Source organism: Pseudomonas kermanshahensis, assembly GCF_014269205.2.
Taxonomy (GTDB): Bacteria; Pseudomonadota; Gammaproteobacteria; order Pseudomonadales; family Pseudomonadaceae; genus Aquipseudomonas; species Aquipseudomonas kermanshahensis.
This window is the reverse complement of the sequence record NZ_JABWRY020000001.1, coordinates 1,434,499-1,492,169: the sequence shown is the minus strand read 5'-3', so window position 1 is coordinate 1,492,169 and position 57,671 is coordinate 1,434,499. Positions and strand designations below refer to the sequence as shown.

Below are 57,671 nucleotides of genomic sequence, written 5' to 3'. Positions count from 1 at the left end.
CGCTCGGGCTGGCCATCTTGCGCTTGATTTCAAGCCAGGGCGGCATTCGCTTTCACGGCCAAGACCTCGCCGGGATGAACCAGAAGGCAGTACGCCCGCTGCGGCGAGAAATGCAGGTGGTGTTCCAAGACCCGTTTGGCAGCCTCAGCCCACGCATGTGCGTGGCAGACATCGTAGGTGAAGGGTTGCGAATTCACCGCATCGGCACCGCTGAAGAGCAGGAAGCGGCGATCATTGCTGCGTTGGAGGAAGTGGGGCTGGACCCGCGGACACGGCACCGCTACCCGCATGAGTTCTCGGGCGGGCAGCGCCAGCGCATTGCGATTGCCCGGGCGTTGGTGTTGAAACCGGCGTTGATCCTGCTGGATGAACCCACCTCGGCGCTGGACCGAACGGTGCAGCGGCAGGTGGTGGAGTTGCTACGCAGCCTGCAGCAGAAGTACAACCTGACCTACCTGTTCATCAGCCATGACCTGGCAGTGGTCAAGGCGCTGAGCCATCAGTTGATGGTGATCAAGCAGGGGCAGGTGGTAGAGCAAGGGGATGCGCAGGCGATCTTCCACGCGCCGCAGCATGCGTATACGCGGCAGTTGTTGGAGGCGGCGTTTTTGGAAGTTGAGACGGCGGGCTAGGTTTCGGAGCGTTGTTTGATCCTCAAGGCATACGCCTTCCACTGTAATCGATGGACTCGCCCCCGCCGAGGCATCACAGTGCCACGGTGGCGTTCAAAGAAGCCAACGGCAGCGAGGGCGAGACCATGAAGAAGCATAGTTCGAAGCACGATCCCCTGTCTTCCACTGATGTGGAGCTTTGCACAACCCTCTGCGTAGACCTGGCCAAACAGGTCTTCCAGTTAGCAGGCGAGGATGCTACCGGTCGGGTGATCTACGAAAATCGCATCAAATCCCGTCAAAATTTCCATGATTTTCTAATCAAGCTGCCAGTGACGGTGACTGTCTTAATGGAGTGCGGTCCTGGTGCGCAAGCCTGGGCCAGACTACTGCAGGCCAAGGGTAATCCGGTTCGGATCCTGCCTGCGCAACGCGTTGCCGAACACCGCAGCGGCGCGAAGAATGACCGTAACGACGCCCATGCCATTTTGCGTGCCGGTCGCGATACCAGTATTGCCTCAATCCCGATCAAGAGCACTACAGCACTGGCTATTCAAGCGCTGCACCGTGTCCGGCGCGGCAACATCAAGCGGCATACAGCGCTGGGTAATCAGATACGTGGCCTGCTGCTAGAGCATGGCGTCTCCATGCCTCAAGGCGATGCGGCGATCAATTCGCATGTGCCACGGGCTCTTGAAGATGCCTCTTTACCTCTGCCCGACTTGTTGCGCGAGTTGCTCGATGAGCTGCTGACTGACTGGCTCTCTCTGGGTGAACGCATTGCGACGCTGAGTAGGCGGCTTGAAGCGACAGCCCAGGAAGATAAGGTCGCACAGCGGTTGATCACCATTCGTGGCGTGGGCCCAATCATTGCCACGGCGATCGTGGCGAAACAGACCGAGCCTAGCCGCTTCGCCAGTGGCCGAATGTATGCCGCCTTCTTCGGTATCGTGCCCGACCAGCACAGCAGCGGAAACAAAATCAGGCTGGGCAGGATGAGCAAGCGAGGTGATGGCTACATACGCAGCCTGATGATCCAGGGGGCGCATGCTGTCTTGAGTCAGCTAAGGCCTGATTCCGATCAGCCAGACGATCACCGCCTTTTACGCTGGCTATCCCGCCTTGGACGCAAGGAGGCGGCGATCAGACTGGCTAATCGAAATCTGCGCATTATCTGGGCCTTGTTGCAGAGCGATCAGGTATATCAGCGCAAACCGAACAGCAACTCGGAGGCTGCTATGAGCCTCTGATCAACCGAGCAATGCCACCGGGGCGCCGAGCGCTCCAACCCCTGCTAGTGAACATTGACCCCTGGTAAGACCGTCGCAGACAGATGCCTCTGCTCCTACAGGCCTGATGAATGGCCTCAATGTAAACGGCACGCTGCGAGCTCACCACGATGTTGGCCAGAAGCAAAAAGCTTCCTCGAATAGGCCTGATACATAGATGCAACCGGGTTCCTAAGTTCAAAAGCAGCTAGACAGTGTGGGCGAGTCCATACATAGGAGCAGCCTTGTGCTGCGAAGAGGCCCGTGACCCCACCGGGAATCTTCAGCGCTGCCACCGGCCTCTTCGCAGCACAAGGCTGCTCCTACACAGACCGCGCATGACCGGAGGGGCACCATTGCGACCTCCCTCCCTACCGATCTCGGCACACGCTATATATTTTTGTATACATCGTTGTAACCACCCGTAAACAACGCTAGGATTCCCCGCGGTTGGCCATCTGCCATCCTGCCATCTGTTTTGCGATCGCTGACTGATCACGCCCTGGGGAGGTCGTGGTCGGTTAATTTCGCCTATCGCTATATACAACAATATATAACGTCGCCAGGCCCGCCACCGCCATGGCCGACCCAGGAGCAGTAATGAAGCCGCTAACACCGCGCACCGTGATGGTTGCCGTCGCAGCCCTCGGTGCTCAACCCGCTGTCGCCGAACAAAACAACACCTTCAACCTCGGCGAAATCCAGATTTCCGCACCACGGGACGAAACGCTGTCCACGGGTGGTAGCGTCATCGACTTGAAAGACATTCGGCTGCACGACCGCGAGACCGTCGGCAGCGCGCTGACATTAGGCCCTGGGGTCAACCTCGGTTACATCGGTGGTCGCGCCGAGCAGGTGGTATTCGTGCGCGGTTTCGATCGCCTGCAGGTGCCGGTGTTCATCGACGGCATTCCCACCTACGTACCTTACGACGGCAACATCGACCTGGGGCGTTTCACCACCTACGACCTGTCACGCATCCAGGTGGACAAGGGCTTCGCCTCACTGCTGTACGGCCCCAACACCCTGGGCGGGGCGATCAACCTGGTGACCCGCCGCCCCACGCAAGCGTTCGAGGGCGAAGTGGGTGGGGGGCTGGAGCTGACCGATCACGGTAACGTGAATGCCTACCGCAGTTACGCCAATGTGGGTTCCAACCAGGGCCTGTGGTGGGTTCAGGGCGGCGTGTCCTATGTCGATTACGACTACACCCTGCTGCCCGATGACTTCAAGCCAACCAACAACCAGCAGGGCACGGGGCGGCGCGAGAACAGCAACCACCGCGACAGCAAATTCAGCTTCAAAGTCGGCTTCACCCCCAGTGAAACCGATGAATACGTGCTCGGCTACGTTCAGCAGGAAGGCAGCAAGGGCCAACCGCCATATGCCGGCGACCTGCCGACCACCGGCCAACGTGCGCGCTGGTGGGAGTGGCCGCGGTCGGACAATACCAGTGTGTTCATCGCCACCAAGACCGGCTTTGGCGAGCACGCCCTGAAAACGCGCGTGTACCACGACACCTTCAAGAACTCGCTGGAAAGCTTCACCTATCGCAATGGCGTGGTCGGCGCTTTGCAGCCGGGCTTCCCCAGTAAATACGATGACGAGAGCAGCGGCTTTTCGGTGGAAGGCGACTTGGCCTTGAGCGAGGCCAACCGCCTGGGCATTGCCTATCACTTCAAAGATGATGTGCATCGCTCGCGTGATGGCGCCAACCCCCAGACCCACTTCCGCGACCAGACTCAGTCGATTGCCCTGGAAGACACCCTGCGCCTGAACGACATCTTCAGCGTGGTGGGCGGCGTCTCGTACAACTACCGCAAGAGCCTGGACGCACAGAACTACGGCACCAACGCCAGCTCGCCATCGCAGGCCACGCGCTATGACGAACCCACTGGCAGCAACGACGCCGTCAACGCGCAACTGGGCCTGTTCGCCAATACCAACCCGCTGCTAGGCACCCACGACGACGGCCAACTGCGCCTGACCGTGGCACGCAAAAGCCGCTTCGCGACCATCAAGGATCGCTACTCGACGCGCTTCGGCACGGTGATCCCGAGCCCCGACTTGAAGTCTGAGCGGGCGACACACTATGAGCTCGGCTACAGCGGCCAGATCGCCCCGCAATGGAAGCTGGACGCCGCGCTGTTCGTGGCCAACATCGAGGACTCCATTCAAAACGTCACGGTACCCGCGCAGCCTAACTGCGCTGCGCCCTGCGGCCAGTACCAGAACATTGCCAAAGCGCGAAACCAGGGTGTGGAGCTTGGCATCAACGGCGACCTGGGCAACTGGGAATTGGCGGCAAACTACACCTGGCTCGACCGCGAGAACCTCAGCGACCACGACCTGCACCCGACCGATACCCCACGCCACAGCGCGTTCGGCTCGGCCTCGTGGCATCTGGGTGACTGGCAACACACTGCCAGCGTGGAAGCCGCATCGCGTCGCTACAACACCTCGGACGGCAACCAGATGGCGCCCGGCTACGCGGTGTACAACCTCAAGAGCGGCTACCGCTTCAGCAACGATGTGCTGATCGAGGGCGGCATTCGCAACCTGTTCGACCGGCTGTATGAGTACAGCGAGGGCTACCCTGAAATGGGCCGTCAATACTTCGTGCAATTCAATGTGCCGCTGTAACCGCTGGCTGGCGGGCCTGCTGCTGACGGTCAGCACGCTGCTGAACGCTGCCCCGCAAACCGTGGTGGTCATGACCAGCTACCCCGAAGAGGTGATGACGCGGATCGAGGATGGCTTTGCTCAAGCCCACCCAGGCTATCGCCTGCACATCCTCTGGCGCCAGGGCTTCGATGCCCTGCCCTATCTGCTGCAAGCACAGCAGGGCGGTGTCGATGTCTATTGGGCACCGTCGCCGGGCAACTTCGCCCGGCTGGCGAAAGCCGGTAGCTGGCAACCCCTGGGGATCAGCCTGAAGGGCCTGCCGGCACAGATCGGTGGTTTGTCATTGCGTGACCAACGCCAGCTGTACCAGGCAACCGAGCTCGCGGGCTATGGCTTTGCCATCAACGCCACGTCGCTGGGCGAACTGGGGGTTCCGGTACCAAGGGACTGGCCAGACTTGCTCGACCCACGACTGCGCGGGCGCATTGCGCTGCCAGACCCAGGCCGGGTCGGCTTTGCGCCGGTCCTGCTGGATATCGTCTTGCGTGCCTATGGCTGGGAACGTGGCTGGGCCCTCTGGAGTGAACTGGCCGGCCAGGCGCGCCTGGTAACGCGGGGTGGCACCCTGGTCAGTGATGAAGTGACCAGCGGGCGTGCAGCCGTCGGGTTGTCGATCGATTTCTTTGTCGCCTCGGCCAAAGCCAATGGCGAGCCGGTGGATTTCGTCTATCCGGCCCATGGCGGCCTTAACCCTGCATTCATCGCCATTACAGCCCACAGCCAGGCATTGGCGGGTGCCCGAGCGTTTGCGCAGTTCGTGCTGTCGGAAGCAGGCCAAGGGCTGCTGGCCGATGCCGATATCCGCAAACTGCCCGTACGCCCCAGTGTCTATCGGCAGTTGCCGGCGGACTACCATGACCCGTTCGTTGCTGCCGGCCTGGGCGCCTATGACTACGGCAACGGCAGCTCACGCGAACGCCTGGCCTTGATCAGCTCATTGTTCACCCACTGGCTCGGCATGCCCCATGAAGCCTTGGGCAAGCTCTGGGCTCGGCTGCACGCGGCCGAAGCAGCTGGGCTGGACGTCACCGCCATACGCCAACAGTTGACTGCACCGCCCCTGGATGCCGAACACGCCGAGGCTAAGCCCTTACTGGCACTGTTCGCGGCGCGCCAGGACCAGGGCATGACGCAAGCGCCGGCCACCGACGCGGACGAACTCGGCCGCCGGGAAATCAGCTGGCAGTTCCAGGCCGCGCTTCACCGGGCAGAGGCCGCCCGTTTGCTCGATGGTTTGGGGCAGTGACTGCCGTGCGCGCTGCTTGGTTAACGATGGGTGTGCTGACGAGCCTGCTCGCCAGCGCCGAGACCACGCACACCGCGGCCAACCGTGAAGCCTACGCCCAGCCGTTCACCGGGCTGGACGAAGGCCAACTGGAACGCTTCTTCCGCGGGCGCAGCCTGTTCCGCCAGGCCTGGGTGGTTGCACCGTCCCGAGACGAGGCGGTGGATGGCCTTGGGCCGCTGTACAACCGGGTGTCGTGCATCGCCTGCCACCCCAAGAACGGCCGTGGCCAGGCGCCTGAACACGGGCAGCCGATGCGCAGCATGTTGCTGCGCTTGTCCCTGCCGGGGCACGACGACCATGGCGGGCCAAAGCCTCACCCCCTCTACGGCGATCAGTTGAACGATCAGGGTGTGCCTGGCGTGCCGGGTGAAGGGCGCGCCCATGTGCACTGGGAGGAGCAGGCGGTGCAGCTGGGCGATGGCGAAACCGTCATGCTGCGCAAGCCGCGTGTCGAGCTGCGTGAGCTGGCTTATGGGCCATTGGACGCGGTGTTAACGTCGGCACGCGTGGGTTCGCCGGTCATTGGCCTTGGTTTGCTGGAGGCTATCGATGAGCGCACCCTGCACGCCATGGCCTCCGAAGCCAAACCAGATGGCGTGACGGGGCAGGTCAATCAGGTGTGGAGTGTCGAGCGACAACGCACCGAGGCAGGCCGCTTTGGCCTCAAGGCCAACCAACCGGACCTGCGCCAACAAATCGCCCACGCCATGCTGGGTGATCTTGGCATCACGTCCCCGCTCGCCCCCGTGCAGAACTGCACGCCCACTCAACTGGCCTGTGCCCAAGCAGCGCATGGCGGCGAGCCGGAGTTGGACGCCCTGCAACTCGGCGACCTGCATTTCTACCTCGCTCACCTGGCCGTACCGGCCCGTCGACAACAGGCCGAACCTGCGGTCATTGAGGGCGAAAAACTGTTCACTGCCAGTGGCTGCAGCGCCTGTCACCGCCCCGAGCTGATCACCGGCACACACCCGCTTTATCCCGCCCTGACACAGCAACGCATCGCGCCGTATACCGATCTGTTACTGCACGACATGGGCCCCGGCCTGGCCGATGGCCGTGAAGACTCTCTCGCCAACGGCCGGCAGTGGCGCACGGCGGCGCTGTGGGGGCTTGGCCTGAGCGAGCGGATTACCCCCGGCAGCGGCTATCTGCACGACGGCCGAGCGCGCATCCTGGAAGAAGCGATTGTCTGGCATGGCGGTGAAGCAGAAGTGGCCCGGCAACGCTATGCGGCGCTGAGCAAAGGCGAGCGGCAGGCGATACGTGCGTTTCTTGAATCTTTGTAGCGCTTGCAAAAAAACCACAGCCCGCACGACAATAAGATTCATTACCATTCGCGAACCATTCCATCACCATGCCCGCCAACGATCTATCCCTGCGTAGCGCCGTCAATGATCTGTACTGCGAACATCACGGCTGGCTCAATGGCTGGCTGCGCAAACGCCTGGGCAATGCGTTCGATGCCGCCGACCTGACGCAGGACACCTTCGTGCGGGTGATCAAGGCACGCAGTGCGCTGGATATTCGCGAGCCACGCCCCTACCTGTCGCGAATTGCCAAGGGCCTGCTGATCGACCTGATTCGTCGGCGCTCACTGGAGCAGGCCTACCTGGAGGCCTTGGCTAGCCTGCCGGAGGCGTTGCAGCCTTCGCTGGAGGAACAGGCGATCCTGTTGCAGGCACTGGTAGAAGTCGACCGCCTGCTGCAAGGGCTTGGCCCGAAGGTGAAGCAGGTGTTCATGCTGTCGCAGTTCGACGGCCTGACCTACCCACAGATTGCCGAGCACATGAACATCAGCGTGCGCAGCGTCAACAACTACATGGCCAAAGCCATGGAGCATTGCTGTTTGATGCAGTTGCAACTGGCATGAGCCTGTCGCCCGCCGAGTTGAACGACATCAGTGTCGCCGCGCGCTGGTACGCGCGGCTGCACTCGGGCATCGCCACCGACGCCGACCGCAGCGCCTGGAACGACTGGCTGGTTGCCGACCCGGCCCACCGTCAGGCCTGGCAACGCATGGCCGCCGTGGGCGAGCAGATGACCCGCGTGCCCGGCGCCCTGGCGGCCCCTGCCTTGCGCGGCGCCGAGCGCTCTCGGCGCCAGCTGTTGCGCAGTGTCGTGATACTGGTGCCGGCCACTTCGCTGGGCTGGCTGGGTTGGCGCAGCGACACCTCGCAACAACTGCTGGCCGACTACCGCACCGCCGTGGGTGAACGCCGCGCGTTTCGCTTGCCCGATGGCGGCTCGCTGCTGCTGAACACCGACACGTCGGTGAACCTCAAGTACGACGGCCAGCAACGGGTGCTGGAACTGTTGCGCGGCGAAATTCTGGTCACCACGGCGGCCGACCCCGCGCAACGGCCGTTCAGTGTGCGCACCCGGCATGGCCAGGTACGGGCGCTGGGCACGCGTTTTCTGGTTCGCTCCCAAGCCTTGGAGGGTGACGTGGCCGTGCTCGAGAAGGCGGTGGAAGTGAGGGCGTCCAGCGGTGCGTTGGCAGTGCGTGTGGAAGCTGGGCAATCCATCGCGTTTTCTGACCGTTCGGTGGGGGCAATACGGCGCAATGACGCCTCTGTAGGGGCCTGGCAACAAGGCAGCATCATCGCCCTGGACCGTCCCTTGGGCGAACTGCTGGCGGACCTCTCGCGCTATCGCACCGGGGTGCTGCGCTGTGATCCCCGCATTGCCCAGCTGAAGGTTTCTGGCGCGTTCCCCATCGATGACACTGACCGGGCATTGGCGGCACTGGAAACCGGGTTTGCGCTGCGCGTCACGCGCTACAGCCGTTTTTGGGTCACCGTATCGCCGCCCCCTTCCCCAGCGGGCTGAAAAAACTTTCGCGGGTTTTGCACTTTTCTTACACGACGTTCGGCTCATCCCCCAAAGGGTTCTATTGATCGTTTTCAGGGGGAGGATTGGTATGTCTGCTGTGTTCAAGCGTGGTCGTCTGGCGACTGCAATAAATGTTGGGCTGTTGGCGGCAACCACCGCCGGCGCCTGGCCCATGACGACGTATGCAGCGCCGCAGCCGACGCAGCAAAATGCCGTACGGTCGTACAATATTGCGGGGGGCAGCCTGACTGAAGTCCTCAGCCGCTTCGCCAGTGCGGCGGGCGCCGCGATTTCGTTCGATGCCCGGCAAACAGACGGTTTGCAGAGCCCCGGCCTCAAAGGTGCGTTCGGTGTCAGCGAGGGCTTTACCCAGATTCTGGCAGGCAGCGGCCTGCAGGCCGAGCCGCGGTCAAACGGCACTTATGTGCTGCAGGCGGTGCCGTCGTCGGGCTCGGCACTGGAGCTGGGGGCCACCAACATCACCAGCCAGGTGCTGGGCGCAACCACTGAAAACAGCGGCTCGTACACCACGGGCGCGGTGACCATCGGCAAGGGCGAGCACTCGCTCAAGGAGACGCCGCAGTCGGTCACGGTGATGACGCGCAAAATGATGGACGACCAGAACCTGTACACCATCGATCAGGTCATGGAAAAGACGCCCGGCATCACCGTGTACGACTCGACCATGGGCGGCAAATACTTCTATTCGCGCGGGTTCCGCATGTCGGGCCAGTACCAGTACGACGGCGTGCCGCTGGACATGGGCAACCTCTATGTTCAAGCCGACAGCTTCAGCAGTGACATGGCCTACTACGACCGGGTCGAGGTGCTGCGCGGCGCAGCCGGCATGATGAAAGGGTCGGGCGGGACCGCTGGCGGGGTGAACTTCGTGCGCAAGCGTGGCCTGGCGGCGGCGCATACCGACATCACCCTGTCCGGAGGCAGTTGGGACAACTATCGCGGGCAGCTCGACACCGGTGGGCCGCTGAACGCAGCCGGCACCTTGCGTGGCCGGGCGGTCGTGGCGGAGCAGAGCCGGCATTACTCGGTCGACGACGCCAACCGCAAGGACCAGGTGTACTACGGCGCCCTCGACGTCGATGTCAGCCCCGACACGACGTTGGGCCTAGGCGTTGCCTACGAGGACGTGGATGCCAACCCCTGCTGGGGCGGCCTGCCACGCTACCGGGACCGCAGCGACCTGAACCTCAGCCGCTCGACCTGCCTCGACCCTTCGTGGAATACCTGGCGCAGCCAGCGCACCACGGTGTTCACCGACCTCACCCACCAGCTCGACGAAGACTGGAAGCTCAAGGTGGCGAGCGTTTATACAAAGAACACCCAAGACATCAAGTACGCCTTCGCGTCCGGTGCGGTGACGCCTGGCATCGATACCACTGGCATGCTGGGCAGTATGTATGACTATGACCAGGTCGATTACGGCCTGGATGCCTATGTGGATGGCAAGTTCGCTGCCTTCGGCCAGCAACATGAACTGGTGCTGGGCATGAACGCCAGCCGCTCGAAGAAAGATGACTTCTACTCGGTGGCGTTCCTTGCGCAACGGCAGAACGTGTTCAACCCCGACAAGTTCATCCCTGAGCCAGATGACAGCTACTTCATCGAGCACTCGTCGCGCGGTGGCCCGGTCAAGTCCGTGACCACACAAAAAGGCCTCTACTCGACCCTGCGCCTGAAACTGGCCGACCCGTTGACCCTGGTGATGGGGGGCCGGGTGAGTTGGTATAACGCCGAGACCGATACCGTCTTCATCGACACCGCCACGCCGCCGCAGCACTCCAACGCCCGCGAGACCGGGCAGGTCACACCCTTTGCCGGCGTGCTGCTGGACCTGAACGAAAACCTGACGGCCTACGCCAGCTACTCGGACATCTTCACCCCGCAAGGCAGCTACCGGGACGAACAAGGTTCGGCGCTCAAACCGCTGGTGGGCCAGAGCTATGAACTGGGGATCAAGGGGGCCTGGTTCGACGGGCGTTTGAACGGCGCCTTCAACCTGTTCCGCACCATTCAGAAGGACCAGGCGCAGACCGACTACAACTCGTCGTGCCCCTCCTCGGATGGCTACTGCTATGTCAACGCTGGCAAGGTCCGCGCTCAGGGTTTCGAGGCCGAGATCAGTGGTGAAGTCATCGAGCGCCTGCAATTGCTGGCGGGCTACACCTACACCCAGACCAAGACACTCGACGATATCGACACCAGCCTGAACGGCGCGGCGTTCAACAGCTATGTGCCTCGGCACGTGCTGCGCCTGTGGGGCGAGTACGCGCTCGATGGCGCTTTTGAGCGGTTCAGCCTGGGTGCCGGGGTGAACGCGCAGAGCGATAACTTCCGGGTTTCGCCTGCCAGTGGCGAGAAGATCAGCCAGGCGGGGTACGCGGTTTGGAATGGCCGGATCGGTTACCGGATCGACGATACCTGGTCGGTGGCGGTTAACGGCAACAACCTGTTCGACAAGCGTTATTACGCCAGTATCGGGACAGAGACGTTTGGTAATTATTATGGGGAGCCGCGTAATTTCATGGTGTCGGTCAAGGCCAGTTTTTGATGTGAGGGGTGGGGTGAGCCGGCGGTAGATTGAGGGAGGGCCGCCAGGTGCATGGCTATGGATTTGCAGCGCCTGTCAGATCGAGCGCCGCCCGCGCGGCGCATCGCGAGCAACGCTCGCTCCTACGTTTGTTTCGGGCCAGTGAGGCCTGTGAAGTCTGCGCGCGACCGCCTTGTTTGTCCGACTGGATATCAAGGTGGGCACCAAGGGGCCGCGCGCCCATGCCTGAGGAATAACTGGCCCGAAACAAATGTGGGAGCAGCCTTGTGCTGCGAAGCGCCGCGCGGGCGGCGCTCGATCTCATAGGTCCCACAAAACTCAAGACATGCACCCACAACCCACACCCAATCATCAAAAATTCTGACAACAATCGTCTTCCATCATCAGCCAAAACGGGCATAAATTCTCTACCGTCAACCCCCAGCACCAACGGTAGAGCCCAATGCCCAGCCACCACCAAACGCCCGCCTCCCCTGCCCTGGACATCCTGATCCAGCGCTCCGCCCTGCCCAGCCCTGCGCTCAGCGAGGCCCAGGCACACGCCTTGCTGCAGGCGCACTACGGCTTCGCGGGCAGCCTGTCATCGCTGGGCAGCCAGCAAGACTTGAACTTCCGCGTGGATGCCGCCCAGGGCCGTTTCGTGCTCAAGGCCTGCCACGGCAGCTATGCCCAGGTCGAACTGGAGGCGCAGCATGCCGCGCTGGCGTACCTGCGCGAACAGGGTTTGCCGGTACCCGCAGTGCGCCCGGCGCAAAACGGGCAGGCATTGCTGGCCCTGGACATCGACGGGCAACCGCTGCGGGTACGCCTGCTTGACTACATCGACGGCCAACCGCTGACCCGCCTCAAGCACATGGCACCGCGCCTGATAGCCGAGCTGGGCGGGCTTTGCGCGAAAGTGGACCAAGCCTTGGCCGAGTTTGACCACCCCGGCTTGAACCGCACCCTGCAATGGGACCCGCAGCACGCGCAGGCGTTGATCCAGCACCTGCTGCCGGTGTTGCAAGACGCCGGGCAACGCGCCCGTGTCGAGCAAACCACTCAACTGGCGGCCGAGCGCCTGGCACCGCTGGTGGAGCAGCTGCCAAGCCAAGCCGTGCACCTGGACATCACCGATGACAACGCCGTGTGGGCCCGCGATGACGAGCGCCAGTGGCAGGTGCAGGGCGTCATCGATTTTGGCGACCTGCTGCGTACCTGGCGCATTGCCGACCTCTCGGTGACCTGTGCGGCACTGCTGCACCATGCCGAAGGCGACCCACTGCGCATTCTGCCGGCGGTGCGGGCCTACCAGGCCCTCAACCCGCTGAGCGAAGCCGAGCTGCGTGCTCTGTGGCCGCTGGTGCTCAACCGCGCTGCGGTACTGGTGCTGAGCAGCGAGCAACAGCTGGCTGTAGACCCGGGCAACCAGTACATCCGCAACAACATCGCCCACGAATGGGAAATTTTCGACACGGCTACTGCCGTGCCATTCGCGCTGATGGAGGCGGCTATTCTGCTGGCGGCCGGTGTTCAACCCAGCCGGCCCGACCTGGCCAGTTGCGCGCCCCTGTTGCCTGAACAGGCCGGCCAGCCAGTGGCTCGCCTCGACCTGGGCGTGCTCAGCCCGCACTGCGAAGCAGGCAACTGGGAACAGCCAGGCTTCGACCAGCACCTGCTGGCTGCACAACCGGCCCCGGCGTGCACGCTGCATGGCCAATATCGCCTGTCACAAACCCATATCGACCGCGCTGAAGAACCTGCCACCTGCGCGCTGGGTGTCGAATTGCATGTGCCCAACACCAGCACCGTGCAGGCGCCGCAGGCCGGTACCTGGCAGCGCCATGGCGATGGCCGCGGTTGCCTGCGCACACCCCACTGGAGCTTGTGGCTAGGTGGCCTGGAGGATGCTCCGGCAGATGGGCAGGCCCTGGCAAAAGGTCAAAAATTGGGCAGCAGCGGTGGCTTGCTCAGCATTCAGCTGTGCCTGGATAACGGCGCCCGCCCGCCCTTTTTCGCCACCCCCTCCCAGGCCGCTGCCTGGCTAGCGCTGTGCCCGTCGCCTGCCGCGCTGCTGGGCTTTGATTGCGACGCCGAACCGCTGCCCGATGCACAGGCGCTGCTGGCACGTCGTGATGCCAGCTTCGCCCGTTCGCAAAAGCACTACTACACGCAACCGCCCCATATCGAACGCGGCTGGCGCAATTATTTGATCGACATGCAGGGCCGGTCTTACCTGGACATGCTCAACAACGTGGCCGTGCTTGGCCACGGGCACCCACGCATGGTGGCGGAATCGGCGCGGCAATGGTCGCTGCTGAACACCAACTCGCGCTTCCACTACGCGGCCATCGCCGAGTTCTCCGAACGCCTGCTGAAGCTGGCGCCAGCAGGCTTCGACCGGGTGTTCCTGGTCAATAGCGGCACCGAGGCCAACGACCTGGCCATCCGCCTGGCCTGGGCCTACAGCGGCGGGCGCGACCTGCTCAGCGTGCTGGAGGCCTACCACGGCTGGTCGGTGGCTACAGACGCCATTTCCACCTCTATCGCCGACAACCCGCAAGCCCTGGAAACCCGGCCAGACTGGGTGCACCCGGTCGAGGCACCGAACACGTTCCGTGGGCGCTTCCGTGGTGCCGACAGTGCCGCCGACTACCTGCGCGACGTCGACGCCAAGCTGGCCGACCTCGATGCCCGTGGCCGCCAACTGGCCGGTTTCATCTGCGAGCCGGTGTACGGCAACGCCGGGGGCATCTCGCTGCCAGCGGGCTACCTGCAGGACGCCTACACCAAGGTGCGCGCCCGTGGTGGCGTGTGCATCGCCGACGAGGTGCAGGTGGGTTATGGCCGACTGGGCGAGTACTTCTGGGGCTTCGAGGAGCAAGGGGTGGTGCCCGACATCATCACCATGGCCAAGGGCATGGGCAACGGCCAGCCGCTGGGGGTAGTGATCACCCGCCGCGAAATCGCCGAGGCGCTGGAGGCGCAGGGCTACTTCTTCTCATCGGCGGGGGGCAGCCCGGTCAGTTGCCGCATCGGCATGGCGGTGCTGGACGTGATGCAAGAGGAAGGGCTGTGGGACAACGCCCGCGACACCGGCCGCTACTTCAAGGCGCGCTTGCAGGCGCTGGTCGACAAGCACCCGCTCGCAGGTGCGGCGCATGGCTCGGGCTTCTACCTGGGGCTTGAGTTGGTACGCGACCGGCAGACGCTGGAACCGGCGACCGAGGAGACCTTGCTGCTGTGCGACCGCTTGCGTGACCTGGGCATCTTCATGCAGCCGACCGGCGACTACCTCAACATCCTCAAGATCAAACCACCGATGTGCACCACACGGGCGAGCGTGGACTACTTTGTCGACAGCGTGGACCGTATCCTGTCGGAAGATCTGTAAGAGATTGTTATAGGCCTGCTTGAAAACTCATACTTTTCTGCAGCAACACACCGTCATAACGGGGGCCGCTGCGCAGCCCCCATCACAGCCTACGCGGCTCAACCGATCAATCAGGTTTTCTGACAATGGCCTTCACCAGCGACTCACTTGCCGTTTTTCTGGCCGTACTGGAGGCAGGGTCGTTTTCCGCAGCAGCGCGCAAGCTGGGCCGCGTGCCTTCGGCCGTGAGCATGGCCATCGCCCAGCTGGAAGCCGAGCTGGACCTGGCCCTGTTCGACCGGGCCACGCGCAAAGCCTTGCCAACCAGCGCCGCCTTGGCCCTCGAACCTCAGGCCAGGCAGGTGATCTGCCAGCTCAACCTGCTCGACGCCCAGGCCCTGCAGCTGCACAAGGGGCTGGAAAAGCGCCTGACCATCGCCATGGCACCCGAGCTGCAAACCGGCCGCTGGAGCCAACCGCTGGAAACCCTCGCGCAAGAATTCCCAAGCCTTGAGATCGAAGTGCGTTCGGCCACGCAAGCCGAAGCGATTCGTTTGCTGCATGACGGCAGCGTGCAGTTGGCGCTGGTTTTCGAACGGCCCGGCATCGATGAGCGTGAGTCATTTCTTGAAGCCGGCAGCCAGTTGCTGGTCGCCGTCGCATCACCCCGCCACCCCGCCGGGCGCAACAGTGGCACACCACTGCCCGAAGAAGCCTTCGCCGAGCAACGGCAAATCATCGTGGCCTCCGGCAAAGCCACCGGCTCCGACCCGCGCATGGTGTTGTCGCGGCGCATCTGGCTGACCGACAGCTACCTAGCTACGCTGGATCTGGTGCAATCCGGCCTGGGGTGGGCCTACCTGCCGCAGCCGCTGGTCGAACCGTTGATTGCCTCGGGCGCCTTGGCCGAGGTGCGCTTCGACAACATGGCCAGCCGCTTACGGCTGTGGGTCGACATCATCTGGGTCAAACCGCGGCCCCTGGGCCTGGGCGCGCGGCGCTACCTGGAAGTCGTACGGCAACTGTTCGAAAAGGAGCCGCCAAGGGCCTGACCACGCGCAATGGCCGCCCGGCCGGCATCATCAGGCGGGCGCGACCAACCGGTAGCCGACGCCCGCCTCGGTGATGATGAAACGCGGCGCCATGGGGTCATCCCCGAGTTTTTGCCGCAGGTGCCCGACCACGATCCGCAGGTAGTGGGTATCGTCCACATGGGTCGGCCCCCAAATGTCCTTGAGCAACTGCTGCTGGGTAATCACCCGGCCCGGGTGCCCGGCCAGCTGGGCCAGCAACGCATACTCCTTGCGGGTCAGCGCCACCTCGACGCCCTCCAGGGTCACGCGGCGGAAGGCAAAGTCCACGGTCAACGGCCCGAAACTGGCCGCCACCTCGCCCCCGCCGGCCTGCGGCACCTGGCGCAGCAAGGCGCGCACCCGCGCCAGAAACTCCTGAATACCAAACGGCTTGGTCACGTAGTCATTCGCGCCGCCGTCCAGCGCATCGACCTTCTGCACCTCACTGGCCCGCACCGACAGCACCAGCACCGGCACTGCGCTCCATTCACGCAGCTCGCGCAGCACTTGCTGGCCGTCCATGTCCGGCAGGCCGAGGTCGAGCACCACCAGGTCGGGCTTGCCCAAGGCGGCCTGCGCCAGGCCCTCGCTGCCGGTGGCGGCCTCGATCACCTTGTAGCCCTGGGACGTCAGGCTGATGCGCAAAAACTTGCGGATCTGCGGTTCGTCGTCGATGACCAGGAGGGTGGCGGACTGGCTCATGGGGCTTCGCTTTCGGCTTCAGGTTGAGGGGGCAGCGGCAAGCATAAAGTGATGCCAGTGCCCTGGCCATCGATCCCTTCACCCACCAGGATCTGCCCGCCATGGGCGCCAATCATGCCCTGGCAGATCGCCAGGCCGAGGCCAGTGCCCTGCCCGCCCCGGTCACCGCGGGCGGCGGTGTAGAACATGTCGAAAATCTTCTCCCGCTCGGCCACCGGAATGCCGGGGCCCTGGTCGCTGACGGCAATGCGCAGTTGTTCACCCTGCACCGACACCTGCAGTTCCAGCCGACCCTGGGCCGGCGAGAAGCGTGCAGCGTTCTCCAGCACGTTGACCAAGGCCTGCTCGATCAGCGCCGCATGCACGAACAGCAACGGCAGCTCGGCCGGCACATCGGTGTGCACGCGCAGGGGCGCAAGCACCACTCGCAGGCGGTTCAGCGCACTGCCGACGATGTCTGCGGGGGCCACCCAATCGCGGGCCAGCTTGAGGCCGCCATGGCCCAGGCGGGTCATGTCGAGCAGGTTCTGGATGTAGCGGTCCAGGCGCTCGGCTTCATTGCGGGTGCCTTCCAGCAGCTCGCGGCGGTCGTCCTCGGGGATCGCCTCGCCCAGCGCCAGCAAGCTGTCGATGCTGCCGCGCATGGCGGTCAAGGGCGTGCGCAGGTCGTGGGAGACCGAGGCTAACAAGGCACTGCGCAGTTGCTCGGTTTCGCCATGCAGGCGCGCCGCCTCCAATTGTTCGGCCAGGCGGGCGCGGGCCAGGGCTTGGGCCAGGGGTTGGCCGAGGGCCATGAGCAGGCGCCGGCGCTGGGCGCTGAGCGGTTCGCCAGAGCGCGGGCGTACGCCGAGCAGGGCCAGCGGGTGGTCATCGACCGCCAGCGGCCACCACCACCAGCGGCCATTGGGCAAGGTGTCACTGCCATGGCCCGCCGCCTGCCCGTGCTGCCAGGCCCACTCGGCGGCGGCGCGCTCGTTGTCGCTGAGGCCGTGGGCCTCGCCGCTGGCCAGGTGCAGCTGGCCTTCGGGGTTACGTTCGAGCAGGCAGACTTGCACATCCTGCCAGCCGTCAAGGTGTTGGCCGGCGGCGTTGAACACCGCTTGGCGGTCGGCGGCAACGGTCAGGCGGCGGGATAAATCAAGCAACTGGTTGGTCTGCGCCTGCGTCTCGCGCAGCGCCTGCAACTGGCGGCGCTGGCGGGCCGCAAGATTGCCGGTGAGGGCCGCCATCAGCAGGAAGAACACCAGGGTCAGCACGTCTTCTTCGCGCTGGATGCTGAACGAGAAATTGGGCGGGATGAACAGGAAGTCGTAGGTCAGAAACGACAGGGCAGCGCAGGCCAAGGCCGGCCCCAGGCTGCTGCGCACCGCTACCAGCAGCACGGCGGCAAGGAACACCAGGGAGATATTGGGCAGCGCCAGCACGCTGGACACGGCCCACGACAAACCGGTCGCCAGCAGCGTGGCAAACAGGGCCAGCAGGTAGTGCCGCCACACCCATACCCGTTGCACCGCCGCACTGGCCGGGGCCGGCTGGGCATCGCGGTCGAGCACGTTGATCTCCAGGCCGTGGCTTTCGCGCAGCAGCCGCGCCGCTACACCGGCGCCGAAGAAGCGACGGCGCAGGCGATCACGCGACTGCCCCACCAGCACCAGGCTGGCCCGCCGCTCGCCGGCATGCTGGATCAGCGTGCGCGCCACTTCACCGGCGCGCAGCAGCACCACTTCGCCGCCCAGGCGCTCAGCCAGTTGCTGCGCGGCTTGCAGGCGTTGGCGTGCGGCTTCGTCGCGCAGCTTACCGTTGTCGACGTGCACCAGGCTCCAGGGCAGGTGCCGGCGTTGCGCTACGCGGCTGGCGTGGCGCACCAGGCGTTCGGCCTGGTCGTCGCCATCGATGCCCACCAGCAGGCGCCCGCGCAGGGCCGGAGCCTCCTGCCCGCGCTGGCGGTAGCCGTGGGCCAGGTCGGCGTCGACCTGGGCGGCGGCGGTCTGCATGGCCAGCTCGCGCAATGCGGTGAGGTTGGTCTGGGAGAAATAGGCATCGATCGCAGCCCGCGCCTGCTCTGGCACGTACACCTTGCCTTCGCGCAGGCGCTCCAGCAATTCGCGCGGTGGCAGGTCGATCAAGACCAATTCGAACGCTTCCTGCAGGACCCAGTCCGGCAGGGTTTCGCGCACCTGCACGCCGGTGATGTCGCGGACCTTGTCGTTGAGGCTTTCCAGGTGCTGGACGTTGACCGTGGTGTACACGTCGATGCCGGCGGCGAGTAGTTCCTGAACGTCCTGCCAGCGCTTGGCGTGGCGGCTGCCGGGGGCGTTGGTGTGGGCCAGTTCGTCGACCAGGGCCAGCGCAGGTGCGGCCTTGAGCAGGCCGTCGAGGTCCATCTCCTCCAGGGTGACGCCACGGTACTCGCTGCGCAGCAGGGGCTGCTGGGGCAGGCCACCAAGCAGCGACTCGGTTTCGGCGCGGCCATGGGTTTCGACGACCCCGGCCAGCAGGTGTACGCCCTGGCGTTGCTGGCTGTGGGCGGCTTGCAGCATGGCGTAGGTCTTGCCCACACCCGGTGCGGCGCCAAGGAACACCTTCAGCCTGCCGCGGCCTTCGCGCGGAAGGTTGGCCAACAGCGCGTCTGCGCGGGCGGAATCACTCATGTTTCATCCTTAGATTGTGCGGCGATCGGTGAATCTGGGCCTGCTTTGCAGGCCTTCGCGGGCAAGCCCGCACCTACAGGGACCTCACCGCCCTTGCGAGCGGTGCGATACGGCCCCAAGCTCACTGCCCCAACCTCTCCAGGGCCTGGTTCAGCGCCAGTACATTGACCACAGGCGGCCCGATCAATGGGTGGAGGGTGGCCTCTTCCACCAGGGCTTGCAAGCGTTCAACGGGCACCTTGCGAGCCGCTGCCACACGCGCTACCTGATAAGCCACCGCCTCCGGCGGCAAATGCGGGTCCAGGCCACTGCCTGAGGTGGTCAACAAGGCTTGCGGCACAGGCCCTTGCTCAGCCCGGTACAGCTTCGCGGCCTCGCTGCCCACCCGCTCGGCCAGCGCCGGGTTGCTCGGCGACAGGTTGCTGGCACTGCTGGCAACCGTGGCATAAGCCCCAGCCGAGGGCCGCGAATGGAACCAGCCATCGCCTTGGAAATCCTGAGCGATCAGTGCCGAGCCGCGCACCTCGCCGCGCGCGTCACGCACCAGGCTGCCATTGGCCTGTTCAGGGAAGGCGACCTGGGCAATACCGGTCACCGCCAACGGGTACAACGCGCCGGTGACCAGCGTCATCAGCAAAGCCAGGCTCAAGGCCGGGCGTACATAAGTGTTCATGGCGGCCTCCTCAGACCAGGTGCAAGGCATTGAGCAGCATGTCGATCAGCTTGATCCCAGCGAACGGCACGATGATCCCGCCCAGCCCGTAGATCAGCAGGTTGCGCCGCAGCAGGTGGGCCGCGCTCGCCGCGTGCACCCGCACACCGCGCAGCGCCAGCGGGATCAACACGATGATGATCAGCGCGTTGAACACGATCGCCGACAAGATCGCGCTCTGCGGGCTGGCCAGGTGCATCAGGTTGAGCACGCCCAGCTGCGGGTAGATGGCCGCGAACAACGCCGGCAGGATGGCGAAGTACTTGGCCACGTCGTTGGCAATCGAGAAGGTGGTCAAGGCGCCACGGGTCACCAGCAGTTCCTTGCCCACCTGGACCACGTCCAGCAGCTTGGTCGGGTCGCTGTCCAGGTCGACCATGTTGGCCGCCTCACGCGCTGCCTGGGTGCCGTCGTTCATGGCCATGCCCACATCGGCCTGGGCCAGCGCCGGGGCGTCGTTGGCGCCGTCGCCGCACATGGCGACCAGGCGGCCGTCGTTTTGCTCCTGACGGATGCGCGCCAGCTTCTTCTCTGGGGTGGCCTCGGCCAGCACGTCATCGACCCCGGCCTCGGCGGCAATGGCAGCGGCGGTCAGCGGGTTGTCACCGGTCACCATCACGGTGCGGATGCCCAGCTTGCGCAGTTCGGCAAAGCGCTCGCGAATACCGGGCTTGACCACGTCCTTGAGGTGGATCACCCCAAGCAAGCGCTGGTCGACACACACCAACAGCGGCGTGCCGCCACTCTGGGCAATGCGCTCGACCTCGCGGGCCAATGCCGGCGGCATTTCCAGCCGTTGCAGGCCAACGAATGCCAGCACCGCATCGACAGCACCCTTGCGGTAGCGGTGCTGCTGGAAGTCGACACCCGACAACCGCGTCTCGGCGCTGAAGGCGATCGGTACGAGCTGCTGCCCGGAGGGTTCGACGAAGTCGTGCAACTGGCGCAGGTACTCGACGATCGATTTGCCCTCGGCCGTGTCATCGGCCAGCGAGGCGAACAAGGCGCCCTCCCCCAGCTCCTTGGCGGTGACGCCCGGCGCGGCATGCAGCGCGCTGCAGCGGCGGTTGCCGAAGGTGATGGTGCCGGTCTTGTCGAGCATCAGGGTGTGCACGTCGCCCGCAGCTTCCACCGCGCGGCCGGAACGGGCAATGACGTTGAGCCGGACCAGGCGGTCCATGCCGGCAATGCCAATGGCCGACAGCAAGCCGCCGATGGTGGTGGGGATCAACGTCACCAGCAGTGCGGCCAGGAAGATCAACGGCAAGCTACCGCCGGCAAAGTGGGCGAACGGCTGCAGGGTCACGACCACGATCAGGAAGATCAGGGTCAGGCCAATCAGCAGGATATCCAGGGCAATCTCGTTGGGCGTTTTCTGGCGTTTGGCACCTTCGACCAAGGCGATCATGCGGTCCAGGGTTGATTCGCCAGGGTTGCTGGTGATGCGGATCAGCAACCAGTCAGACACCAGCCGCGTGTTGCCGGTGACCGCCGAGCGGTCGCCGCCGGACTCGCGGATCACCGGGGCCGACTCACCGGTGATGGCCGCCTCGTTGACCGCCGCGATGCCTTCGATTACCTCACCATCACCCGGGATCAGCTCACCCGCGATCACCTTGACCACATCGCCCTTGCGCAGCGCGGTCGCGGCAACCGTTTCGAATGCGCCAGCGCTGTCGCGACGTTGGGCGTTCAGCCCCTGGCTCCCAGCCTTGAGGCTGTCGGCGCGGGCCTTGCCACGGCCTTCGGCGAGGGCTTCGGCAAAGTTGGCGAACAGCACGGTAAACCACAGCCACAGGGCAATTTGCACCGCCACTGTTGTGCTCACGCCACTGCCGGGGGCAAAACACAACACAGTGGTCAGCGCGGCAGTCAGCGCCACCACCAGCATCACCGGCGAGCGCTTGAGCTGCCGAGGGTCCAGTTTAACGAAGGCCTGGATCAGGGCCGGGCGCCAGAGCGCGGCGAAGCGGGTCTGGTCCTTGGCGCTGTGGGGGGCTTTTACTTCAGGAATGGGCATGTTCATGGTGGTTCCTCAGAAGCCCAGGCTCAGGTGTTCGGCAATTGGCCCGAGGGCCAAGGTCGGCAGGAAGGTCAGGCCACCCACCAGCAGGATGGTTACCAGCAACAGGCCGGTGAACAGCGGGCCGTGGGTGGGGAAGCTGTTCAGCCCCTGGGGTGCGCTCTTTTTCGCCGCCAGGCTGCCGGCCAAGGCCAATATCGGCAGGATGTAGCCGAAGCGGCCGATCAGCATGGCCAGGCCGAGCATCAGGTTGTGGTACACCGTGTTGGCGCCAAAACCGGCAAAGGCCGAACCGTTGTTGGCGGTGCCGGAGGTGTAGGCGTACAGCAGTTGGCTAAAGCCATGGGCACCGGGGTTGCTCACCGCCGCCGCCGGGCCCGGCAGGCTGGCGGCGATGGCGCCCAGCACCAGCACGCCGACCGGCATCACCAGCAAGGTCGCCACCAACAGTTGCACCTCACGCGCCTGCAGCTTCTTGCCCAGGTATTCCGGGGTACGGCCAATCATCAGGCCGGCCAGGAACACGGCGATCAGCACGAACAAAAGCATGCCGTAGAGCCCCGCACCGACGCCGCCGAAGATCACCTCGCCGACCATCATGTTGACCATCGCGACCATGCCGGTCAGCGGGTTGAGGCTGTCGTGCATGGCATTGACCGAGCCGTTGGAGGCTGCCGTGGTGGTCACTGTCCACAGCACCGAACCGGTGGTGCCGAAGCGGCTTTCCTTGCCTTCGAGCGGCGCGCTTTGCTGCACCTGCGCGCTCTGCAAGGCCGGGTTGGGCTGGTATTCGGACCACAGCGCTGTAGCCCCACCGATAAGGAACAGGCTCAGCATGCAGGCAAGAATCGCCCGGCTCTGGCGCAGGTCTTTCACGTAATGGCCGAAGGTAAACACCAGCGCCGCCGGGATGAGAATGATCGACGCCACCTCGAACAGGTTGCTCCAGGCCGTGGGGTTTTCGAACGGGTGTGCCGCGTTGACGCCGAAGAAGCCGCCGCCGTTGGTGCCCAGCTGCTTGATGGCGATCTGGCTAGCCGCCGGGCCGAGCGGGATGGTCTGGTCAGTGCCTTGCAGGGTCAGTGCGTGCGCATAGTCGGCAAAGGTCTGCGGCACACCCTGCCACACCAGCAGCAGCGCCAGCACCAGGCACAGGGGCAACAACCCATAGAGCGTGGCCCGGGTCATGTCGACCCAGAAGTTGCCCAGGGTGGCGGCCGAACGGCGGGCAATGCCGCGGCACAGGGCCACAAGTACTGCCAGGCCAGTGGCAGCACTGACGAAGTTCTGCACCGTCAGGCCCAGCATCTGGCTCAGGTAGCTGACCGATGACTCGCCGCTATAAGCCTGCCAGTTGGTGTTGGTGACGAAGCTTACGGCGGTGTTGAACGCCAGCGACCACTCCTGCCCGGGCAATTGCTGTGGGTTCAGCGGCAAGTAGCCCTGCAACAGCAGCACGGCAAACAACAGCAGGAAGCCGGCCAGGTTGAAGGCCAGCAACGCCAGGGTGTATTGCTTCCAGTTCTGCTCCTGGTCGGCGCGTACGCCTGCCAGTCGATAGCAGGCCTGCTCTAACGGGCCCACCACCGGTGACAGCCAGGTGCGCTGGCCTTCCATCACCTTGTAGTAGAACCGCCCAAGCCAGGGTGCCGGTAGCAGCACGATGGCGAAAAACGCCAGTAACAAGGCAAAGTCGTAACTGTGCATGGCCACTCCCTAGCTGCGATCGGCGCGCAGCAGCGCCATCAGCAGGTAAATCGCCAATGCCACTGCCAGCAGCAGTGACAGCCCGTCGAGCATGTTCATGTGTGGAGCTCCCCGTGGTGCGGCGCTTGGGCCGCTTTGGGGAAATTGTCCGAGGGAGGGGCGTAAAGGGGCGAGATCGAGGGATGGATCAACGCATAAAGAATGCGTAAAAAACGCAGCCCCTTGTAGGAGCGGCCTTGCGTCGCGAAAGGGCTGCAAAGCAGCCCCAGATTTCAGCGTTACCACGATAATCGCTGGGGCTGCTATGCAGCCCTTTCGCGACGCAAGGCCGCTCCTACGGTGTTTGCTGCCCGGCGTTGCGGCTCCAGTCAAGCAGCAGGCTATACCCCACCGCCAGCAACGTCGGCCCGATGAACAGGCCAATGAAACCAAAGGCGATCAACCCGCCGAACACACCCAGCAGCACGATGACCAGCGGCAGGTTGCCGCCACGGCTGATCAGGTAGGGCTTGAGCACGTTGTCCACGCCGCTGATGACGAAGGTGCCCCAGATACCCAGGAACACCGCCATGCCGTACTCCCCTTTCCACGCCAACCAGGCCGTCGCGGGGATCCACGCCAGGGGTGGCCCCATGGGGATCAGGCTGAGCATGAAGGTCACCAGGCCCAGCACGATGGCCCCGGGGACGCCGGCGATCAGGAAGCCGATCAGCGCAAGCAAGGCCTGGGCCGCTGCCGTGCCGATGACACCGTTGACCACACGTTGCACGGTGCCCGCCACCAGGTCCAGGTAGTACTCGGCGCGGTCACCGGTCAAGCGCTGCAACAGGCGCAGCACGAACGCTGACAGGCGCGGGCCGTCACGGTAGAAGAAGAACACGAAGACCAGGCTCAAGCTCAGTTCGAGCATGCCGCTGCCGATCTGCGCACTGCGCGCCAGCAACCAGTTGCCGACCTGGCCCAGGTAAGGCTTGATCGAAGCAATCAAAGCCGCACCTTGCTGGTCGAGCGATTGCCACCAATTGACCATGCGCTCACCCACCAGGGGAATGCTGCCCAGCCAGGCCGGCGCCTCGGGCAGCCCATCCACCTGCACATCACGGACAAACGCCGTGGCATCGCGGATATGATCCGCCAGGTTGAAACCCAGCCATACCAGCGGCAACGCCACGATAAGGATCCAGGCTGCGGTCAGCAGGCTGGCGGCCAACGTTTCGCGCCCGCCCAGCGCACGCGTCAGCAAGCGCATCAGCGGCCAGCTGGCAAAGGCCAGAATGGCGCCCCACAGCAGCGCCGAAATGAACGGTGCCATGACCCACAAGGCAGCGCCGAGCAACGTCAACAGGACGATCTGGATCAGCAGGCGGTCATTATTGGCCATGGCGGTGCTCGTTCAACGGATCAGTTCCAGGTGCAGGCCATCGGTAGGGGCGTTGCCGACCTCGAGCCGGTTGCTGCGCACGCCCGCCTTGACCAGTTGCTCACGCCACGCTTCGGCCTCTTTGCCGCTGAGGCTGGCGCGCAAGGTGCTGTCCAGGTTGAGGCTACGCCCCAACAACGCCACCCAGGCAGGTTGCGGCGTGCTCAGGTCAGGGTAGTCGAGCTTGCCGGTGTCGCGCATTTCGCGCAGCACCGTGGCGGCCGTGGGCAGCAGCTCACCCAGCGGGCTGGCAGCAACGAACTCTTCCACGTGCAGGTAGGCGCGGCGGTTGCCGCGGGTGACGCTGTACAACGCCACCAGTGTGTCGGCCTCTTCTGCAGAACGGCGCAGGAGGATGAACGCCTGCTGCTCGTCACCGCCATTGAGCCGTGCATTGGCGAATACATCATTGGCCCAAAGGCTGGCTTCGCCGCAGTCGCGGCCCTGGCACCAGAACAATGGGTAACCACCGTCGTGTTGCAGTGCTTCGCGGGCGCTGGTAAACGCCTCGCGGGCCGTGCGCTCCACCGGCAGTTCATAGGTGACCGAGCTGACCTGGCCACGGCTTTCGACCTTGTCGTCGACCCGCAGGCGGCCGCTGATCTTGCGCAAAGGCCCCATGGGGTACACGCGCTCCTGCTCCACCGCAGGGCGTTGGTCGACCACTTTGGCATCCACGGGAACGGGCAGGCTACCTGCCCACAGCAAGGGGCTAGCGAGCACGAAGCAGGCAGCGAGGGTAGTACGGAGGGTTACGGGCGCGCTCATCGGCAGCCCAGTCGGCGCGGGGCGCCGAAGCTAAGGTCCAGCGTGTCTGGCATGTGCATGGTTGTCTCCCTGTTCAACCCGCCAAGCCTCGGCACTTGTCCGGTGCAAGTCAAGCAAAGCCAAAGAAGCGATTGAAACAGTCTGCGATAAGGGCCGCGCCCTGCTCATCGTTCAGGTGCAGGTGATGCCCCCCGGGCAGCGTCACCTGTTCAAAGGGTAGCTGCTCCAGCAACTCAGTGTGGCGCGCCAGCATGCCGTCGGCGGCCACCACCAGGCAGGCCGGGCAACTCACCCGCCCGACAAAGGCCATGGCTTGCGCATGGCTCAGGCGAACAGGGGACGGCAAGGTCAGGCGGCTGTCGCTGCGCCAGCTGTACCCCCCCGCTACCGGCATCAGCCCACGCTGGGCCAACAGTTCGGCTGCCTCGCGGCTGACGGCGACCATACCCTTCATGCGCGCCTGCACGCCCTGCTCCAACGCTGGGTAGACGGATTTACGTTTGCCATCCAGGCGCAACTGCGCCTGCAATGCCATGCCCAGGCGTTCACCGGCGTCCTGCTCGGCCCCGGTGGGCGGAATGACGCCATCGATCAGCGCCAGGTGGCTGACCCGCTCCGGTAAGGCGCCCGCCAGTTGTACCGAGATGATCGCCCCCAGTGAATGGCCCAGCAAGGCAAAGCGCTGCCAACCCAACTGCTCGGCCACCCGCAACACATCGTGGGCGTAGTCGGCCAGCGCATAACTGGCGCCAGGCGGGCGATGCTCCGAGTAACCATGGCCCGCCAGGTCCAGGGCGACGATGCGCAGGCCCTGCAACCGCGGCGCCAGCCGGGCGAAGCTGTTGGCGTTGTCCAGCCAGCCGTGCAGGGCAATCACCGGCAGCCCATCCTCAGGGCCGAACAGGTGCGCAGCCAGTTCGATATGGCCCAGGCTCAGGCGGATTTCTTCCATGTGCGCGCTCATTCGTGGCTCCAACGGTCGAACAGGCCCTTGATCAGGCTGGCGGTGTCGGTCGGGCGTTCCAAGGGGAACATATGCCCGCACGGCACGCTGTGGTACTCGCCTTTGGCCATGCCGCGCACGGCCAGCGTGTGGTGCCGGCGGATCACGTTGCTGCGCTCGCCGCGCACCATCGCCAGTGGTACCTGCAGTTGCCGGGCAGGCGCTGGGCTGGCGTGGGGGATGCTGCGGTAGATACTGATCTCGGTAGCCGGGTCGAAACGCAGGCGCAGCCCTTCTTGCGCGGGCTCCAAGCCATGCTCCAGGTAGGCTTCCAGGCAGTCGGGGTCAAAGTGGCGGAACAAGCGTTTGCTGGCAAAATAGTCCCGTGCGCTGTCGCGATCGGCAAACGCCTCGCGCCGCCCCAAAGTGCGGCCGGCCGGGGTGATGCGGTCGATAAAGCCAAAACGCTTGGCAGTGCGCAGCAGCCACTGATCGGCGCGGGTCAACACCGGCGAGTCGAGCATCACCACCCCGCGGTAATACTCGGGGCAACGCAAGGCGGCATGCAAGTGCAATACCCCGCCCAACGAATGGCCAACCCCCCAGACCGGCGCGTCCTGCTGCGCCAGGTGGTGCAGCAGTTCATCGACCAGGTTCTGCCAGTTTTCATTCACCGGGAAGCGCGGGTCGTGGGCATGCTGGGGCAGGTGGTGAACGTGATAGTCCGGCGCCAGGGCAGCGAACAGCTTGCCGTAGGTGGCAGACGGGAAACCATTGGCGTGGGCAAAGAAGATGTGCTGCGACATGGCGCCTGGTCCGGACGGTGGGAGGATGGCCCATTGTCGGCATCGCGGGGCCGCTCGGCAATGTCCGGAAAGGTCATCGGCGAGGGCTATCAGGTCATCGGGTACGCACAAAACTGGCCAGCGAACGCTGCAGGCAGGCCTGCATATAGGCCAGCTGGCTCTCGAGCACTTCACGCGCCAGGCACTGGTCCTCATAGTCGAGCTGCAATCGGCGCAGCGCCAGGCAACTGGTCTGCAGCAAGCGGGACACCCGCAGGCAGGCTTCCTGCAGCTCGCCCAGGTCGTCTTTAGCATCGCCCACCTTGCCCATCAGGTGGTAAAGCTTGGCGTCGGCCGAGTCGCGCAACACGCTGTACTGGGCAAAGTCCAGCACCACGCCTTCCTGCACTTTGTCTACTGTGGGTTGCAAGTCCAGTGAACGTAACAGCGCTTGCATATCACCCTTCATCAACTGCTCCCTGCCTGGCCACTCATTCGATGTGGCGCCACGCTAGCAAGCGGTCGAGTGAAGCGGCAACTGGCAGAAATGCCAGTTGCCAAGCGGCGTCAGGCTGGCGAACTGATTGCGCGCAAGGTCATCAGGCCTGCCAACGGCCACTCCCCTTCCAGCTCCGCCAGGCTGGCGGTGCTCATGGGCGCCGGTTGCTGTACATGGCCATGCTCCAGGGCACAGACCAAGGCCCCCACCAGTGGTTGGTGGCTAACCAACAGCACATGCTCCAGGCCGAGCTTTTCGATTTCACCGATCACCTGCTGCACATTGCTGTCCGGCGTCAGCCAGGCCACGGTGCGCACTGGCTCGGGGAAATCCAAGGTGTCATGCACCAGCGCTGCCGTTTGCTGGGCACGGACATAAGGGCTGGCGATGATGGCCTGCAACGGCTGCCCAAGCAGGCGCGCGGCACTGTGCAGCACCTGCTCGCGACCATGGCTGGTCAGACGGCGTTCGGCGTCGCTGTTGGCCCGAGGCTCTGCCTCACCGTGGCGCAGCACCCACAGCTTCACAGCTTGGGCTCTTCGTCACGCACCGGGTGCGGCGCGGGTGCCACAGCATGGGGCGCCTCACCTTCCGGGGCGCGCGGGGCTGGCCAGTCGGCGAATGGCCAAGGCTTCTGGTCGCTGTGGAAGCTGCCGAAGCGGCCGATCTGCGCCAGGTACTGGCTGAGGCTATCGCCGAAGTTCATCAGGCTGGCGCTGGGGGCGCCGTAGATCAGGCGGTAGATCAGCTGTACCAGCACCAGGCCGCCCAACAGCAGCTCGGCCAATTGCCAGGCCACCAGAAACACCAACATCCACAGCACCCGCAGGATGATCGACTCGCGCTGGGCGCGTTCGGGCGTATCGTTCATGTGTCGCTCCTTGTTCGGGCCGAAGCCGCTGACGGCTTAATTAAAACCACTGATAGAAATGAAATCGACGTCGGTCTTGGGCTCGGCGCGCATCAGGTGCTCGATCACCTGGTTCAAGGTACGGCCCTCGAACAGGATGGCGTGCAGGCCCGCCACCAGCGGCATGTACACCTGAACTTCCTGCGCCTTGGCCTTGAGCACCTTCAGGGTGTTCACCCCTTCGGCCACTTCGCCCAGGCGATTGACGGCCTGCTCCAGGCTCAGGCCTTGGCCCAGGGCGTGGCCGACCTGGTAGTTGCGGCTCTTGGGCGAGGAACAGGTAACGATCAGGTCACCGACACCGGCCAGGCCCAGGAAGGTCATGGGGTTGGCACCCTGGCTCACGGCGAAGCGGGTCATTTCGGCCAGTGCACGGGTGATCAGCATGCTCTTGGTGTTCTCGCCCATGCCCAGGGCCACGGCCATGCCGGCAATAATGGCGTAGACGTTTTTCAGTGCCCCGCCCAGTTCGACCCCGAAGCGGTCGGCACTTGCGTAGACGCGGAAGGTACGCCCGTGCAATACGGCCTGCACCTGTTGGCAGAGTTGTTCGTCTTCGCTGGCGACCACGGTGGCGGTCAGCGCATGTTCGGCGATTTCACGGGCCAGGTTTGGCCCCGACAGGACGCCGATGCGGGCTTGAGGTGCGATTTCTTCGATGATCTGGCTCATCAGCTTGAAGCTCTGCGCCTCAATGCCCTTGGTCAGGCTGACCAGCCCCTTGCCGCGCAACAACTCGGCATGGGGCGCCAGCACGCTGCGCAAGGCGCTCGACGGCAAGGCGACAAACACCAGGTCGCAGGCCTGCAAGGTGGCCAGCAGGTCGTTGACCGGCTCTACGCCGTCGTGCAGGCGAATGCCTTTGAGGTAGCGTGGGTTCTCGCGGTTGACACGCATGGCCTCGGCCTGCTCGGGGTCGCGCATCCATTGGCGCACCGGCACACCGTTTTCCGCCAGCAGGTTCGCCACGGCGGTGCCGAAGCTGCCGCCTCCCAGAACTGCAACAGGCTGCTGTTCAGTCATATCTAATCCGTTAAAGCCAAAAGTTAAGTGGCGACGCTGCATTATACGGTGCGTATTCGACAGGGCCAGTGCCAGCGCCTACGAAAGGGCCGGCAAGGAAACCCAGATCACTGGCAAAAGCCCTGCGGTCGGTTAACATGCCTGTTTCATCCCTGAAACAAGGTCGTACCGTGTTCCCAGGCACGCCTCCTTACCCGCGTCTTCTGCTTCTGACTGCCCTGCTCGGCGGCCCGGCCATGGCCGACGATCTGTTCATCGACAACGCCGACCTGCCGCAGGTTCTGACCGCCACCCGGCTCAAACAATCCCCGGCAGCGGTCCCTGGCAGCATGACGGTGCTCGACAGTGAGCTGATCCGCGCCAGCGGCGCCCGCGATATCCCCGAACTGCTGCGCCTGGTGCCGGGCATGATGATCGGCTACGGCGCCGGCAACCAGCCGACGGTCAACTACCATGGCAGCAACGTCAACGATGCGCGGCGCATGCAGGTGCTGATCGATGGCCGCTCGGTGTACCGCGCGGGCCTGGCGACGGTGGACTGGAGCGACATCCCCCTGGCCATGGAAGACATCGAGCGCATCGAGGTGTTCCGCGGCCCCAACACAGTCAGCTATGGCGCCAACGCCTTGATGGCCGTAGTCAACATCCTCACCCGCAACCCGGCGGACAGCCATGGCACGCGCCTCAAGGTCACCCGCGGCGAGGATGGCATCAACGATTTCTACGCCAGCCATGGTTTTGGCTGGGATGGCGGCGACATGCGCCTGTCGGTGTCCGGCCAGCAAGACGATGGCTTCGATCAGGACCAGTACGGCCAGGACTACCGTGACAGCCGCCGCCTCACCCGCTTCAACCTCAGCGCCAGCCACACCCTGGCCCCCGACCAGACCCTGGAATGGCAATTGGCGGCCAAGGAAGGCAGCAACCAGCGCCCCTATACCTACCAGCCGGTGTTCCCCTACGTCACCGAGCGCGGCGACAACACCGACGCCAACGCCAAGGATTACGCGGGTTCGGTACGCTGGAACATCGACTTCAACCCCGAGCACAGCCTTTACGTCCAGGGTTCGGCCCAGCACTTCGACCGCCAGCAAGTCTGGCGCGCCTGCGATGCGGCGCTGTCGTTCAGCCCAGAGCTGACCCGCCTGTGGCAGTTGAACCCGAACTTTGCCGAGCTGGTGGCGCGCGGCGCAAACGATCCACCGCGCAGCAGCAACCCCGAAGAACAGGCGCTGGTCGATGCCATCAAGGACCAGTGGAACAACCAAGGTGGCCGCGATGTGGTCTGCGGCGATGTCGACCAGAGCACCCGCGAAACCCGCTACGACCTGGAAATCCAGGACACCCTGAGCCTGACCGACAGCCTGCGCCTGCTCAGCGGCATGAACTACCGCTATGATCGTGCCGACTCGCAGACGTACTTCAATGGCAGCCTCGTCGACCAGACCTGGCGCCTGTTCGGCCAGTTGGAATGGCGGGCCGACGAACACTGGATCATCCAGGGCGGGGCGATGTTCGAAGACGCGCGCCTGTCTGGCAGTTCGCTGACCCCACGGGTGGCGGTCAACTACTTGATCACCCCGCGCCATGGCCTGCGTGCTGTCTATTCCGAAGCGGTACGCTCCCCCGACATGTTCGAGAACAACGTCAACTGGAGCTACACGGTCAAAAACCTCAACCCCAGTGCGTTTGGCCAGCCGCACGGTGAGTATTTCGTCAAGACCCGCGGCCCGGGCGACCTCGAGCAAGAGCGCATGCGCTCGCGCGAACTGGGCTACAACGGCTATTTCAGCGACATCGACCTGAGCATGGATGTGAAGCTGTTCTACGACGAGATCACCGGAATGATCAGCGAGCCTTTGAAGAACAACCAGTACATCGCCAGCAACAGCAACAAGGCGCGCTTTACCGGCAGCGAGGCGCAACTGGACTGGCGCCCCACCCTGCGTGACCGCCTGCGCGTGACCTACGCCTACGTCGACGCCTGGGCCAGCAACCCCGACGACCGCCGCCTCAGCGCCCGCAACAGCGGCTCGGCGGGCTGGATGCGCGAGTGGGGCGACGGCTGGTCGAGTGCGCTGTTCTACTACGGTGACGATGCCCTCAACCAGTACCGCTACGAGCGCCTGGACCTGCGCCTGGCCAAGCGCTTCCGGGTGCAGGGCAGCAACCTTGAGCTGGCGGCGCTGTGGCAACAGCGCCTGGACGATGAGCCCACGACTGCGCTGCAAAACCGCTACGACAGCCGCCACCGCCTGAGTGTCAGCGCGGAGCTGGAGTTCTGATGGCCCGCCTGCTGCGCGTGCTGCTGCTTTGCCTGTGGCCCCTGGGGCCGCTGTCCGCCGGTGAAATCTTGCTGGTCGGTGGCGAGGATCAGCCCGGCATTCGCAGTTTCGTCGCCGCATTCGAAAGCCATCGCCCGCATGATCGGGTGCGCTTCCAAACCACTGCCGACTTGCCCCGCCCAAGCCAGCTCAAGGCCGATCAACGCCTGGTGCTGCTTGACAGTGCCGCGCTGGACTGGCGCCTGAGTGAAAACGCCGGGCCACCAGCATTGGCCATGCGCGTCAGCCGAGTACAGGCTGAACAGCGCCTGGGAAAGTCGCGCCCCCCCTTCCTGACGCTGCTGTGGAGCGACCCGCCCCTGGCCCGGCAACTGCGCCTGGCGCGCTACCTGCTGCCTCAGGCGCAACGCATCGGTGTGCTTTACGGTAGGCAAAGTGCCTTTTTGCTCGATGAACTGCGCCATGCCGCCCGCCCGCTGGGCCTGGAGATCATTGCCCAGGACTGGCCCGACCAACGTGACAGCCGGCCCTTGCAACAGCTGTTAGGCAACAGCGATGTACTGCTGGGCCTCGACGACCCCGCTCTGTACAACCCCAAGACGGCGAAAAACCTGCTGCTCAGCAGCTACGGCCGGCAAATGGCGTTGATTGGCCCAAATGCCGGCTTCGTTCGCGCAGGCGCCCTGGCCAGCACCTACAGCGACCAGGACGACTGGCTGGCCGTGCTCGACCATTTGCTCGACCAGCCACCCGCGCGCTGGCCGCGAAGCCTTTACCCGGCGCGCTACGGCGTCAGTGGCAACCAGCAGGTGGCACGCGCCCTAGGCCTTGAACCGATCGACCCGAACGCCGCTGCCAAGGCCCTGGCCGAAGGAGAATCCACCCCATGAGCAGACGCCTGAGCTGGGACATCCACACCCGCACCCAGATCATCAGCCTTGGCCCGGCCCTGCTGCTGACCTTGCTGCTGATCAGCTTCTTTACCTTCGTGCGTATCCAGGACTTGCGCCAGGAACTCAACCACACCGGCCAACTGATCGCCAACCAGCTGGCGCCCGCCTCCGAATACGGGGTTATCTCGGGCAACAACGAGGTGCTCGAAGGGCTGATGCGCGCCACCCTGAGCATTCCGCACGTGCGCTTTCTCGAAGTGCAGGACAGCCGCAACCACATCCTGGTCTACGTCGAGCAGTCCGACGAAAGCGCCAACCGCGCACAGCAGGTGGAAGTGTTCCAAGCGCCGATCCGCCTTCAGCAAATTCGCTTGGACACCGACTTCCTGCAGCCCGGCAACACCTCCACGCCGGCCATTGGCGACGACTACCTGGGGCGGGTGATCGTCGGCATGTCCGATGACGCCTTCAGCCAGCGCCAGCAGGAAATCGTCATCAAGGCGGGCATCCTGGCCTTGTTCGCCCTGCTGTTCACCTTCCTGCTGGCCCGCCGCCTGGCCATGAGCCTGGCCAAGCCGATCAGCGACATGGGCCACGCGGTCAAGGCCATTCAGCAAGGCGAGTACAACACGCCCCTGCCCGTGGTGGATGACAGTGAACTGGGCCATCTGGCGCACCACATCAACAACCTGGCCAACGCCCTGGAGCAAGCCAGTGACGAGCAGAAGCGCGCCATCGCCCAGTTGACCCAGGCACGCGAGGAAGCCGAACAGGCCAACCGGGCCAAGTCGGACTTCCTGGCGATGATGAGCCATGAGCTGCGCACCCCCATGAATGGCGTGCTGGGCATGCTGCAATTGCTCGAAACCACACCGCTGACCAGCGAGCAGGCCGAGTACACCGCCGTTGCCAGCGAGTCCACCGGGCACCTGCTCAAGGTCATCAACGACATTCTCGATTTCTCGCGCATCGAACGCACCGCACTGGAGCTGGAGCGCATCGACTTCAACCTCGGCGAGCTGATCGCCAGCAGTGTCCAGTCGTTCCAGCACAGTGCCCAGCAACGTGGCCTTGGCTTGCACCTGAACATGCCGACGGGCATCGAGCACCTGAACGTGAACGGCGACCCCACGCGTATTCGGCAGATTCTGCTGAACCTTGTCGGCAATGCCCTGAAATTCACCGAGCAGGGCCAGGTGCAGGTCGAAGCGCGCTGCCAGGTGCTGGACCGCCAACTGCTGTGGTTCACCTGCAGCGTGCGCGACACCGGTATCGGCATCGACAGCGACCGCCTGGAAATGATGTTCGTCGCCTTCCAGCAGGCCGACAGCTCGATTTCCCGGCGCTATGGCGGCACTGGCCTGGGCCTGTCGATCGCACGTACGCTGGCCGAACGCATGGGCGGCAAGCTGCGCGGTGAGAGCCGCGAAGGCCTGGGCTCGACCTTTACCCTGGAAATGCCCTTGGCCCTGGCCGCACCGGCCCAGGCGCCACTGCCCGGGGCGGTGCGTGAACAGCGCCCACTTACCGGCAGCGAGCGGGTGCTGCTGGTGGAGGACAACCCGGTCAACCAAAACGTCATCGAAGCCATGCTGCGCAGCCTGGGGCTTGAGGTCAGCGTGGCGGCAGACGGTATCCAGGCGGTCGAACAGGTCAGCCAGCAACCGTTCGCCGCCATTCTGATGGACTGCCGGTTGCCGAACCTGGATGGCTATGAAGCCACCCAGCGCATCCGCCTGCTGCCAAACGGCATCCACGTGCCGATCATCGCCTTGACCGCTAACGCCTTGCAGGGCGACCGTGAGCGTTGCATGGCCGCGGGCATGGACGACTACCTGAGCAAACCCTTGCGCCGCACCGAGCTGCAGCGGGCGCTGCAACGCTGGTTACCCGGTCAGACAACCGCGACTGGCGATAAATGCTAAAGTGCGGCAGTCTTAAGGACTGGACAGGACGTTCTTCGGACCTGAAAATAGACGTTTCAGTGAACACCTGTACTTCTTTCGCCAGGTGCACTGTGACTTTCACCACAACGCAATAGTCTACCTGTAGGCTGCCGCCCCGGAGTCATCGCTTTTCGGGCCGGCCGGGAAGATTCATCCCCTGCCGCAGGGGGTTATTGAGGAGCTCGCATGACCAAACAACACGCCTTTACTCGGGAAGACCTGCTGCGCTGCAGTCGCGGTGAGCTGTTCGGCCCAGGTAATGCGCAACTGCCCGCGCCGAACATGCTGATGGTCGATCGCATCACCCATATCAGCGAAGAAGGCGGCAAGTACGGCAAAGGTGAATTGGTCGCCGAGCTGGATATCAATCCGGACCTGTGGTTCTTCGCCTGTCACTTCGAAGGCGACCCGGTGATGCCGGGCTGCCTGGGCCTTGACGCCATGTGGCAGCTGGTCGGTTTCTTCCTCGGCTGGCAAGGCCTGCCGGGCCGCGGCCGTGCGCTGGGTTCGGGTGAAGTGAAGTTCTTCGGCCAGGTATTGCCGACCGCCAAGAAAGTCACTTACAACATTCATATCAAGCGCGTCCTGAAGGGCAAGCTGAACATGGCCATCGCCGATGGCTCGGTCAGCGTCGACGGCCGCGAGATCTACACCGCCGAAGCCCTGCGGGTCGGCGTGTTCACCTCCACTGACAATTTCTAAGGGTTATTCGCATGCGCCGCGTCGTTATCACTGGTCTGGGCATCGTATCGTGCCTGGGCAATGACAAAGAGACCGTCACCGAAAACCTGCGTAACAGCCGTCCGGGTATCCGTTTCAACCCGGAATACAAGGAAATGGGGCTGCGCAGCCAGGTTTCCGGGTCGATCGACCTCAACCTTGAAAAACTGATCGACCGCAAGGTCTACCGCTTCGTCGGCCACGCCGCGGCCTACGCCTACCTGGCGATGCAGGACGCGATCAAGGACGCCGGCCTGACTGAAGAGCAGGTTTCCAACCCGCGTACCGGCCTGGTTGCCGGCTCCGGCGGCGCCTCGACCCTGAACCAGATGGAAGCGCTGGACACCCTGCGCGAGAAAGGCGTCAAGCGCGTCGGCCCATACCGTGTGACCCGCACCATGGGCAGCACCGTTTCGGCTTGCCTGGCCACGCCGTTCAAGATCAAGGGCCTGAACTACTCGATCTCCTCCGCCTGCGCCACCAGTGCACACTGCATCGGCACCGCGCTGGAGCAAATCCAGTGGGGCAAGCAAGACATCGTCTTCGCCGGTGGTGGTGAAGAAGAGCATTGGAGCCAGTCGTTCCTGTTCGATGCCATGGGCGCCCTGTCGACCAAGCGCAACGAAACCCCAGAACTGGCCTCGCGCGCCTACGACAACGACCGTGATGGCTTCGTCATCGCGGGCGGTGGCGGCATGGTGGTGGTCGAGGAGCTGGAGCACGCTCTGGCCCGTGGCGCCAAGATCTACGCCGAAATCGTCGGCTACGGCGCGACCTCCGACGGCTACGACATGGTTGCCCCAAGCGGCGAAGGCGCCATCCGCTGCATGCAGCAGGCGCTGTCCACCGTCGACACCCCGATCGACTACCTGAACACCCACGGCACCTCGACCCCGGTCGGTGACGTTGCCGAGATCAAAGGTGTTCGCGCCGTGTTCGGCGACAAGGCACCGAAGATCAGCTCGACCAAGAGCCTGTCGGGCCACTCGCTGGGCGCCGCTGGCGTGCACGAGGCGATCTACTGCCTGCTGATGATGGAAAACAACTTCATCGCCGGCTCCGCCAACATTGACGAGCTGGACCCGGAGGTCGCCGACCTGCCGATCCTGCGTCAAACCGAAGAAAACGCCAAGATCGATACGGTCATGAGCAACAGCTTCGGCTTCGGCGGCACCAACGCTACCCTGGTGCTCAAGCGCTGGGAAGGCAAGTAAGGCCTTGATGCAGTAATGAAAACGCCCCGACTGGTTCGGGGCGTTTTCTTTTGTGTTACCTAGCCTTGGGCAACACAGCCAGAAAATTATCTTTGGCCACCTTGTGCGCCACCGCCTCCGGCAACGCATCCAGAAACGGCTTGAACCCGTGCATCTGCTCGCCAAGGCTCCCAAACTTGCCCACCACATCCGACCCGAGCATGAACCGCTCCGGGTAACGCTCTACCAACGCCACCCAAGCCTTGCGCGGCACACCCTTGTCATCCAGCAGATAAGGCTCGAGCACGCTCCACGACAGGTCGACATACAGGTTCGGGTAATCCTCCAACAAGCGCGTCAGCACCGGCAGCAGAAAGTCCATCTGCGTCTGATGCCGATGAATTTCCATGCTGCTGCCAGCATGCGCCCAGATGAAACGCGTGTGCGGGTGATTGCGCAGCGGCTCTTCGATTTCGGCTAGGTACAGTGGGTTGCGTTCACGCTTGGAGGTGATGTTGGAGTGCAGCAGCACTGGCAAGTCCCGCTCGGCCGCCAGGTGATAGATGCGGGTCATGGCCTCGTTGTTGGCGCGCGGGGTGTCACCGCTGGTCAACGCCGTCAGGTCGTCGTGGCGGGTGAACACCTCACCAATGCCCTGCCAGAGCCCAGGGTAGAGATCGAGCATGCGCTCGATATGGCTGACCGCGTTCTTGTCCACCGGGTTGAAGCCGGTCAGAAACGGATGAAAGCGCTTGCGCTGCGCTGCGGGCAGTTCTTGCACCGCTGCCGCCACGTAGGTATCGGTCGCGCTGTACCAATAGGCATCGGCGTCGTCCCCGGCGTAGTAGCGCGGGCGCTTGGGTTCGTCCTCATGCCATTTCTTGGCCACTGGAATACCAGAAATCATCGACTGCTCGATGCCGGCTTCATCCATGGCCTTGATCAAGGCCGGCATGCCCTCCGTCTCCTGGAAAAAGTCGACGTAGTGCAGGTGGGCGTCACTGTAGCGGTAATCACGCGCCTGCGCCGACAGGCACACCCCTGCGCACAACAACGCGCCAGCCAGCATTCTGGCGATCATGGGCAGCTTCCTTCTCCTGGTTCGAACAGGGTAGACCGACCGCCAAGCGCAGCAGTTCAGCCATGCCCGGCAAACCGCTATGCTTGGAGCACCTGCAACCTGCCTGGAGCCCCTCATGAGCAGCCCCCTGGTCATCCGCCCACGTGCCGAGTCGGTCGAGGGCCAGCCGATTTTTCGCCCGCTGCCCTCGGCCCAATGCCGCAGTGTCGGCCCTTTCGTGTTCTTCGACCATATGCTCGAAACGGACTACGCCCCAGGCCATGGCATGGACATACGCCAGCACCCGCATATCGGCCTGTCGACGCTGACGTACCTGTTCGAAGGCGAGATCCTGCACAAGGACAGCCTCGGCTCCGAACAGCACGTGAAGCCGGGCGATGTCAGCTGGATGACGGCAGGCAGTGGCGTGGCGCATGTCGAGCGCACCCCTGCCAGTGCGCTTGCCCGAGGCTCGCGGCTGCATGGCCTGCAGGTGTGGCTGGCGTCACCCCGCGCGCTCGAACAAGGCACGCCCCATTACAGCCATCACCCGGCGGCTAGCCTGCCGGTGAGCGATAACCTCGGTGTGCGCATTTGCATGATTGCGGGCAGTGGCTTCTGCCTGGAATCGCCGGTGCCCGTGCTCTCCCCTACCCTTTACGCGCATGTGCAGATGCAGCCCGCCACTGCATTGCGGGTACCTGATGAGCCAGTGCAACGGGCGCTCTACCTGCTGGATGGCGAGTTGATGCTCAATGATGAGGAGGTTGAGCCATGCAGCCTGGTGGTGCTGCCGGAGGGTGAGCAGGTGACGTTGTATGCGGAGGGTGAGTGCCAGCTGGTGTTGATCGGCGGCGAGCCACTGGATGGGCCGCGGCGGATGAACTGGAATTTCGTGGCGAGCGATCCGGCCTTGATCGAGCAGGCCAGGGTGAGGTGGGCTGCGGGAGATTGGCCTACGGTACCGGGGGAGACCTCGCGTATCGAGTTACCCAGATAAATGGGGGGCCGCTTTGCGGCCCAATCGCTGGCAAACCAGCTCCCACGGGTGCGGCGCTAGACTTGGAGGCTACACAGTTCGGGTGGGAGCCGGCTTGCCGGCGAAAGGGCCGCGCAGCGGCCCCCATGCACGGTCAGCGCTGGAACACTTCAGTCAGCAGATTGTGCATCGAGCGGAACGCCCGCTCCGATGTCTTGCGGTCGTACTGCATCTTGCCCGGTACATTGGCATTCGGGTCAGTGAACGAGTGCACCGCACCACCGTAGCTAAGCAGCTGCCAGTCGACCTTGGCCGCGTTCATCTCCTCCTCGAACGCCGGCAGTTGCTCCTTCGGCACCAGCGGGTCCGCTGCGCCGTGCAACACCAGCACCGAGCCCTTGATACGCTTGGCATCTTCAGGGTTCGGGGTGTCCAGCGTGCCATGGAACGACACCGCCGCCCTCAGGTCGGCGCCCGTGCGCGCCAGCTCCAACGCACAGCAACCGCCGAAGCAGAAGCCAAAGGTGGCCACCTTGCCAGGCTCCAGCAGTGCCTTCGACTGCGCCAGCAACTGCGACAGCGCTTCATTCATGCGCTTGCGCAGCTCGGCGCGGTCGTTCTTCAGTGGCATCATCGCCGCCCCTGCCTCGTCGGCATTGGACGGCCGCACCGACTGCCCATAGAGGTCGGCAATCAGCACCACATAGCCCTTCTCGGCCACTTCCTTGGCAATGCGCTCGGCACTTTCGCCAATACCCATCCAGTTCGGCGCCATCACCAGGCCAGGCTTAGGTAGCGCACCGGGCTCATGGACCAGACGGCTTTCATACGTTTTGCCGGACAGGTGATAAACCAGCGATTCGACGATTACCTTGCTCATCAAGCACTCCTTAAGGCTTCACCATGAAAAAAGCCCGCCGAAGCGGGCTTTCCTTTGCATCAACTCAAGCAGATAGCTCGACCAGCAGCTTGTTCAGGCGACGAACGTAGGCCGCCGGGTCTTTCAAGCTGTCACCGGCCGCCAGGGCCGCCTGATCGAACAGGATGTGCGACAGCTCGGCGAAGCGGTCTTCGCTCTGCTCGTTATCCAGCTTCTCGATCAGCGGGTGGGTCGGGTTGAACTCGAAGATCGGCTTGGAATCCGGCACCTTCTGCCCGCTGGCTTCGAGGATCTGACGCATCTGCAGGCCCAGGTCCTGTTCGCCGATGGCGAGGATAGCCGGCGAGTCGGTCAGGCGGTGGGAAACACGCACCTCGGCAACGCTTTCACCCAGCGCGCCTTTCAGGCGCTCGACCAGCCCTTCTTTGTCCTTGGCGACTTCTTCCTGGGCCTTCTTGTCTTCCTCGGAGTCCAGCTTGCCCAGGTCCAGGTCGCCGCGGGCAACGTCGACGAAGCTCTTGCCGTCGAACTCGTTGAGGTAGCTCATCAGCCACTCATCGATACGGTCGGTCAGCAGCAGGACCTCGATCCCTTTCTTGCGGAAGACTTCCAGGTGCGGGCTGTTCTTGACCTGCGCGTAGGTCTCGCCGGTGAGGAAGTAGATCTTGTCCTGGCCTTCCTTGGCGCGGGCCAGGTAGTCGGCCAGGGCGACGCTCTGCTCTCCGCTGTCGTCATGGGTGGAGGCGAAGCGCAGCAGGCCTGCGATTTTCTCTTTGTTGGCGAAGTCCTCGGCCGGGCCTTCCTTCAGCACTTGGCCGAAGTTCTTCCAGAAGCCCTTGTACTGCTCAGGCTCGTTCTTCGCCAGTTTCTCCAGCATGTCCAGCACGCGCTTGGTCAGCGCGGTCTTCATCGAATCGATGATCGGGTCTTTCTGCAGGATCTCGCGCGATACGTTCAGCGACAGGTCGTTGGAGTCGACCACGCCTTTGATGAAGCGCAGGTACAGCGGCAGGAACGACTCAGCCTGGTCCATGATGAACACGCGCTGCACATACAGCTTCAGGCCACGCGGTGCTTCACGCTGGTACAGGTCGAACGGCGCGCGGGCCGGCACGTACAGCAGCGAGTTGTATTCGAGCTTGCCTTCAACCTTGTTGTGGCTCCAGGCCAGCGGGTTTTCGAAGTCATGGCCGATATGCTTGTAGAACTCCTGATACTCCTCGTCCTTGATCTCGGTACGCGGACGGGTCCACAGGGCGCTGGCGCGGTTGACGGTTTCCCATTCCTCGGCTGGCTGTTCTTCGCCTTCGGCAGCGGCTTGCTCCTTTGGCAGCTGGATCGGCAGGGCAATGTGGTCGGAGTACTTCTTGACCAGGTTGCGCAGGCGCCAGCCATCGGCGAACTCCTGCTCGTCCTTCTTCAGGTGCAGGACGATGCGGGTACCGCGCTCTGGCTTGTCGACGGTTGCGACTTCAAACTCGCCCTCGCCTTTCGACGACCAGTGCACACCCTCGGAGGCTGGCTGGCCAGCGCGACGGCTGTAGACGTCGACCTTGTCAGCCACGATGAAGGCCGAATAGAAGCCCACACCGAACTGACCGATCAGGTGCGAGTCCTTCTTCTGGTCACCGGTGAGGTTCTTCATGAAGTCGGCGGTGCCGGACTTGGCGATGGTACCCAGGTGGGTGATGACGTCTTCGCGGCTCATGCCGATGCCGTTGTCGTCGAGCGTGATCGTACCGGCGTCCTTGTCGAAGCTCAGCCGAATGCGCAGATCCGCGCCGCCTTCGAGCAGGTCCGGCTTGGCCAGGGCCTCGAAACGCAGCTTGTCAGCGGCGTCGGAGGCGTTGGAAACCAGCTCACGCAGGAAGATTTCCTTGTTGGAATACAGCGAGTGAATCATGAGGTGCAGCAGCTGCTTTACCTCGGTCTGGAAGCCCAGGGTTTCCTTTTGTGTTTCCACACTCATGGTCTTCAAAACTCCGATCAGATGACAGTGGGCGCCTGGCAGCCGGTTCGGCCTGCGTTGATGGCGGATGTCATGCAGATGGGGGCTGCCCAGACGATTTCAAGGGCTTTTCCGGTTCGATCTTGAAATGCGCCCGCGCAGTGGCGATTGGCGACTGCCGATCACCCTGCCAGGCGGTGATGGCGACATTAGTCACCCGCCGCCCCTGACGCCACAGCTGGCACTGGGCATACGTGTCGCGAAAATGACCGGCGCGCAGGTAGTCGATGGAGAAGTCGATGACCTTCGGAATGCTCGCACTCTCGCTGAAGATCAGCAGGTACAGCGCTGCAGAAAGCTCCATGAAGCCTGCGATCACCCCGCCGTGGATCGCGGGCAGTAAAGGGTTACCAATGTTGTCCGCACTGGCGGGCAGTCGAAACAACAGGTCCTCGCCCTCGCGCTCGCATTCGATGCCGATCAAGCCGGCATAGGGAATCAACGCCAGCAGGGGCCGGTAGTCACCGACCGCATGGGCCGCATTGAGCTGTTGACGGATTTCGAGCGGGATCATGCGTCACCTTCCTTGAGCCGGTTGCCAAAGCCGAGGCCGCCCTTGACTTGCGGCCCCAGGCGCATGAACGTGCCTACCACCTGGCAGATCGGCCGGTCGGGGTCGTCCTGGTAGGCACTGCCGCGTGTGAAGATCACATCCCGGGTAACCCGATAACACTGGGCGTGGCCAAAGATGTCCTTGCCGGCTTCGGCCGCGTGCATGTAGTCGATGCGCAGGCCAGGGTCGGGCACACCTCGAATCGTGGCAGTGCACACAGGGTGGCCATGCCGCAGGTGGTGTCCAGCAACGTGGTCAACGCCCCGCCGTGCACCGCGCCGGTTTGCGGGTTGCCGACGATCGCAGGTGACCACGGCAGGATCAACGTCATGCCGTCGGCGTCGGCATGTGCCACACGCATGTGCAACAACTGACAATGCTTCAAGGCCGACAGAAAACGTTCAGCCATGGCTATCAAGCTTGAATCGCTCATCGCAAGTTCCAGGGCCGCTGATGCAACGGCATAAAAACGTTAAAAAGTCTATATAGAACGGGGGGTTATATATCTGTAACCTTCGCGGAACTTCTTCCTCGTAGTTGCACTCGAAGGAACAAGTCACTTATTCCACCAAGGAGATACACCCCCATGCGTAAACCTTTTGCTTTTGCTCTCATGCTGGCTGCTACCATGGGCCTGGCCGCTTGCGATAAAGCGAGCGAAGATAAAGCCCAGGACGCACAGCAACACGCTGAGCAAGCCCAGGAAAAGATGGGCGAGGCTCAGGATAAGATGAACGAAGCCGCCAAGGAAAACGCCGAAGCCGCCAAAGATCAGGCCGAAGCGCAGCAGAAGGCAGCTGAAGAAGCCGCTCCGTCGACGGAAGCAGCACCTGCTACTCCGGCCGAACCTGCCAAGCAGTAATCGGCGCGTACAAAAAAACCCGACAATGTCGGGTTTTTTTGTACCGGCAGTTTAAAGATTAAACGTTTCAGGCGCCGGAAACGGAACTTTCTTTAGCGGCGTCAATCGGCGCACTTTCCGTGGGCGTGTACACCATCACATCCAGCACATCGGAATGGAATTCGCGGCGGTACAGAATCAGCACTACGCCGACACTCATGCCCATAAATAACCACGGGCTGATAAACCAGCTCAACATGGCCATGCCAAAGTAATAAGCACGCAACCCGAAGTTGAACTGGTTGGCCGCCAGCGACAGCACCCTCGCCGCCCGTGAGGCAAATGCCTTGCGCTCCAGTTCATTGACCAGGCGCTCACCAATCATCGGCGCCGAACCGACCAGCACGGCTGCAAAGTTGTACTGGCGCATGCACCAGCTGAAGGTGAAAAAGGCATAGACGAACACGGTCGCCAGGCACAGCAGTTTGATTTCCGACATGCCCTGGGACGCCTGCTGCACCAAGGGCAGGTCAGCCAACAGCGACAGCGCCCGGTCCGAAGCGCCGAGCACAGTCAGAATGCCAGCAAGAATGATCAGCGTGCTGGAGGCAAAAAACGAGGCATTGCGCTCCAGGTTACCGATCACGCTGGCGTCAGCGATGCGGTTGTCGCGCAGCAACATGCGGCGCATCCAGTCTTCACGGTACAAGTGCAGCACGCTGGCCAGGCAGGCGGTGTCGCGGCCTTTCCAGATGGCATAGCGGGTATAGCCGCCCCAGCAGGCGACAAACCAGGCGATTGCCAGCAGGTTGTTGAGATTGCTTTGAATGAAGTTCATGCAGGTTTCCCGAAAGCCAGGTGCACAAGAGTAGAGACCGCATTTCGACGCCCGCAAGCCCGGAAAGACACACCGCTGTCACAAATTGTTTTTGCCTGCCCAGCCCATCGCCGGTGCACACAAACAAAAACCCCGCGCCCTTTCGGACGCGGGGTTTTCAGGTGAGAACCGCTGGCAGGCACCCTACGGCTTGTGGCCGGTGCCGCCCTCAGGCTTCAACCTATCAAGCCAGCGCTTCGCGCGGCTTGCCCAGCATGCGGTCGCAGACCACGGCAGCGGCCAGAGTCACCACCGACGGCACCAGCCAGGCCAGGCCTTGATCGCTCAGCGGCAGGTGTGCAGCGGCGTCCGGCAGGACATGCGCCAGGCTGCTGCCTTTGATCGCGTCGACAATACCGAACACCAGCGACACCAGCATGACCGGCGCAAGAATGCGCGTTGGCGAGTTCCACAGGTCCTTCACGAAGCTCAGGCCCACCACCACGATGCACGGCGGGTAGATCGCCGTAAGCACCGGGATCGAGAACATGATCAGCTTGGTCAGGCCCAAGTTGGAAATCAGCAGCGAGAAGCCCGCCAGGATCACCACCAGTGCGCGGTACGACAGCGGCAGAATCTGGCTGAAGTACTCGGCGCACGCGCAGGTCAGGCCAACCGCGGTCACCAGGCACGCCAGGGCGATCAGCACGGCCAGGAAGCCGCTGCCCAGCGAACCGAAGGTGTGCTGCACGTAGGCATGCAGTACGGCTGCACCGTTGGTAGCATCAGCCGCGATTTCGTGGCTGCCAGCACCCAGGCGGAACAGGCTGATGTACACCAGTGCCAGGCCTACACCCGCGATCAGGCCGGCGATGATGGCATAGCGGGTGATCAGCTTCGGCGATTCGACACCGCGCGAGCGGATGGCATTGACGATGACGATACCGAACACCAGCGCGCCCAGGGTATCCATGGTCAGGTAACCATCGGAGAAGCCCTTGGAAAACGCCGCGGCGGCATAGGCCGGTTGCGCTTCACCAATGGTACCGGCAGGCAGCGCGAACGCGGCGATGCCCAGCACGGCCAAGGCGATGATCTTCAGCGGTGCAAGGAAACGCCCCACGGTATCGAGCAGTTTGCCCGGATACATGGACACCGCCAGCACCACGATGAAATACACCAGGCTGTAGATGAACAACGCCAACGGGCTTTCACCGGTCAACGGCGCCACACCGACCTCGAACGACACGGTCGCGGTACGCGGCGTCGCGAACAGCGGGCCAACCGACAGGTAGCACACGGCGGCCAGCAGGCCACCGAAGAACTTGCCGATCGGGCTGCTCAGGGCATCCATGCCGCCACCGACCTTGGCCAGCGCGACCACGGTGATGACGGGCAGGCCCACGGCGGTCACCAGGAAGCCAAGGGCCGCCATCCACACGTGCGGGCCAGACTGCAGACCGACGATAGGCGGGAAGATGATATTGCCGGCGCCCACGAAAAGCGCAAACGTCATAAAGCCAAGCGCCAGGATATCCTGGCCTTTTAGAACTTTCATTTAAGGTAGTACCACACTGCTGAAATCGGGATTCGAGAGGGGATTTCCCTATGGATGAGGGAAATGCTGCCCGGCTTGGTGAGCCAGACCCGTTTAGCGTGTCGTTCCCTTTTGGGGGACGGGCACAGAGTGAACGCGTAGATTAACCGTTTTAACCGTTAAACGCACTGGCACAGTGCTGCTTGTCCGATGTGCGTATGTGTTTGTCGTCTGTGCGACCGGGGACGGGGTAATTATCGCTGCGGGGCGGAAAGTGTCTGTGTGAAAATCCCGATCATAGCTATCGAACATTCTTTGTTGCCTGTGTCGGCCTCTTCGCGGGGCAAGCCCGCTCCCACAGAGCCAAGGTAGCATCGGCCTTGTGGGAGCGGGCTTGCCCCGCGAAGAGGCCGACACAGGCAAACATACCCCCAACAACGACAAAGGCCACCCGAAGGTGGCCTCTGTGCGCGTGGGGGGTGAAGCGTATTACTTCTTGGCTTCCCAGCCAGTCAGCTCGGCCAGGGCCTTGCCGATGTCGGCCAGCGAACGCACGGTTTTAACACCTGCGTCCTGCAGCGCAGCGAACTTCTCGTCCGCAGTGCCTTTGCCGCCAGAGATGATGGCGCCAGCGTGGCCCATGCGCTTGCCCGCAGGTGCGGTAACACCCGCGATGTAGGAAACGACAGGCTTGGTGACGTGGGCCTTGATGTAGGCCGCGGCTTCTTCTTCAGCCGAACCGCCGATCTCACCGATCATGACGATCGCTTCGGTCTTCGGGTCTTCCTGGAACAGCTTCAGGATGTCGATGAAGTTGGAGCCTGGGATCGGGTCACCGCCGATGCCGACGCAGGTCGACTGGCCGAAACCGGCGTCGGTGGTCTGCTTAACGGCTTCATAGGTCAGGGTGCCGGAACGCGAAACGATACCGACCTTGCCTGGCAAGTGAATGTGACCTGGCATGATGCCGATCTTGCACTCGCCTGGGGTGATGACGCCTGGGCAGTTAGGGCCGATCAGGGTAACGCCCAGCTCGTCGCACTTGACCTTGGCATCCAGCATGTCCAGGGTAGGAATGCCTTCGGTGATGCAGACGATCAGCTTGATGCCGCCGAAGGCCGCTTCCAGGATCGAGTCTTTGCAGAACGGAGCCGGAACGTAGATGACCGAAGCATCAGCGCCAGTCGCTTCCACAGCTTCCTTGACGGTGTTGAACACCGGCAGGCCCAGGTGGGTGGTGCCACCCTTGCCTGGGGTAACGCCGCCGACCATCTTGGTGCCGTAGGCGATGGCTTGTTCGGAGTGGAAAGTACCCTGCGAGCCGGTGAAGCCCTGGCAGATGACTTTGGTGTCTTTATTGATCAGGACGCTCATTACTTGCCCTCCGCAGCTTTGACAACTTGTTGAGCAGCGTCGGTCAGGCTGGTTGCCGCAATGATGTTCAAACCGCTTTCTGCCAGTACTTTAGCGCCCAGTTCGGCGTTGTTGCCTTCGAGGCGAACGACGACCGGAACTTTAACGCCGACTTCTTTCACTGCACCGATGATGCCTTCGGCAATCATGTCGCAGCGAACGATGCCGCCGAAGATGTTGACCAGAACGGCCGCGACATTGCTGTCGGACAGAATGATCTTGAAGGCTTCGGTAACGCGCTCTTTGGTAGCACCACCACCTACGTCGAGGAAGTTGGCTGGCTTGCCGCCGTGCAGGTTGACGATGTCCATGGTGCCCATGGCCAGGCCGGCACCGTTGACCATGCAGCCGATGTTGCCTTCCAGGGCCACGTAGTTCAGCTCGAAGCTGGCAGCGTGGGCTTCACGAGGATCGTCCTGCGACGGGTCGTGGAAGGTTTTCAGCTTAGGCTGACGGTACATGGCGTTTGCGTCGATGTTGATCTTCGCATCCAGGCAGTGCAGGTCGCCGTCGGCCTTGATGACCAGCGGGTTGACTTCCAGCAGGGCCAGGTCGTGTTCTTTGAACAGCTTGGCCAGGCCTACGAAAATCTTGGCGAACTGTGCAACTTGCTTGCCTTCCAGACCCAGCTGGAATGCCAGTTCACGACCCTGGAACGGCTGAGCGCCGACCAGCGGATCGATAGTAGCCTTGATGATCTTCTCAGGAGTTTCGTGAGCGACTTTCTCGATGTCCACGCCACCTTCGGTGGAGGCCATGAACACGATGCGGCGGCTCGAGCGATCGACTACAGCGCCCAGGTACAGCTCTTTGGCGATGTCAGTGCAGGATTCGACCAGGATCTTGGTCACTGGCTGACCGTTGGCGTCGGTCTGGTAGGTTACCAGGCGCTTGCCCAACCATTGCGCAGCGAACGCCTTGGCGTCTTCCTTGCTGCGAACCAGCTTGACGCCGCCCGCTTTACCGCGACCACCTGCGTGAACCTGGGCTTTAACAACCCACTCGGAACCGCCGATCTTGTCGCAAGCTTCTGCTGCAGCTTCAGGGGTATCGACAGCGAAACCCTTGGAAACTGGCAGGCCGTATTCAGCGAACAGCTGCTTACCCTGATACTCGTGAAGATTCATGCTTTTTACCGTCTTCGTTAGGTACTGCGCTTCGGCGCTGCGCCATTGCTGGCGCCGCACCACCTGTGACCGTTAACCCCGGGTTATCCCGTGTAGTCCGATCCGGCGGACTTTCCGCGGTGAGTCATGCACGCAAGACTCACGACGGGCAGCCCGCCGTGGTTTCTTATAATTAACGCTTCTTACGGTTGGCCACGTGAATGGCGCCGCCATTCACTGCCAGCGCTGCTTCATGCAACGCTTCGGACAGGGTTGGATGGCTGAAGACCATCATGCCCAGATCCTCGGCACTGGTGCCGAATTCCATTGCGATTGCGCCCTGCTGTACCAGTTCGGCAGCCGATGGGCCAATCACGTGCACACCCAGTACGCGGTCGGTCTTGGCGTCAGCGATAACCTTGACGAAACCACCGGTGTCGTTGGCTGCCATCGCACGGCCGCTGGCCGCGAACGGGAAGGTGCCTACGTTAACCTCAACACCCTCGGCCTTCAAGGACTGTTCGGTCTTGCCGACCCACGCGATTTCCGGGTGGGTGTAGATCACCGATGGGATCAGGTCGTAGTTCATCTGGGCCTTGTGGCCTTTGATGCGCTCGACAACCATGATGCCCTCTTCCGAGGCCTTGTGCGCCAGCATCATGCCACGTACCACGTCACCGATGGCGAACACGCCCGGCACGCTGGTAGCGCAGTGATCGTCGACGAAGATGTAGCCACGTTCGTCGATGGTGACGCCGCTGTCGGAAGCCAGCAGATCAGTGGTCACTGGACGACGGCCGACCGCAACGATCAGCTTGTCGAAGGTGATCTTCTGTTCGCCTTCGGCATTGGTGTAAGTCACTTCGACTTCGTTGCCGTTGACTTTCGAGCCGGTGACGCGAGCGCCCAGCTTGATGTCCAGGCCTTGCTTGGTCAGGGTCTTCTGGGCTTCTTTCGACACGGCGGTGTCGGCAGCCATCAGGAAGGTGTCCAGGGCTTCCAGGACGGTGACTTCAGCGCCCAGGCGAGCCCATACAGAGCCCAGCTCCAGGCCGATCACGCCAGCACCGATCACACCCAGACGCTTTGGAACCGACTGGAATTCCAGGGCGCCGGTGGAGTCGACGATGACGTTCTGGTCGACCGGAGCCGGCGGAATGTCGATCGGACGCGAGCCGGAGGCCAGGATCACGTTGTCGGCTTCGATGATTTCGGTGGTGCCGTCAGCTTTGGTGACTTCGACTTTCTTGCCGGCCAGCAGTTTGCCGTGGCCCTGGATCGAAGTTACGCCGTTAGCCTTGAACAGGGTAGCAACGCCACCGGTCAGGTTCTTGACGATGCCAGCCTTGCGGCCAACCATCGCGGCGACGTCCATCTTCACTTCGCCAGTGGAGATACCGTGGACGTTGAAGCTCTCTTTGGCTTCCTTGTATTTCCAGGAGCTGTCCAGCAGCGCCTTGGACGGGATGCAACCTACGTTCAGGCAGGTGCCACCCAGGGCCAGTTTGCCCTCGGCGTCGGTGTATTTCTCGATACAGGCAGTCTTCAGACCAAGTTGGGCAGCCTTGATGGCAGCCACATAGCCGCCAGGACCTGCACCAATCACCACTACGTCGAATTTCTGGGTCATAAAAGATTCCTTATCAGCTACAAGCTACAAGCCGCGAACCGCGCGGCCCCGCCTCTTTCGAAGCCAGGGGCCGAACGGTACGCAGCCAGAGGGTTAGATGTCCAGCAGCAGGCGAGACGGATCTTCCAGCAGGTTCTTGATGGTGACCAGGAAGGTTACCGCTTCCTTGCCGTCGATCAGGCGGTGATCGTACGACAGCGCCAGGTACATCATCGGGCGGATGACCACTTGACCATTGATGGCCATCGGGCGCTGGATGATGTTGTGCATGCCGAGAATGGCAGCCTGCGGCGGGTTGACGATCGGGGTCGACATCATCGAACCGAAGGTACCACCGTTGGTGATGGTGAAGGTGCCGCCGGTCATTTCTTCGATCGACAGTTTGCCATCACGGGCCTTCTTGCCGAAGGTGGCGATGCCGTTCTCGATTTCAGCCAGGCTCATCGACTCGGCGTTACGCAGCACCGGTACTACCAGGCCACGGTCGCTGGAGACGGCAACGCCGACGTCGGCGAAACCGTGGTAGACGATGTCGTTGCCGTCGATCGAGGCGTTCACAGCCGGGAAGCGCTTCAGGGCTTCGGTGGCAGCCTTGACGAAGAACGACATGAAGCCCAGGCGTACGCCGTTGTGGGTCTTCTCGAACAGGTCCTTGTACTTCGAACGCAGGGCCATGACTTCGGTCATGTCGACTTCGTTGAAGGTGGTCAGCATCGCCATGTTGGACTGGGCTTCAACCAGACGCTCGGCGATCTTGGCTCGCAGACGGGTCATCGGCACGCGCTTCTCGGTACGATCGCCAGCGGCGGTCACAACCGGGGCAGCAGCGGCAGCGGCAGGCTTGGCAGCCGGCGCAGCAGCAGGTGCAGACTTCTTGTTGGCGACTGCAGCGACAACGTCTTCCTTGGTGACGCGACCGCCTTTGCCGGTGCCGGCAACGGTAGCCAGGTCGATGCCGTTCTCTTCAGCCAGCTTGCGTGCGGCAGGCGCGGCAACCGGGTCGTCTTCGCCAGCATCGGCGGCAGCGGCAGCCGGGGCAGCAGCGGCCGGAGCAGCAGCAGGCGCAGCGGCAGCGCCACCTTCAACGATCGAACCCAGCAGCTCGTCGGACAGGACGGTGTCGCCCTCGCCCTTGACGATGTCACCCAGCACGCCATCGGCGGTGGCCAGGACTTCCAGGACGACTTTGTCAGTCTCGATGTCGACGATCAGCTCGTCACGCTTGACGGCGTCGCCCGGCTTCTTGTGCCAGGTGGCAACGGTGCCGTCGGCGACCGATTCCGGGAAGGTTGGGGCTTTGATCTCGATAGCCATTATCAGTGTTTCCTTAAATTCGGTTTCAGGTGCGCGAAGGCGTTAAACAGTGAAGGCGTCTTGCAGCAGTTTTTCCTGCTGTTCGGCGTGCTTCGAAGCGTAACCACAGGCTGGCGCGGCAGAGGCGTCGCGGCCGGCGTATTCCAGGACCAGTGCCTTGTTGTGGCGGCCCAGGATACGGCGCATGTGGTGCTGGCTGCTGTACCAGGCGCCCTGGTTCATCGGCTCTTCCTGACACCAGACTGCATGCTTGAGGTTGGTGTACGGCGCCAGGATTTCGACCAGGTCGTCTTCCGGGAACGGGTACAGCTGCTCGATACGCACGATGGCGATGTCTTCGCGGCCTTCGGCACGGCGTTTTTCCAGCAGGTCGTAGTAGACCTTGCCGCCACACAGCACCAGGCGCTCGACCTTGGCTGGATCCTGGGTGTCGATTTCCGGGATCACGGTCTGGAACGAGCCTTCTGCCAGGTCTTCCAAGGTCGAGACGGCCAACTTGTGGCGCAGCAGCGACTTCGGCGTCAGGACGATCAGCGGCTTGCGCAGCGGACGGATGACCTGGCGACGCAGCAGGTGGTAGATCTGAGCCGGGGTGGTCGGTACGCAGACCTGAATGTTGTGCTCGGCGCACAGCTGCAGGTAACGCTCCAGACGCGCGGAGGAGTGCTCCGGGCCCTGCCCTTCATAGCCGTGCGGCAGCAGCATGGTCAGACCGCACAGACGGCCCCACTTGTGCTCGCCGCTGGTGATGAACTGGTCAATCACCACTTGCGCGCCGTTGGCGAAGTCGCCGAACTGGGCTTCCCAGATCACCAGCGCGTTCGGCGTGGTGGTCGAGTAGCCGTATTCGAACGCCAGTACCGCTTCTTCCGACAGGAAGGAGTCGTACAGGTCGAAGCGCGGCTGGCCTGGGAACAGGTTCTGCAGCGGCACGTAGGTGCTGGCGTCCTTCTGGTTGTGCAACACCGCGTGGCGGTGCGAGAAGGTGCCACGGCCGATGTCCTGGCCGGTCATGCGGATCGGGTGACCTTCGAACTGCAGGGTGGCGTACGCCATGGTCTCTGCATAACCCCAGTTGATCGGCAAGCCACCGGCCTGCATCTTCTGGCGATCTTCGTAGATCTTCGACACCTGACGCTGAACCACGAAACCTTCTGGCAGCTCGAGCAGCTTGGCCGACAGGTCTTGCAGGGTCTTGAGGTCGAAGCGGGTGTCGTGACGCGCGGTCCAGGCATGGCCCAGGTACGGACGCCAGTCGACGAACAGCTCGCGGTTCGGCTCCTTGACCAGGCTCTTGACCACGTGCAGGCCGTTGTCCAGGGCGTTGCGGTACTCGTCGATCTTGGCCTGAGCACGCTCGGCATCGATGCGACCGGCCTGGATCAGCGCTTCGGCATACAGCTCACGGGTGGTGCGCTGCTTGCTGATCTGCTGATACATCAGCGGCTGGGTACCGTTCGGCTCGTCGGCCTCGTTGTGGCCGCGGCGGCGGTAGCAAACCAGGTCGATGACCACGTCACGCTTGAACAGCATGCGGTAATCGATGGCCAGCTGGGTCACGAACAGCACGGCTTCCGGGTCATCACCGTTGACGTGCAGGATCGGCGCCTGAATCATCTTGGCAACGTCGGTGGCGTACTCGGTGGAACGCGAGTCCAGCGGGTTGCTGATGGTGAAACCAACCTGGTTGTTGATTACGATGTGCACGGTACCGCCGGTCTTGAAACCGCGGGTCTGCGACATCTGGAAGGTTTCCATCACCACGCCCTGGCCTGCGAACGCAGCATCGCCGTGGATCGAGATCGGCAGCACCTTGTCGCCAACGGTGTCGTTGCGGCGGTCCTGACGGGCGCGCACCGAACCCTCGACCACTGGCGAAACGATCTCCAGGTGGGACGGGTTGAACGCCATGGCCAGGTGAACTTCGCCACCGGTGGTCATCACGTTGGAGGAGAAGCCCTGGTGATATTTCACGTCACCGGAGCCCAACTCGTTCATCTTCTTGCCTTCGAACTCGTCGAACAGCTCGCGCGGGTTCTTGCCGAAGGTGTTGACCAGCACGTTCAGACGGCCACGGTGGGCCATGCCGATCACGACTTCCTTGGTACCGTAGGAGCCGGAGCGCTGGATCATCTCGTCCAGCATCGGAATCAGGCTTTCGCCGCCTTCCAGGCCGAAACGCTTGGTGCCTGGGTATTTGGTGCCCAGGTACTTCTCAAGGCCCTCACCGGCCGTGACGCGCTCGAGCAGGTGAGCCTGCACGTCAGCGGAAAACTCCGGACGGCCGCGCACGCTTTCAAGGCGCTGCTGGAACCAGCTGCGCTGCTCGGAATCGACGATATGGGTGAACTCGGCGCCAATGGTGCGACAATATGTCTTCTGGAGCGCCTCGGAGATCTCGCGTAGGCTCGCTTCCTCTTTGCCGATGAACAGGTCGCCGGCACGGAAGGTCGTATCAAGATCGGCATTGGTCAAGCCGTAGTGATTGATCGACAGGTCTACGGGCGCAGGGCGCTGCCACAACCCCAACGGGTCGAGCTTGGCAGCCTGATGGCCGCGCATACGATAGGCCTGGATCAGTCGCAGAACTTCAACCTGCTTCTTCTCGTGTTCACTGCTCACGCTCCCGGCGGATACCGGTTGGGCGCGGCGCTGGTTCTTTGCCAGCAGTACGAAATGGTCGCGGATTGTCGAGTGCGATACATCGGTAGCGGTGCTGCCGTCGGCTGGCAACTTCTGGAAGTAAGTGCGCCACTCTTCTGGCACAGCGTTAGGGTCGTGCAGGTAAAGCTCGTAGAGCTCTTCCACATATGCAGCGTTACCACCTGAAAGGTGGGCGCTTTCCCACATGCGCTGCATCACGCTTTCTTGCATGCTTGGTCACCCTCGGTTAGGGGACGATCGGCGAGAGCCACAGCAAACCTGGAAAAGTCCGAACACAGCGACTGAACCACGCCACTTGGATCTTGCTGATTTTCCGGGTACCAGCCCGGAAAGCCCCTGCTGGTCTCATATCTTCATAGGTAATGAGCGCGGGCTTTGTGGGCCCTTGCTCGAGTTTTACCTCAGTGCGGGCTCACCACCCGCACCTCGGCTTACTGCAGGTACAACGCTTTGAATCAGGTACCGCTTTGCAGGAGCATGTTACGTACGTGACCGATTGCCTTGGTTGGGTTCAGACCCTTAGGGCAAACGTTTACGCAGTTCATGATCCCACGGCAGCGGAAGACGCTGAACGGGTCATCCAGGGACGCCAGGCGCTCCTGGGTCTTGGTGTCACGGCTGTCGGCCAGGAAGCGATAGGCCTGCAGCAAGGCAGCGGGGCCCAGGAACTTGTCTGGGTTCCACCAGAACGACGGGCAAGAAGTCGAGCAGCAAGCGCACAGGATGCACTCGTACAGACCGTCCAGCTTGTCACGCTCTTCTGGCGACTGCAGACGCTCGATGGCCGGAGCCGGGGTGTCGTTCTGCAGGAATGGCTTCACCTTCTCGTACTGCTTGTAGAAGATGCTCATGTCGACGACCAGGTCACGAATGACCGGCAGGCCCGGCAGCGGGCGCAGCACCAGCTTGTTGCCCTTGACCACGCCCGACAGCGGGGTGATGCAGGCCAGGCCGTTCTTGCCGTTCATGTTCATGCCATCGGAACCGCACACGCCTTCACGGCAGGAGCGACGGTACGAGAAGCCCTCGTCCTTTTCCTTGATCAGTGCCAGTACGTCCAGGACCATCAGGTCCTTGCCGCCGGTATCGACGTCGAACGACTCCATCTTGGGCGCCGAGTCGGTGTCGGGGTTGTAACGATAAACTTCGACTTTCAACATAGCAGCCACCCTTAGTAAGTCCGGATTTTAGGCTCGAAGGCCGGCACGGTCTTCGGCGCAAAGTTGACGCCGCGCTTGGCAACGCGCTTCTCACCCGGGTAGTACAGGGTGTGGCACAGCCAGTTTTCGTCGTCACGGTCTTCGAAGTCTTCACGGGCGTGAGCACCGCGCGACTCTTTACGGGCTTCGGCCGCAATGGCAGTAGCTTCGGCAACTTCCAGCAGGTTCTGCAGCTCCAGCGCTTCGATACGCGCGGTGTTGAAGGCCTGGGACTTGTCGTTGATCTTCACGTTGGCGATGCGGTCACGCAGGCCAGCCAGCTGCTCGATACCCTTCTGCATGTATTCGCCAGTACGGAATACACCGAAGTAGTTCTGCATGCAGCTTTGCAGCTCGCGCTTCAGGCTTGCCACGTCTTCGCCAGTGGTACGCTCGTTGAGCTTGTTCAGGCGGTTCAGGGCAACATCGACGTCGGTGTCGCTGGCATCGCGGTACTCGACGCCTTCGGTCAGCGCCTTTTCCAGGTGCAGGCCGGCAGCACGGCCGAACACGACCAGGTCGAGCAGCGAGTTACCGCCCAGGCGGTTGGCGCCGTGGACCGATACGCATGCCACTTCACCTACGGCGAACAGGCCCGGAATGATGTGGTCCTTGCCTTCGGCGTCCATGGTGATGGCCTGGCCATGAATGTTGGTGGCAACACCACCCATCATGTAGTGGCAGGTCGGCACGACCGGCACCGGCGCGACCACTGGGTCGACGTGGGCGAAGGTCTTGGACAGTTCGCAGATACCTGGCAGGCGGCTGTGCAGCACTTCCTCGCCCAGGTGGTCCAGCTTCAGCAGTACGTGGTCCTTGTTCGGGCCCACGCCGTTGCCGGCGATGATTTCTTTGACCATGGAACGGGCAACAACGTCGCGGCCGGCCAGGTCTTTCGCGTTCGGCGCGTAACGCTCCATGAAGCGCTCGCCGTGGGCGTTGATCAGGTAGCCACCCTCACCGCGGCAACCCTCGGTGACCAGTACACCGGCGCCGGCGATGCCGGTTGGGTGGAACTGCCACATTTCGATGTCCTGCACCGGTACACCGGCACGCAGGGCCATGCCGACACCGTCACCGGTGTTGATCAGGGCGTTGGTGGTCGAGGCGTAGATACGACCCGCACCGCCAGTAGCCAGAACGGTGGCCTTGGACTTGATGTACAGGGTTTCGCCGGTTTCGATGCAAATGGCGATCACACCAACGAACGCACCGTCCTGGTTCTTCACCAGGTCAACGGCGTAGTACTCGTTGAGGAAGGTGGTGCCGGCTTTCAGGTTGCCCTGGTACAGGGTGTGCAGCAGCGCGTGACCAGTACGGTCGGAAGCGGCGCAGGTACGAGCAGCCTGGCCACCCTTGCCGAAGTCCTTGGACTGGCCACCGAACGGACGCTGGTAGATACGGCCGGTTTCGGTACGCGAGAACGGCAGGCCCATGTGGTCCAGCTCGAAGACCGCAGCCGGGCCTTCCTGACACATGTATTCGATAGCGTCCTGGTCACCGATGTAGTCGGAACCTTTGACGGTATCGTACATGTGCCAGCGCCAGTCATCGTTCGGGTCGGCCGAAGCGATGGCGCAGGTGATGCCGCCCTGGGCGGATACAGTGTGCGAACGGGTCGGGAAGACCTTGGTCACTACGGCAGTCTTGTGACCACCTTGAGCCAGCTGCAGCGCTGCGCGCATGCCGGCGCCGCCGCCACCAATAATGATGGCGTCGAAGGAAATAGTTGGAATGCTAGCCATGGATCAGATACCCCAGAGAATCTGCACACCCCAGACGAAGTAAGCGAACATCGCAACGCCGCATACCGCCTGGAACAGGAAACGAATCGCAGTTGCCGACTTGCCGAACGCCATTGGCGTCAGGTAGTCGGTGGCAATGGTCCACATGCCGACCCAGGCGTGAGCGCCCAGGGCAACGAGGGCCAGCAGACTGAAGATCCGCATCGCGTTGTTGGAGAACAGACCGTGCCACTGGGCATAGTCGATACCTGGGTGGGCTACGACGTAACCGATCAGGAAGAGGAAGTAAGCCGCGAGAACGACCGCAGAGACGCGCTGTGCCATCCAGTCATAGAGGCCCGAACGCGACAGGTTCGTGACATTGGTTACCATACCCAAACTCCCACCAGAACGATCACCACCACGGAGATGACAATCACGATTTTCGAGCCCAGTTTGCCGCCTTCCAGCGTCTCACCGATGCCCATGTCCATGATCAGGTGGCGAACACCTGCCACCAGGTGATACAGCAGGGCGGACAGCAGGGCCCAGGTCACCAGTTTGGCCAGCGGACTGGTCAGACACGCCTTCACCTCACCGAAGCCTTCCTCGGAACCCAGGGACTTGCCCAATGCATAAAGCATGATGACCAGGCCGAGGAACAGGATGACGCCGGAGATACGGTGCAGAATGGACGTGTACGCGGTGATCGGGAGCTTGATGGTCCTTAGGTCTAGGTTTACAGGTCGTTGGCTTTTCACGGCTTTTTTCACACTGAAGAGCCCCTAGCGAACAGGGCAAAGTTGTTGGTAAGTGTACTGGTCAGGTACCCACCACCCAGGGAACGGCGACCCCCAGCAGTTCGGGCTTGCAAGCCCCTGGCGGTCGGGTGCCGAGTATAGACAGTTAGGCTGCTTATGACAACGTGATGGGGTAGCCCAAATAGCGCATTGCCTTTGGCGAGCAAAAGGCGTAAATGGGCGACAATTTCGAGAAAAATCAGGCCTCAGGCCCCGTTTCAACCAGCCTTTAGGCAAATTGACATCTGAATTTATCCCTCTATAGTGGTGCGGGCCCTGCGTGGG

At 63.0% G+C, this 57,671-nt stretch carries 46 protein-coding genes and 1 pseudogene (1 of these 47 running past the window's edge); 17 read left to right on the top strand and 30 right to left on the bottom strand.

Annotated features, from left to right (window positions below; genetic code table 11):
* The 10 genes from HU764_RS06870 to HU764_RS06825 all read left to right on the top strand — a co-directional run.
* Positions 1–632, top strand: partial view of an ABC transporter ATP-binding protein gene (locus HU764_RS06870; RefSeq protein ID WP_186680757.1) — the end only. The gene continues 979 nt to the left of window position 1, outside the view; only the last 632 of its 1,611 coding nucleotides appear in the window; its start codon lies off the left edge, out of view; its stop codon occupies positions 630–632.
* A gap of 170 nt (positions 633–802) precedes the next feature.
* Positions 803–1,861 (top strand): IS110 family RNA-guided transposase, encoded by a 1,059-nt coding sequence (locus tag HU764_RS06865; protein WP_186683367.1) that lies wholly within the window; start codon positions 803–805, stop codon positions 1,859–1,861.
* A 618-nt stretch (positions 1,862–2,479) separates the two neighbouring features.
* A complete protein-coding gene (locus tag HU764_RS06860; RefSeq protein WP_186703910.1) occupies positions 2,480–4,522 on the top strand; it encodes a TonB-dependent receptor plug domain-containing protein in 2,043 nt (680 codons plus the stop codon).
* On the top strand, positions 4,509–5,810 hold the full coding sequence (locus HU764_RS06855; RefSeq protein WP_186680753.1) for an ABC transporter substrate-binding protein: 1,302 nt from the start codon (positions 4,509–4,511) through the stop codon (positions 5,808–5,810). Before HU764_RS06860 ends, HU764_RS06855 begins: the two co-directional genes overlap by 14 nt.
* Positions 5,811–5,836: 26 nt before the next feature.
* The gene (locus HU764_RS06850; protein ID WP_186703911.1) at positions 5,837–7,141 is read left to right on the top strand and encodes a di-heme oxidoreductase family protein; all 1,305 of its coding nucleotides are present in this window, start codon (positions 5,837–5,839) and stop codon (positions 7,139–7,141) included.
* 68 nt (positions 7,142–7,209) lie between these two features.
* Positions 7,210–7,725, top strand: coding sequence for a sigma-70 family RNA polymerase sigma factor (locus HU764_RS06845; protein ID WP_186703912.1), 516 nt, complete (start codon positions 7,210–7,212; stop codon positions 7,723–7,725).
* Entirely contained in the window at positions 7,722–8,684 is a 963-nt protein-coding gene (locus tag HU764_RS06840) for a FecR domain-containing protein (protein ID WP_186703913.1), read from the top strand. The genes HU764_RS06845 and HU764_RS06840 overlap by 4 nt, the downstream gene beginning before the upstream one ends.
* 91 nt (positions 8,685–8,775) lie before the next feature.
* Positions 8,776–11,256, top strand: coding sequence for a TonB-dependent siderophore receptor (locus tag HU764_RS06835; protein WP_186703914.1), 2,481 nt, complete (start codon positions 8,776–8,778; stop codon positions 11,254–11,256).
* Positions 11,257–11,698: 442 nt separating this feature from the next.
* Entirely contained in the window at positions 11,699–14,629 is a 2,931-nt protein-coding gene (locus tag HU764_RS06830) for an aminotransferase (protein WP_186680738.1), read from the top strand.
* A gap of 125 nt (positions 14,630–14,754) precedes the next feature.
* Entirely contained in the window at positions 14,755–15,660 is a 906-nt protein-coding gene (locus HU764_RS06825; RefSeq protein ID WP_027592843.1) for a LysR family transcriptional regulator, read from the top strand.
* A 30-nt stretch (positions 15,661–15,690) separates the two neighbouring features.
* On the opposite strand, the gene HU764_RS06820 is transcribed toward HU764_RS06825, so the two are convergent.
* The 14 genes from HU764_RS06820 to HU764_RS06755 form a co-directional block, all read right to left on the bottom strand.
* Positions 15,691–16,383, bottom strand: a complete 693-nt coding sequence (locus tag HU764_RS06820) for a response regulator (RefSeq protein ID WP_027592845.1) — start codon at positions 16,381–16,383, stop codon at positions 15,691–15,693.
* The gene (locus tag HU764_RS06815; RefSeq protein WP_186680736.1) at positions 16,380–19,034 is read right to left on the bottom strand and encodes a sensor histidine kinase; all 2,655 of its coding nucleotides are present in this window, start codon (positions 19,032–19,034) and stop codon (positions 16,380–16,382) included. The genes HU764_RS06820 and HU764_RS06815 overlap by 4 nt, the downstream gene beginning before the upstream one ends.
* A 121-nt stretch (positions 19,035–19,155) precedes the next feature.
* Entirely contained in the window at positions 19,156–19,707 is a 552-nt protein-coding gene (kdpC, locus tag HU764_RS06810; protein ID WP_186703915.1) for a potassium-transporting ATPase subunit KdpC, read from the bottom strand.
* 10 nt (positions 19,708–19,717) lie between these two features.
* Positions 19,718–21,772 carry a potassium-transporting ATPase subunit KdpB gene (kdpB, locus tag HU764_RS06805; RefSeq protein ID WP_186680731.1) on the bottom strand — a complete coding sequence of 685 codons (2,055 nt, stop codon included), beginning with the start codon at positions 21,770–21,772 and terminating at the stop codon, positions 19,718–19,720.
* A 9-nt stretch (positions 21,773–21,781) separates the two neighbouring features.
* Positions 21,782–23,476: a potassium-transporting ATPase subunit KdpA gene (gene kdpA / locus HU764_RS06800; RefSeq protein ID WP_186703916.1), complete on the bottom strand. Its 1,695-nt coding sequence runs from the start codon at positions 23,474–23,476 to the stop codon at positions 21,782–21,784.
* Between the two features lie 9 nt (positions 23,477–23,485).
* Complete coding sequence (gene kdpF / locus HU764_RS06795) at positions 23,486–23,575, bottom strand: K(+)-transporting ATPase subunit F (RefSeq protein WP_033693985.1); 90 nt, start codon at positions 23,573–23,575, stop codon at positions 23,486–23,488.
* A 235-nt stretch (positions 23,576–23,810) separates the two neighbouring features.
* Positions 23,811–24,857, bottom strand: coding sequence for an AI-2E family transporter (locus tag HU764_RS06790; protein WP_027592850.1), 1,047 nt, complete (start codon positions 24,855–24,857; stop codon positions 23,811–23,813).
* 12 nt (positions 24,858–24,869) lie between these two features.
* Entirely contained in the window at positions 24,870–25,664 is a 795-nt protein-coding gene (locus HU764_RS06785) for a DUF4892 domain-containing protein (RefSeq protein ID WP_027592851.1), read from the bottom strand.
* 109 nt (positions 25,665–25,773) lie between these two features.
* Positions 25,774–26,628 (bottom strand): alpha/beta hydrolase, encoded by an 855-nt coding sequence (locus tag HU764_RS06780; protein WP_186703917.1) that lies wholly within the window; start codon positions 26,626–26,628, stop codon positions 25,774–25,776.
* Positions 26,625–27,413: an alpha/beta fold hydrolase gene (locus tag HU764_RS06775; protein ID WP_186703918.1), complete on the bottom strand. Its 789-nt coding sequence runs from the start codon at positions 27,411–27,413 to the stop codon at positions 26,625–26,627. The genes HU764_RS06780 and HU764_RS06775 overlap by 4 nt, the downstream gene beginning before the upstream one ends.
* A gap of 94 nt (positions 27,414–27,507) precedes the next feature.
* On the bottom strand, positions 27,508–27,849 hold the full coding sequence (locus tag HU764_RS06770; protein ID WP_186680887.1) for a hypothetical protein: 342 nt from the start codon (positions 27,847–27,849) through the stop codon (positions 27,508–27,510).
* A 110-nt stretch (positions 27,850–27,959) separates the two neighbouring features.
* Complete coding sequence (sixA, locus tag HU764_RS06765; RefSeq protein WP_186680727.1) at positions 27,960–28,418, bottom strand: phosphohistidine phosphatase SixA; 459 nt, start codon at positions 28,416–28,418, stop codon at positions 27,960–27,962.
* Positions 28,415–28,762: a DUF4389 domain-containing protein gene (locus tag HU764_RS06760; RefSeq protein ID WP_186703919.1), complete on the bottom strand. Its 348-nt coding sequence runs from the start codon at positions 28,760–28,762 to the stop codon at positions 28,415–28,417. Before HU764_RS06760 ends, sixA begins: the two co-directional genes overlap by 4 nt.
* 36 nt (positions 28,763–28,798) lie before the next feature.
* Positions 28,799–29,824, bottom strand: coding sequence for an NAD(P)H-dependent glycerol-3-phosphate dehydrogenase (locus tag HU764_RS06755; RefSeq protein WP_027592857.1), 1,026 nt, complete (start codon positions 29,822–29,824; stop codon positions 28,799–28,801).
* A 137-nt stretch (positions 29,825–29,961) separates the two neighbouring features.
* Between HU764_RS06755 and HU764_RS06750 the strand changes: the two genes are divergently transcribed.
* The 5 genes from HU764_RS06750 (at position 29,962) to fabB (ending at position 36,882) form a co-directional block, all read left to right on the top strand.
* The gene (locus HU764_RS06750) at positions 29,962–32,109 is read left to right on the top strand and encodes a TonB-dependent receptor plug domain-containing protein (RefSeq protein ID WP_186680725.1); all 2,148 of its coding nucleotides are present in this window, start codon (positions 29,962–29,964) and stop codon (positions 32,107–32,109) included.
* On the top strand, positions 32,109–32,999 hold the full coding sequence (locus HU764_RS06745; protein WP_186703920.1) for an ABC transporter substrate-binding protein: 891 nt from the start codon (positions 32,109–32,111) through the stop codon (positions 32,997–32,999). Before HU764_RS06750 ends, HU764_RS06745 begins: the two co-directional genes overlap by 1 nt.
* Entirely contained in the window at positions 32,996–34,927 is a 1,932-nt protein-coding gene (locus tag HU764_RS06740; RefSeq protein ID WP_027592860.1) for an ATP-binding protein, read from the top strand. The genes HU764_RS06745 and HU764_RS06740 overlap by 4 nt, the downstream gene beginning before the upstream one ends.
* 207 nt (positions 34,928–35,134) lie before the next feature.
* On the top strand, positions 35,135–35,650 hold the full coding sequence (gene fabA, locus HU764_RS06735) for a 3-hydroxyacyl-[acyl-carrier-protein] dehydratase FabA (protein ID WP_027592861.1): 516 nt from the start codon (positions 35,135–35,137) through the stop codon (positions 35,648–35,650).
* Between the two features lie 11 nt (positions 35,651–35,661).
* Positions 35,662–36,882: a beta-ketoacyl-ACP synthase I gene (gene fabB, locus HU764_RS06730; RefSeq protein WP_186703921.1), complete on the top strand. Its 1,221-nt coding sequence runs from the start codon at positions 35,662–35,664 to the stop codon at positions 36,880–36,882.
* A gap of 55 nt (positions 36,883–36,937) precedes the next feature.
* Here the strand turns inward: fabB and HU764_RS06725 are convergent, their stop codons facing one another.
* Positions 36,938–37,942 (bottom strand): amidohydrolase family protein, encoded by a 1,005-nt coding sequence (locus HU764_RS06725; RefSeq protein ID WP_186680723.1) that lies wholly within the window; start codon positions 37,940–37,942, stop codon positions 36,938–36,940.
* A gap of 115 nt (positions 37,943–38,057) precedes the next feature.
* Between HU764_RS06725 and HU764_RS06720 the strand changes: the two genes are divergently transcribed.
* The gene (locus HU764_RS06720; RefSeq protein ID WP_186680721.1) at positions 38,058–38,921 is read left to right on the top strand and encodes a pirin family protein; all 864 of its coding nucleotides are present in this window, start codon (positions 38,058–38,060) and stop codon (positions 38,919–38,921) included.
* 133 nt (positions 38,922–39,054) lie between these two features.
* Here HU764_RS06720 and HU764_RS06715 read toward each other — a convergent pair whose 3' ends face one another.
* From HU764_RS06715 to HU764_RS06700, 4 genes and pseudogenes are all read right to left on the bottom strand, one after another.
* Positions 39,055–39,780, bottom strand: a complete 726-nt coding sequence (locus HU764_RS06715; protein ID WP_186703922.1) for a dienelactone hydrolase family protein — start codon at positions 39,778–39,780, stop codon at positions 39,055–39,057.
* A gap of 64 nt (positions 39,781–39,844) precedes the next feature.
* Entirely contained in the window at positions 39,845–41,749 is a 1,905-nt protein-coding gene (gene htpG / locus HU764_RS06710) for a molecular chaperone HtpG (protein ID WP_186682535.1), read from the bottom strand.
* 70 nt (positions 41,750–41,819) lie between these two features.
* Entirely contained in the window at positions 41,820–42,302 is a 483-nt protein-coding gene (locus tag HU764_RS06705; protein ID WP_027592867.1) for a PaaI family thioesterase, read from the bottom strand.
* Positions 42,299–42,774, bottom strand: a pseudogene (locus HU764_RS06700) (PaaI family thioesterase). Before HU764_RS06700 ends, HU764_RS06705 begins: the two are co-directional and overlap by 4 nt.
* Positions 42,775–42,927: 153 nt before the next feature.
* Between HU764_RS06700 and HU764_RS06695 the strand changes: the two are divergent.
* The gene (locus HU764_RS06695; RefSeq protein ID WP_027592869.1) at positions 42,928–43,203 is read left to right on the top strand and encodes a hypothetical protein; all 276 of its coding nucleotides are present in this window, start codon (positions 42,928–42,930) and stop codon (positions 43,201–43,203) included.
* A 67-nt stretch (positions 43,204–43,270) separates the two neighbouring features.
* Here the strand turns inward: HU764_RS06695 and HU764_RS06690 are convergent, their stop codons facing one another.
* The 11 genes from HU764_RS06690 to sdhC form a co-directional block, all read right to left on the bottom strand.
* Positions 43,271–44,020, bottom strand: a complete 750-nt coding sequence (locus HU764_RS06690; RefSeq protein WP_099428721.1) for a DUF599 domain-containing protein — start codon at positions 44,018–44,020, stop codon at positions 43,271–43,273.
* A gap of 223 nt (positions 44,021–44,243) precedes the next feature.
* On the bottom strand, positions 44,244–45,557 hold the full coding sequence (gene brnQ / locus HU764_RS06685) for a branched-chain amino acid transport system II carrier protein (RefSeq protein ID WP_027592871.1): 1,314 nt from the start codon (positions 45,555–45,557) through the stop codon (positions 44,244–44,246).
* Positions 45,558–46,025: 468 nt separating this feature from the next.
* Positions 46,026–46,910, bottom strand: coding sequence for a succinate--CoA ligase subunit alpha (gene sucD, locus HU764_RS06680; protein ID WP_003254203.1), 885 nt, complete (start codon positions 46,908–46,910; stop codon positions 46,026–46,028).
* Positions 46,910–48,076, bottom strand: a complete 1,167-nt coding sequence (sucC, locus tag HU764_RS06675) for an ADP-forming succinate--CoA ligase subunit beta (protein ID WP_008091914.1) — start codon at positions 48,074–48,076, stop codon at positions 46,910–46,912. The genes sucD and sucC overlap by 1 nt, the downstream gene beginning before the upstream one ends.
* A 172-nt stretch (positions 48,077–48,248) precedes the next feature.
* Positions 48,249–49,685 carry a dihydrolipoyl dehydrogenase gene (gene lpdA, locus HU764_RS06670; protein WP_027592872.1) on the bottom strand — a complete coding sequence of 479 codons (1,437 nt, stop codon included), beginning with the start codon at positions 49,683–49,685 and terminating at the stop codon, positions 48,249–48,251.
* Between the two features lie 93 nt (positions 49,686–49,778).
* Complete coding sequence (gene odhB, locus HU764_RS06665; protein WP_027592873.1) at positions 49,779–50,999, bottom strand: 2-oxoglutarate dehydrogenase complex dihydrolipoyllysine-residue succinyltransferase; 1,221 nt, start codon at positions 50,997–50,999, stop codon at positions 49,779–49,781.
* A 42-nt stretch (positions 51,000–51,041) separates the two neighbouring features.
* Entirely contained in the window at positions 51,042–53,873 is a 2,832-nt protein-coding gene (locus HU764_RS06660; RefSeq protein WP_186703923.1) for a 2-oxoglutarate dehydrogenase E1 component, read from the bottom strand.
* 245 nt (positions 53,874–54,118) lie between these two features.
* The gene (locus tag HU764_RS06655; RefSeq protein ID WP_008091906.1) at positions 54,119–54,823 is read right to left on the bottom strand and encodes a succinate dehydrogenase iron-sulfur subunit; all 705 of its coding nucleotides are present in this window, start codon (positions 54,821–54,823) and stop codon (positions 54,119–54,121) included.
* Positions 54,824–54,834: 11 nt separating this feature from the next.
* On the bottom strand, positions 54,835–56,607 hold the full coding sequence (sdhA, locus tag HU764_RS06650; protein ID WP_027592875.1) for a succinate dehydrogenase flavoprotein subunit: 1,773 nt from the start codon (positions 56,605–56,607) through the stop codon (positions 54,835–54,837).
* 3 nt (positions 56,608–56,610) lie between these two features.
* Positions 56,611–56,979 (bottom strand): succinate dehydrogenase, hydrophobic membrane anchor protein, encoded by a 369-nt coding sequence (gene sdhD / locus HU764_RS06645; RefSeq protein WP_027592876.1) that lies wholly within the window; start codon positions 56,977–56,979, stop codon positions 56,611–56,613.
* Positions 56,973–57,359, bottom strand: coding sequence for a succinate dehydrogenase, cytochrome b556 subunit (sdhC, locus tag HU764_RS06640; protein ID WP_186703924.1), 387 nt, complete (start codon positions 57,357–57,359; stop codon positions 56,973–56,975). Before sdhC ends, sdhD begins: the two co-directional genes overlap by 7 nt.
* Positions 57,360–57,671: the final 312 nt, after the last annotated feature.

What these genes read in the sequence shown, in the direction of transcription:
- HU764_RS06655 (WP_008091906.1), bottom strand. Translation starts at nt 54,823, where the DNA reads ATGTTGAAAGTCGAAGTTTATCGTTACAACCCCGACACCGACTCGGCG.
- HU764_RS06740 (WP_027592860.1), top strand. Translation starts at nt 32,996, where the DNA reads ATGAGCAGACGCCTGAGCTGGGACATCCACACCCGCACCCAGATCATC.
- HU764_RS06770 (WP_186680887.1), bottom strand. Translation starts at nt 27,849, where the DNA reads ATGCAAGCGCTGTTACGTTCACTGGACTTGCAACCCACAGTAGACAAA.
- HU764_RS06660 (WP_186703923.1), bottom strand. Translation starts at nt 53,873, where the DNA reads ATGCAAGAAAGCGTGATGCAGCGCATGTGGGAAAGCGCCCACCTTTCA.
- HU764_RS06790 (WP_027592850.1), bottom strand. Translation starts at nt 24,857, where the DNA reads ATGGCCAATAATGACCGCCTGCTGATCCAGATCGTCCTGTTGACGTTG.
- fabB (WP_186703921.1), top strand. Translation starts at nt 35,662, where the DNA reads ATGCGCCGCGTCGTTATCACTGGTCTGGGCATCGTATCGTGCCTGGGC.
- HU764_RS06715 (WP_186703922.1), bottom strand. Translation starts at nt 39,780, where the DNA reads ATGAGCAAGGTAATCGTCGAATCGCTGGTTTATCACCTGTCCGGCAAA.
- HU764_RS06860 (WP_186703910.1), top strand. Translation starts at nt 2,480, where the DNA reads ATGAAGCCGCTAACACCGCGCACCGTGATGGTTGCCGTCGCAGCCCTC.
- HU764_RS06755 (WP_027592857.1), bottom strand. Translation starts at nt 29,824, where the DNA reads ATGACTGAACAGCAGCCTGTTGCAGTTCTGGGAGGCGGCAGCTTCGGC.
- HU764_RS06785 (WP_027592851.1), bottom strand. Translation starts at nt 25,664, where the DNA reads ATGAGCGCGCCCGTAACCCTCCGTACTACCCTCGCTGCCTGCTTCGTG.
- brnQ (WP_027592871.1), bottom strand. Translation starts at nt 45,557, where the DNA reads ATGAAAGTTCTAAAAGGCCAGGATATCCTGGCGCTTGGCTTTATGACG.
- HU764_RS06750 (WP_186680725.1), top strand. Translation starts at nt 29,962, where the DNA reads ATGCCTGTTTCATCCCTGAAACAAGGTCGTACCGTGTTCCCAGGCACG.
- kdpA (WP_186703916.1), bottom strand. Translation starts at nt 23,476, where the DNA reads ATGCACAGTTACGACTTTGCCTTGTTACTGGCGTTTTTCGCCATCGTG.
- HU764_RS06855 (WP_186680753.1), top strand. Translation starts at nt 4,509, where the DNA reads ATGTGCCGCTGTAACCGCTGGCTGGCGGGCCTGCTGCTGACGGTCAGC.
- odhB (WP_027592873.1), bottom strand. Translation starts at nt 50,999, where the DNA reads ATGGCTATCGAGATCAAAGCCCCAACCTTCCCGGAATCGGTCGCCGAC.
- sucD (WP_003254203.1), bottom strand. Translation starts at nt 46,910, where the DNA reads ATGAGCGTCCTGATCAATAAAGACACCAAAGTCATCTGCCAGGGCTTC.
- HU764_RS06815 (WP_186680736.1), bottom strand. Translation starts at nt 19,034, where the DNA reads ATGAGTGATTCCGCCCGCGCAGACGCGCTGTTGGCCAACCTTCCGCGC.
- HU764_RS06720 (WP_186680721.1), top strand. Translation starts at nt 38,058, where the DNA reads ATGAGCAGCCCCCTGGTCATCCGCCCACGTGCCGAGTCGGTCGAGGGC.
- htpG (WP_186682535.1), bottom strand. Translation starts at nt 41,749, where the DNA reads ATGAGTGTGGAAACACAAAAGGAAACCCTGGGCTTCCAGACCGAGGTA.
- HU764_RS06760 (WP_186703919.1), bottom strand. Translation starts at nt 28,762, where the DNA reads ATGAACGATACGCCCGAACGCGCCCAGCGCGAGTCGATCATCCTGCGG.
- kdpF (WP_033693985.1), bottom strand. Translation starts at nt 23,575, where the DNA reads ATGAACATGCTCGACGGGCTGTCACTGCTGCTGGCAGTGGCATTGGCG.
- HU764_RS06775 (WP_186703918.1), bottom strand. Translation starts at nt 27,413, where the DNA reads ATGTCGCAGCACATCTTCTTTGCCCACGCCAATGGTTTCCCGTCTGCC.
- HU764_RS06850 (WP_186703911.1), top strand. Translation starts at nt 5,837, where the DNA reads ATGGGTGTGCTGACGAGCCTGCTCGCCAGCGCCGAGACCACGCACACC.
- HU764_RS06835 (WP_186703914.1), top strand. Translation starts at nt 8,776, where the DNA reads ATGTCTGCTGTGTTCAAGCGTGGTCGTCTGGCGACTGCAATAAATGTT.
- fabA (WP_027592861.1), top strand. Translation starts at nt 35,135, where the DNA reads ATGACCAAACAACACGCCTTTACTCGGGAAGACCTGCTGCGCTGCAGT.
- kdpB (WP_186680731.1), bottom strand. Translation starts at nt 21,772, where the DNA reads ATGAACATGCCCATTCCTGAAGTAAAAGCCCCCCACAGCGCCAAGGAC.
- HU764_RS06845 (WP_186703912.1), top strand. Translation starts at nt 7,210, where the DNA reads ATGCCCGCCAACGATCTATCCCTGCGTAGCGCCGTCAATGATCTGTAC.
- sdhD (WP_027592876.1), bottom strand. Translation starts at nt 56,979, where the DNA reads ATGGTAACCAATGTCACGAACCTGTCGCGTTCGGGCCTCTATGACTGG.
- HU764_RS06820 (WP_027592845.1), bottom strand. Translation starts at nt 16,383, where the DNA reads ATGAGCCAGTCCGCCACCCTCCTGGTCATCGACGACGAACCGCAGATC.
- HU764_RS06780 (WP_186703917.1), bottom strand. Translation starts at nt 26,628, where the DNA reads ATGAGCGCGCACATGGAAGAAATCCGCCTGAGCCTGGGCCATATCGAA.
- HU764_RS06695 (WP_027592869.1), top strand. Translation starts at nt 42,928, where the DNA reads ATGCGTAAACCTTTTGCTTTTGCTCTCATGCTGGCTGCTACCATGGGC.
- kdpC (WP_186703915.1), bottom strand. Translation starts at nt 19,707, where the DNA reads ATGAACACTTATGTACGCCCGGCCTTGAGCCTGGCTTTGCTGATGACG.
- HU764_RS06825 (WP_027592843.1), top strand. Translation starts at nt 14,755, where the DNA reads ATGGCCTTCACCAGCGACTCACTTGCCGTTTTTCTGGCCGTACTGGAG.
- sdhA (WP_027592875.1), bottom strand. Translation starts at nt 56,607, where the DNA reads ATGGCTAGCATTCCAACTATTTCCTTCGACGCCATCATTATTGGTGGC.
- lpdA (WP_027592872.1), bottom strand. Translation starts at nt 49,685, where the DNA reads ATGACCCAGAAATTCGACGTAGTGGTGATTGGTGCAGGTCCTGGCGGC.
- sucC (WP_008091914.1), bottom strand. Translation starts at nt 48,076, where the DNA reads ATGAATCTTCACGAGTATCAGGGTAAGCAGCTGTTCGCTGAATACGGC.
- HU764_RS06745 (WP_186703920.1), top strand. Translation starts at nt 32,109, where the DNA reads ATGGCCCGCCTGCTGCGCGTGCTGCTGCTTTGCCTGTGGCCCCTGGGG.
- HU764_RS06690 (WP_099428721.1), bottom strand. Translation starts at nt 44,020, where the DNA reads ATGAACTTCATTCAAAGCAATCTCAACAACCTGCTGGCAATCGCCTGG.
- HU764_RS06705 (WP_027592867.1), bottom strand. Translation starts at nt 42,302, where the DNA reads ATGATCCCGCTCGAAATCCGTCAACAGCTCAATGCGGCCCATGCGGTC.
- HU764_RS06725 (WP_186680723.1), bottom strand. Translation starts at nt 37,942, where the DNA reads ATGATCGCCAGAATGCTGGCTGGCGCGTTGTTGTGCGCAGGGGTGTGC.
- HU764_RS06840 (WP_186703913.1), top strand. Translation starts at nt 7,722, where the DNA reads ATGAGCCTGTCGCCCGCCGAGTTGAACGACATCAGTGTCGCCGCGCGC.
- HU764_RS06830 (WP_186680738.1), top strand. Translation starts at nt 11,699, where the DNA reads ATGCCCAGCCACCACCAAACGCCCGCCTCCCCTGCCCTGGACATCCTG.